Origin of the sequence: Arthrobacter sp. EPSL27 (assembly GCF_001512305.1) — a bacterium.
Lineage (GTDB): Bacteria > Actinomycetota > Actinomycetes > Actinomycetales > Micrococcaceae > Arthrobacter.
In genome coordinates this window covers 1-49023 of sequence record NZ_LNUT01000004.1, presented here as the reverse complement: position 1 = coordinate 49023, position 49023 = coordinate 1, and the positions used below count along the sequence as shown (strand labels likewise).

At 68.3% G+C, this 49023-nt stretch carries 52 protein-coding genes and 1 riboswitch; of the genes, 24 read left to right on the top strand and 28 right to left on the bottom strand.

All coding sequences use genetic code 11. The features are described 5' to 3' along the window. Window positions 1-161: 161 nt before the first annotated feature. The 3 genes from AR539_RS05085 to AR539_RS05075 all read left to right on the top strand — a co-directional run bounded on the left by AR539_RS05085 (window position 162) and on the right by AR539_RS05075 (window position 3291). Window positions 162-956, top strand: coding sequence for a hypothetical protein (locus AR539_RS05085; RefSeq protein WP_066433254.1), 795 nt, complete (start codon window positions 162-164; stop codon window positions 954-956). A gap of 51 nt (window positions 957-1007) precedes the next feature. Beyond that, entirely contained in the window at window positions 1008-1607 is a 600-nt protein-coding gene (recR, locus tag AR539_RS05080; RefSeq protein WP_066433252.1) for a recombination mediator RecR, read from the top strand. 325 nt (window positions 1608-1932) lie between these two features. Further along, a complete protein-coding gene (locus AR539_RS05075; protein WP_066433250.1) occupies window positions 1933-3291 on the top strand; it encodes an aspartate kinase in 1359 nt (452 codons plus the stop codon). A gap of 111 nt (window positions 3292-3402) precedes the next feature. Here the strand turns inward: AR539_RS05075 and AR539_RS05070 are convergent, their stop codons facing one another. After that, the gene (locus AR539_RS05070) at window positions 3403-3609 is read right to left on the bottom strand and encodes a hypothetical protein (RefSeq protein ID WP_066436070.1); all 207 of its coding nucleotides are present in this window, start codon (window positions 3607-3609) and stop codon (window positions 3403-3405) included. 167 nt (window positions 3610-3776) lie between these two features. Next, complete coding sequence (locus AR539_RS05065; RefSeq protein ID WP_066433244.1) at window positions 3777-4010, bottom strand: hypothetical protein; 234 nt, start codon at window positions 4008-4010, stop codon at window positions 3777-3779. A gap of 82 nt (window positions 4011-4092) precedes the next feature. On the opposite strand from AR539_RS05065, the gene AR539_RS05060 reads away from it, so the two are divergent. Genes AR539_RS05060 through AR539_RS05045 form a run of 4 tightly spaced genes read left to right on the top strand, consistent with a single transcriptional unit; the run spans window position 4093 to window position 6492 of the window. Then, entirely contained in the window at window positions 4093-4566 is a 474-nt protein-coding gene (locus tag AR539_RS05060; protein ID WP_066433242.1) for a MarR family winged helix-turn-helix transcriptional regulator, read from the top strand. A gap of 27 nt (window positions 4567-4593) precedes the next feature. Then, window positions 4594-5145, top strand: coding sequence for an SSI family serine proteinase inhibitor (locus AR539_RS05055; protein WP_066433240.1), 552 nt, complete (start codon window positions 4594-4596; stop codon window positions 5143-5145). Further along, on the top strand, window positions 5120-6097 hold the full coding sequence (locus tag AR539_RS05050) for a 3-methyladenine DNA glycosylase (protein ID WP_066433238.1): 978 nt from the start codon (window positions 5120-5122) through the stop codon (window positions 6095-6097). Before AR539_RS05055 ends, AR539_RS05050 begins: the two co-directional genes overlap by 26 nt. Next, window positions 6094-6492, top strand: coding sequence for a serine protease inhibitor (locus AR539_RS05045; protein ID WP_066433233.1), 399 nt, complete (start codon window positions 6094-6096; stop codon window positions 6490-6492). Before AR539_RS05050 ends, AR539_RS05045 begins: the two co-directional genes overlap by 4 nt. 127 nt (window positions 6493-6619) lie before the next feature. Here AR539_RS05045 and AR539_RS05040 read toward each other — a convergent pair whose 3' ends face one another. Both AR539_RS05040 and AR539_RS05035 read right to left on the bottom strand, forming a co-directional pair. Continuing rightward, on the bottom strand, window positions 6620-9694 hold the full coding sequence (locus tag AR539_RS05040; protein WP_231728496.1) for a S8 family serine peptidase: 3075 nt from the start codon (window positions 9692-9694) through the stop codon (window positions 6620-6622). Window positions 9695-10022: 328 nt separating this feature from the next. Then, on the bottom strand, window positions 10023-10208 hold the full coding sequence (locus AR539_RS05035) for a hypothetical protein (RefSeq protein ID WP_066433231.1): 186 nt from the start codon (window positions 10206-10208) through the stop codon (window positions 10023-10025). 283 nt (window positions 10209-10491) lie between these two features. Here AR539_RS05035 and purS point away from each other — a divergent pair, with 283 nt between their 5' ends. From purS to purL, 3 genes are read left to right on the top strand one after another with little or no spacing between them, the layout of a single operon-like run. Continuing rightward, on the top strand, window positions 10492-10743 hold the full coding sequence (purS, locus tag AR539_RS05030) for a phosphoribosylformylglycinamidine synthase subunit PurS (RefSeq protein ID WP_056427643.1): 252 nt from the start codon (window positions 10492-10494) through the stop codon (window positions 10741-10743). 1 nt (window position 10744) lies between these two features. Continuing rightward, complete coding sequence (gene purQ / locus AR539_RS05025; protein WP_066433228.1) at window positions 10745-11515, top strand: phosphoribosylformylglycinamidine synthase subunit PurQ; 771 nt, start codon at window positions 10745-10747, stop codon at window positions 11513-11515. Then, complete coding sequence (gene purL / locus AR539_RS05020) at window positions 11512-13851, top strand: phosphoribosylformylglycinamidine synthase subunit PurL (protein WP_066433226.1); 2340 nt, start codon at window positions 11512-11514, stop codon at window positions 13849-13851. The genes purQ and purL overlap by 4 nt, the downstream gene beginning before the upstream one ends. A gap of 111 nt (window positions 13852-13962) precedes the next feature. On the opposite strand, the gene AR539_RS05015 is transcribed toward purL, so the two are convergent. The 11 genes from AR539_RS05015 to AR539_RS04965 all read right to left on the bottom strand — a co-directional run bounded on the left by AR539_RS05015 (window position 13963) and on the right by AR539_RS04965 (window position 22168). Beyond that, entirely contained in the window at window positions 13963-14256 is a 294-nt protein-coding gene (locus tag AR539_RS05015; protein WP_066433223.1) for a DUF503 domain-containing protein, read from the bottom strand. 11 nt (window positions 14257-14267) lie between these two features. Further along, window positions 14268-14585 carry a putative quinol monooxygenase gene (locus tag AR539_RS05010; protein ID WP_066433221.1) on the bottom strand — a complete coding sequence of 106 codons (318 nt, stop codon included), beginning with the start codon at window positions 14583-14585 and terminating at the stop codon, window positions 14268-14270. A gap of 64 nt (window positions 14586-14649) precedes the next feature. Continuing rightward, entirely contained in the window at window positions 14650-15252 is a 603-nt protein-coding gene (locus AR539_RS05005; RefSeq protein WP_066433216.1) for a hypothetical protein, read from the bottom strand. Window positions 15253-15270: 18 nt separating this feature from the next. After that, complete coding sequence (locus AR539_RS05000) at window positions 15271-15849, bottom strand: DUF1990 family protein (RefSeq protein ID WP_066433213.1); 579 nt, start codon at window positions 15847-15849, stop codon at window positions 15271-15273. After that, complete coding sequence (locus AR539_RS04995) at window positions 15849-16259, bottom strand: MmcQ/YjbR family DNA-binding protein (protein WP_066433211.1); 411 nt, start codon at window positions 16257-16259, stop codon at window positions 15849-15851. Before AR539_RS04995 ends, AR539_RS05000 begins: the two co-directional genes overlap by 1 nt. Before the next feature lie 12 nt (window positions 16260-16271). Further along, entirely contained in the window at window positions 16272-17510 is a 1239-nt protein-coding gene (locus AR539_RS04990) for an acyl-CoA dehydrogenase family protein (RefSeq protein ID WP_066433210.1), read from the bottom strand. Window positions 17511-17537: 27 nt separating this feature from the next. Continuing rightward, entirely contained in the window at window positions 17538-18410 is an 873-nt protein-coding gene (locus AR539_RS04985; protein ID WP_066433209.1) for a MetQ/NlpA family ABC transporter substrate-binding protein, read from the bottom strand. A gap of 26 nt (window positions 18411-18436) precedes the next feature. Further along, window positions 18437-19873 (bottom strand): NtaA/DmoA family FMN-dependent monooxygenase, encoded by a 1437-nt coding sequence (locus AR539_RS04980; RefSeq protein WP_066433207.1) that lies wholly within the window; start codon window positions 19871-19873, stop codon window positions 18437-18439. Window positions 19874-19923: 50 nt separating this feature from the next. Further along, on the bottom strand, window positions 19924-20589 hold the full coding sequence (locus AR539_RS04975; protein WP_066433205.1) for a methionine ABC transporter permease: 666 nt from the start codon (window positions 20587-20589) through the stop codon (window positions 19924-19926). Further along, window positions 20582-21391: a methionine ABC transporter ATP-binding protein gene (locus tag AR539_RS04970; protein ID WP_066433203.1), complete on the bottom strand. Its 810-nt coding sequence runs from the start codon at window positions 21389-21391 to the stop codon at window positions 20582-20584. The genes AR539_RS04975 and AR539_RS04970 overlap by 8 nt, the downstream gene beginning before the upstream one ends. Window positions 21392-21531: 140 nt before the next feature. After that, a riboswitch (SAM riboswitch) is annotated at window positions 21532-21622 on the bottom strand. Window positions 21623-21742: 120 nt separating this feature from the next. Then, on the bottom strand, window positions 21743-22168 hold the full coding sequence (locus tag AR539_RS04965) for a CoA-binding protein (RefSeq protein WP_066433201.1): 426 nt from the start codon (window positions 22166-22168) through the stop codon (window positions 21743-21745). Window positions 22169-22524: 356 nt separating this feature from the next. Here AR539_RS04965 and AR539_RS04960 point away from each other — a divergent pair, with 356 nt between their 5' ends. The 7 genes from AR539_RS04960 to AR539_RS04930 all read left to right on the top strand — a co-directional run bounded on the left by AR539_RS04960 (window position 22525) and on the right by AR539_RS04930 (window position 30511). After that, window positions 22525-23376 (top strand): ABC transporter ATP-binding protein, encoded by an 852-nt coding sequence (locus AR539_RS04960; RefSeq protein WP_066433198.1) that lies wholly within the window; start codon window positions 22525-22527, stop codon window positions 23374-23376. A gap of 93 nt (window positions 23377-23469) precedes the next feature. Beyond that, entirely contained in the window at window positions 23470-24513 is a 1044-nt protein-coding gene (locus AR539_RS04955) for an aliphatic sulfonate ABC transporter substrate-binding protein (protein WP_066433196.1), read from the top strand. Further along, complete coding sequence (locus AR539_RS04950) at window positions 24513-25424, top strand: ABC transporter permease (RefSeq protein WP_082699198.1); 912 nt, start codon at window positions 24513-24515, stop codon at window positions 25422-25424. The genes AR539_RS04955 and AR539_RS04950 overlap by 1 nt, the downstream gene beginning before the upstream one ends. Further along, the gene (acs, locus tag AR539_RS04945; protein WP_066433195.1) at window positions 25415-27418 is read left to right on the top strand and encodes an acetate--CoA ligase; all 2004 of its coding nucleotides are present in this window, start codon (window positions 25415-25417) and stop codon (window positions 27416-27418) included. Before AR539_RS04950 ends, acs begins: the two co-directional genes overlap by 10 nt. Then, window positions 27415-28659, top strand: coding sequence for a dimethylsulfone monooxygenase SfnG (gene sfnG, locus AR539_RS04940; RefSeq protein ID WP_231728495.1), 1245 nt, complete (start codon window positions 27415-27417; stop codon window positions 28657-28659). Before acs ends, sfnG begins: the two co-directional genes overlap by 4 nt. Continuing rightward, on the top strand, window positions 28659-30017 hold the full coding sequence (locus AR539_RS04935; protein WP_066433194.1) for an O-acetylhomoserine aminocarboxypropyltransferase/cysteine synthase family protein: 1359 nt from the start codon (window positions 28659-28661) through the stop codon (window positions 30015-30017). The genes sfnG and AR539_RS04935 overlap by 1 nt, the downstream gene beginning before the upstream one ends. Continuing rightward, entirely contained in the window at window positions 30017-30511 is a 495-nt protein-coding gene (locus tag AR539_RS04930) for a CoA-binding protein (RefSeq protein ID WP_066433193.1), read from the top strand. Before AR539_RS04935 ends, AR539_RS04930 begins: the two co-directional genes overlap by 1 nt. 103 nt (window positions 30512-30614) lie before the next feature. Here AR539_RS04930 and AR539_RS04925 read toward each other — a convergent pair whose 3' ends face one another. The 4 genes from AR539_RS04925 to AR539_RS04910 all read right to left on the bottom strand — a co-directional run bounded on the left by AR539_RS04925 (window position 30615) and on the right by AR539_RS04910 (window position 33871). Further along, window positions 30615-31397: a hypothetical protein gene (locus AR539_RS04925; RefSeq protein WP_066433192.1), complete on the bottom strand. Its 783-nt coding sequence runs from the start codon at window positions 31395-31397 to the stop codon at window positions 30615-30617. Continuing rightward, window positions 31394-31942, bottom strand: a complete 549-nt coding sequence (locus AR539_RS04920) for an RNA polymerase sigma factor (RefSeq protein WP_066433191.1) — start codon at window positions 31940-31942, stop codon at window positions 31394-31396. The genes AR539_RS04925 and AR539_RS04920 overlap by 4 nt, the downstream gene beginning before the upstream one ends. An 88-nt stretch (window positions 31943-32030) precedes the next feature. After that, a complete protein-coding gene (locus AR539_RS04915) occupies window positions 32031-32546 on the bottom strand; it encodes a hypothetical protein (RefSeq protein ID WP_066433190.1) in 516 nt (171 codons plus the stop codon). A gap of 314 nt (window positions 32547-32860) precedes the next feature. Continuing rightward, window positions 32861-33871: a 1-aminocyclopropane-1-carboxylate deaminase gene (locus AR539_RS04910; RefSeq protein ID WP_066433188.1), complete on the bottom strand. Its 1011-nt coding sequence runs from the start codon at window positions 33869-33871 to the stop codon at window positions 32861-32863. 112 nt (window positions 33872-33983) lie between these two features. On the opposite strand from AR539_RS04910, the gene AR539_RS04905 reads away from it, so the two are divergent. Next, window positions 33984-34637, top strand: a complete 654-nt coding sequence (locus AR539_RS04905; RefSeq protein ID WP_066433186.1) for a GntR family transcriptional regulator — start codon at window positions 33984-33986, stop codon at window positions 34635-34637. 94 nt (window positions 34638-34731) lie between these two features. On the opposite strand, the gene AR539_RS04900 is transcribed toward AR539_RS04905, so the two are convergent. Further along, window positions 34732-36021, bottom strand: a complete 1290-nt coding sequence (locus tag AR539_RS04900; protein ID WP_066433184.1) for an adenylosuccinate synthase — start codon at window positions 36019-36021, stop codon at window positions 34732-34734. A 384-nt stretch (window positions 36022-36405) separates the two neighbouring features. On the opposite strand from AR539_RS04900, the gene AR539_RS04895 reads away from it, so the two are divergent. Beyond that, window positions 36406-37038 carry a uracil-DNA glycosylase gene (locus AR539_RS04895; protein ID WP_066433178.1) on the top strand — a complete coding sequence of 211 codons (633 nt, stop codon included), beginning with the start codon at window positions 36406-36408 and terminating at the stop codon, window positions 37036-37038. A 147-nt stretch (window positions 37039-37185) separates the two neighbouring features. Here the strand turns inward: AR539_RS04895 and AR539_RS04890 are convergent, their stop codons facing one another. From AR539_RS04890 to AR539_RS04875, 4 genes are all read right to left on the bottom strand, one after another. Next, complete coding sequence (locus AR539_RS04890) at window positions 37186-37614, bottom strand: DUF3151 domain-containing protein (protein ID WP_066433176.1); 429 nt, start codon at window positions 37612-37614, stop codon at window positions 37186-37188. 2 nt (window positions 37615-37616) lie between these two features. Continuing rightward, window positions 37617-38636, bottom strand: a complete 1020-nt coding sequence (fbaA, locus tag AR539_RS04885; protein ID WP_066433174.1) for a class II fructose-bisphosphate aldolase — start codon at window positions 38634-38636, stop codon at window positions 37617-37619. Window positions 38637-38744: 108 nt separating this feature from the next. Further along, window positions 38745-39641, bottom strand: a complete 897-nt coding sequence (locus AR539_RS19480; RefSeq protein WP_197410562.1) for a hypothetical protein — start codon at window positions 39639-39641, stop codon at window positions 38745-38747. Between the two features lie 135 nt (window positions 39642-39776). Beyond that, window positions 39777-40433 (bottom strand): TrmH family RNA methyltransferase, encoded by a 657-nt coding sequence (locus tag AR539_RS04875; RefSeq protein ID WP_066436061.1) that lies wholly within the window; start codon window positions 40431-40433, stop codon window positions 39777-39779. A 94-nt stretch (window positions 40434-40527) separates the two neighbouring features. Here AR539_RS04875 and AR539_RS04870 point away from each other — a divergent pair, with 94 nt between their 5' ends. After that, on the top strand, window positions 40528-41382 hold the full coding sequence (locus AR539_RS04870; protein WP_066433172.1) for an HAD-IIA family hydrolase: 855 nt from the start codon (window positions 40528-40530) through the stop codon (window positions 41380-41382). Between the two features lie 9 nt (window positions 41383-41391). Here the strand turns inward: AR539_RS04870 and AR539_RS04865 are convergent, their stop codons facing one another. The 4 genes from AR539_RS04865 to pyrE form a co-directional block, all read right to left on the bottom strand. Then, window positions 41392-42432, bottom strand: coding sequence for a thioesterase domain-containing protein (locus AR539_RS04865; protein WP_066433170.1), 1041 nt, complete (start codon window positions 42430-42432; stop codon window positions 41392-41394). 66 nt (window positions 42433-42498) lie between these two features. Next, window positions 42499-43104 (bottom strand): hypothetical protein, encoded by a 606-nt coding sequence (locus AR539_RS04860; RefSeq protein WP_197410561.1) that lies wholly within the window; start codon window positions 43102-43104, stop codon window positions 42499-42501. Window positions 43105-43200: 96 nt separating this feature from the next. Continuing rightward, window positions 43201-43968 carry a GAF and ANTAR domain-containing protein gene (locus tag AR539_RS04855; RefSeq protein ID WP_066433168.1) on the bottom strand — a complete coding sequence of 256 codons (768 nt, stop codon included), beginning with the start codon at window positions 43966-43968 and terminating at the stop codon, window positions 43201-43203. A 106-nt stretch (window positions 43969-44074) separates the two neighbouring features. Next, complete coding sequence (gene pyrE, locus AR539_RS04850; protein WP_066433166.1) at window positions 44075-44659, bottom strand: orotate phosphoribosyltransferase; 585 nt, start codon at window positions 44657-44659, stop codon at window positions 44075-44077. A 170-nt stretch (window positions 44660-44829) separates the two neighbouring features. Between pyrE and acsA the strand changes: the two genes are divergently transcribed. The 4 genes from acsA to AR539_RS04830 all read left to right on the top strand — a co-directional run. Beyond that, on the top strand, window positions 44830-46686 hold the full coding sequence (gene acsA, locus AR539_RS04845) for an acetate--CoA ligase (protein ID WP_066433164.1): 1857 nt from the start codon (window positions 44830-44832) through the stop codon (window positions 46684-46686). Then, window positions 46683-47717, top strand: a complete 1035-nt coding sequence (gene pdhA, locus AR539_RS04840; protein WP_066433160.1) for a pyruvate dehydrogenase (acetyl-transferring) E1 component subunit alpha — start codon at window positions 46683-46685, stop codon at window positions 47715-47717. Before acsA ends, pdhA begins: the two co-directional genes overlap by 4 nt. Then, on the top strand, window positions 47714-48694 hold the full coding sequence (locus AR539_RS04835; RefSeq protein WP_066433157.1) for an alpha-ketoacid dehydrogenase subunit beta: 981 nt from the start codon (window positions 47714-47716) through the stop codon (window positions 48692-48694). Before pdhA ends, AR539_RS04835 begins: the two co-directional genes overlap by 4 nt. After that, the coding region (locus tag AR539_RS04830) for a biotin/lipoyl-containing protein (protein ID WP_157360928.1) at window positions 48687-49023 on the top strand (337 nt) is incomplete at its 3' end. The genes AR539_RS04835 and AR539_RS04830, both read left to right, overlap by 8 nt.

Here is a 49023-nt window from a genome sequence, read left to right as displayed (position 1 = left end):
ACACCTGGCGGAACGACTGATCCAGGCACCGCCACGCCGAGTGAGACGCCGCTTCCCTCCGCTCCAGGCTCCACGACACCGCCGCCTCCTACTCCTACCCGGACGACGACTGGGGTGCCCCGCGGGACGAGGATGCCCCGCCGCTGGACGAGGAACCGCCCATGGACTGGGAGCCCTCCCCCGCCGCCTCCCGCCAGGGTCCTCCGGCCGCTGCCCCGGCACCTGCCCGGCAGCAGACGGCAGGCCCGTCGCGCCCCGGCCCTGCCGCCGAGGAGTCCCCGGCCGGCAGCCCGGCTCCCCAGGCACCGGAGACCGCTGATGACCCGTGGGCCCGTGCTGTCGAGGAGGCACCCGGGATCTGGGCCATCGGTACGGAGTCCAACGTCGGGCGCTACCCGGCCGAGGACACTCCGGCACCCAGCCCGGTTCCCGAACCGGAACCGCCGCACTACGAACCCGCAGCCGCGCAGGTCCCGCACTACGCCGCATCCGTGCCGGCTTCCACCGCTTACGAACCGGTGGGGACTGCCTCAAATGGCTGGGGCGACTCCGTGGACCTGGTGCCGGCCGGCTCCGCATCCGGATCGGCCGGAGGCGGCCCTGCCACGCTGCTGGCACCCGCACCGGCGGCAGCGCCGGCCGCTGCCCCGGCTCCCGCTCCTGCTGCCCCGGCAGCGGCGAGCCCGGCTCCTGCTGCCCCGGCAACGTCAAACCCGGCCGGCCGGCAGAGCTTGTACCAGCGGCTGTCCAACAGTCCGGAAGCCGAAGCCGGGCGGGCCAAAGCGCCGGCGCGGGCCGTGGCAGCCACGACCTACGTCCAGGACATTCCCAGCGCGGACGACGAAACCATCGAGGAATCCGGCGTCTTCGGCAGGGCCGCCGTCGAACGGATCCTGGGCGGCAAACTGGTGGAAGAGCGGTCGCTGGACGGCAGCCCGCTGCCGCCGCGCTTCTAACCACCCCGCCGGGATCCCGGCCCGCCATCACCCCCAACGAACGAGGACATTGTGTACGAAGGTGCAGTTCAAGAGCTGATCGACGAGCTTGGGCGCCTTCCCGGAGTCGGGCCGAAGTCCGCCCAGCGGCTGGCCTTCCACATCCTTGAAGCCGACCCGCAGGACATGAAGCGGCTGGTGGAGGCCATCACCACGGTCAAGGAGCGGGTCAAGTTCTGCACCGTGTGCGGCAACGTCACGGAGCAGGAACTCTGCAACATCTGCCGCGACCCGCGCCGGGACCCCTCCGTCATCTGCGTCGTCGAAGAATCGAAGGATGTCCTCGCCGTCGAACGCACGCGCTCCTTCCGGGGCCGCTATCACGTGCTGGGCGGGGCAATTAATCCCATCGCCGGCGTCGGCCCGGAGCAGCTCCGCATCCGCGAACTCCTCACCCGGCTCAACGACGGCGCCATCCAGGAAGTGATTATCGCCACCGACCCCAACCTCGAGGGCGAGGCCACCGCAACCTACCTGGCCCGCATGCTCAAGACGATCGGCATCGCCGTCACCCGGCTCGCGTCGGGTCTGCCCGTCGGAGGCGACCTCGAGTACGCCGACGAGGTCACCCTGGGCCGCGCCTTCGAGGGCCGCCGCAACGCCCTGGGCTGAGCCGCCCCGCACAGGCCGCGGCAGCCCGCCGTCGTGATCCACATCCCCCACTGGACATGCCCAGCCTGCGCGCCGGGCGATGGACATAATGCCACTATGCTCACCCGTCAGCACGGCGGGAGGGCATGTCCCGCACGGCCGGGGAGCATGCCCAGCGGCTGGCTCCGGCGGAGGGCATGTCCCGCACGGCCGGGGCGGATTGTCTGGCATTTGGTCACATTTGAGCAACCGGGCCGCCCCGGCGATAAACTGGGCTGAGAAGTTACGCCGTCGCGCCGTTTGGTTGCTTGGCCCAGAACCCCGATGATCCAGTGAGGGTGCGCGCATGAGTTTGCCCACTACCGAAGTCCAGCCCGGACCGCAGCCGGCACAGCTGCCTGTCTCCGCCACCGCCACGAAGCATCTTGTGGTGAAGAAGTTCGGCGGTTCCTCAGTGGCGGACGCGGAGGGCATTAAGCGCGTGGCCCGGCGGATCGTCGATGCCCAGAACGCCGGCGACGAAGTGGTGGTGGTGGTCTCCGCCATGGGCGACACCACCGACGAGCTCCTGGACCTTGCCGCGCAGGTCACCGACTCCGCCCCGGCCCGGGAAATGGACATGCTCCTTTCCGCCGGCGAACGCATTTCCATGGCGCTGCTCGCCATGGCCATCAACAAGTACGGCGCATCGGCCCAGTCGTTCACCGGCTCCCAGGCCGGCATGATCACCGACGGCATCCACGGCAAGGCGCGCATCATCGACGTCGACCCGCACCGCATCCGCACCGCCCTGGACAAGGGACACATTGCGATCGTCGCGGGCTTCCAGGGCATGAGCCGCACCACCAACGAAGTCACCACCCTGGGCCGCGGCGGCTCGGACACGACGGCGGTAGCACTCGCCGCCGCCCTCGACGCCGATGTGTGCGAGATCTTCACGGACGTCGACGGGATCTACACCGCCGACCCCCGCGTTGTCCCGTCCGCCCGCAAGATCGACCGGATCTCCAGCGAGGAAATGCTCGAACTGGCGGCATCAGGCGCCAAGATCCTGCACCTGCGCTGCGTTGAGTACGCGCGCCGCTTCGGGGTGCCCCTGCACGTCCGTTCCTCATTCAGCCAGAACGAAGGCACCTGGGTCCTGCCCGGCGCCGACGACAAGATCACAACCCAAGAGGGAGTTGCCTTGGAGCAGCCAATCATCTCCGGCGTTGCACATGACCGTTCCGAGGCCAAGGTCACCGTTGTCGGGGTTCCGGATATCCCCGGCAAGGCTGCCGCGATCTTCCAGGTCATCGCTGACGCGCACTCGAACATCGACATGATCGTCCAGAACGTGTCCACCCACGGCACCGGCCGGACGGACATCTCCTTCACGCTGCCCATCGTCGAGGGCGCCGACGCCCTGGCGGCGCTGCACGCCGCCCAAGACCGGATCGGCTTCGAGAGCATCGAATACAACGAAAAGATCGGCAAACTCTCCCTGATCGGCGCCGGCATGCGCTCCCACCCGGGCGTCTCGGCGCGGTTCTTCGCCGCTCTCTCGGAGGCCGGCATCAACATCAACATGATCTCCACCTCGGAGATCCGCATCTCTGTTGTCACCCACGCGGACCTGCTGGACGACGCCGTGCGCGCCATCCACAAGGCCTTTGACCTCGACAGCGAGGACGAGGCGACGGTGTACGGCGGCACGGGCCGCTGAGCCACCACCGGCCGTCAGGCAGGAAGGCAAGCAGGGATTAACTGGCGAAGGGAGCGGCACCGGCCGCTCCCTTTGTCGTATCCCGCGGGTGCCACGCCCCCGCGGCGCGTTTCACACCGCTTCTTTCGGAAGGTCTTCCTTCCGGACCGCATAGTGGTGCCCCTCGGCGTCGGTCTCCACCACAAAACCGGCAAGCTCCGCCTCGGAGGCGTACTCGAAGTCGTCGTGCTTGTGAACGACGGGCGCGGAGGTATCACCCCGCGACGCAGGGCCGAAAAGGAAGCGTGCCCACGACGTCGGGTGCAGGTGCTGCCTCAGTACGGCTTTCCTGAGAGCAAGTGCCACAATTCCCACCCCCTCTCGAGCCCTCGGGCCACGCGGATCGGCTGTGGCTAAGTGCTACGGCTGGTGCCAGTGCCCCCATTTTACGCCCGACGGCGGGAAAAGGCATGGGTGCCGGGCGCCCGGAATGCGCCCTTGAGGCACTAGCGCAGCGACTTGTCCCCGGGGTTGCGGGGCACAACGTAGGTGCTGCCGTCGGGGCGGTGCAGAGTTTCCCACTGCTGCGTCTCGGCCTCCCGCTGGGCCAGGAGCTGCCGGTTCTGCTCGGTCATCTCGTGGCCGAGGGAGCTGCGGTTGGCCGGTCCGAAAATCATGCGCAGCTTGCCCATGGCGTGCATAAACCGCTGCGAGGCGTTTTCGGTGTTTCCCTGTGCCATCACTACCCACTCCTATACGTACGGGACGATACCACCAGTGTACGCTAATGATTAGTGCACTAACTATTTCCGGGAGGGCCCAGTGACTTATGTGACCGAAGAAGCCGAGGAGGACCTCCTGCTCGAGCACCAGCTCTGCTTCGCCCTCACGGTGGCATCCCGCAGTGTGGTCGGAGCGTACAAGCCGGTGCTGGACAAGCTCGGGCTCACCCACCCCCAGTACCTTGTGATGCTGTGCCTCTGGGAGTCCAGCCCCCGCTCCGTCCGGGACATCAGCGACGCCCTCGCCCAGGAACCGGCCACCATCTCTCCCCTGCTGCGCCGCCTGGAGACCGCCGGGTTCATCACCCGCCGGCGAGTCCCCGGCGACGAACGGACCCTCGCCGTGGAACTCACTCCGCTGGGAGCCGCGCTCCGGCAGCAGGCCCTGGCCGTGCCGGGGACCATGATGGACCGGCTGGGCCTGACCCGCGAACAGGTCAGCCAGCTGCACGCCGCCATGATGGACCTGATCGCGGCGACAAAGACCGCCCCCGACGGGGCCTCCCGGCGGTAGACTGGGCAAAACACAGGAGGACAGCTGATGCGCAAGCAACTGAGCCACGCGGCACTTGTTCTGATGGTGGCGGCCGGGCTGGCCGCCTGCACGCCGGGTGGCGGTCCTGCCCCCACAACCTCTGCCCCTCCGGGCACCGAGAGCCCCTCCGCGACCGGCACCCCGTCAGCGGACGCCGAAACGAAGACTCCTGCCCCCTCCCCGTCCGCCGCGCCCGTGACCTCCGGTCCCGGACAGGGCAACGCCGAGCTCGCCATCTCGGTCAAGCCCTCGGAGACGGGCACTCCCGAAAACTTCACGCTGGTGTGCGTGGACGGCGCGCCTGCAGATGAGAGCCAGCACCCCGACGCCGCCGCGGCCTGCCTTGCCCTGAAGAACAACGCCGCCATCCTCAGCCCCGCGCCCCGGCCGACCGACCAGGCCTGCACCATGCAGTACGGCGGCCCGCAGCAGGCCACCGTGACGGGGGTCGTGGACGGGCAGCCGGTCGAAACGAACTTCAGCCTCACCGACGGCTGCGAGATCGCCCTCTGGAACGCCGCCAAGGACGTCCTTGGCTCCACCGGCGGAGCTGTCTAAGCTGCAGCACCTCCAACCGCACGACTGGCTTGCCCGCCAGGCCGCCCACCACCTGCGCGTCAAAGGCTACGCCGACCCGTATCTCGCCCGGAGGTCAGCGGGCAAGAAGCACCCTGTTGAGGACTTTCTCTTCACCTACTACACCCAGAAACCGGGCCAGCTGCAGCGCTGGCACGCGGGTGCCGGCGTCGTGCTCTCCGGCCCTGCCGCGGCGGAGCGCGCAGGCTGGAAGTATTACCGCAGGGCCGACGGCGGCGAACTCGCCGCGGCGGGCCTGCCGGCGGAGACCGACGCCGTCACGGTCGACGTCGAGGGGTTCCTGCGTGACCGCCGTGACGCCCTGCAGTTCGCCGGGATCATCCTGGCCGGGACAGCGGCCCGTCCGGCCCAGTTCGGCTGCTTCGGGCTGCACGAATGGGCAATGGTCTACCGGCAGGACAGGTTCGATCTCCGGCACGAGTACCTGAAGCTGCGGCTTGGCTCCCGGCGGACGGACGAAGTGGTCGAGGAGAACCGGATCCGCTGCTCGCACTTCGATGCCTTCCGTTTCTACACCCCGGACGCGGTGCCCCTCAACGCCCTGGAGCCGAGCCGCGAGAACCAGCGCACCATGGAACAGCCCGGCTGCCTGCACGCGAACATGGACCTCTACAAGTGGGCGTACAAGCTGGCGCCCCTGCTGCCGAGCGAGCTGGTGATGGACTGCTTCGAGCTGTCCTGGCGGATCAGGGCCATGGACATGCAGGCCTCGCCCTACGACCTGAGCGGCTGGGGTTATCCGGCCATTCCGATCGAAACCGCCGAAGGCAAAGCCGCGTACGTCGAGTACCAGCGGGCGTTTGCCGCCGAATCGCAGGTCCTGCGGCAGCGGCTGCTGCGGGAGCTCACACCGCTGCTCCAGGCCGCAGCCGATCAGCGGCCGGCCCTCGACAGCACGGAAGGACAGCCATGACAGCCTCCCCCGACAGTCCCGGCACCACTGACGGTCCCGCCGGGCCGGACATCGATCTGACAATCCGCCTGACCGAGGCGCCCGGCGCCCCGGAACACGTGTTCCGGCTGGCTGCCAGCGGCGGCGCCCTCGCCGCGGAGTGCACACTTCCCGATTCAGCGGCCGCCCTCGCCGCGGTGACCCAGCACGGGGAGGCCATTTTCTTCCCGAAGCCCGGGCCTCCAAAGATGTGCACCCAGCAGTACGGCGGGCCGCAGGTGGCAGTTGTGACCGGCCGGTTTATGGGCAAAGACGTCAACAGCCTTTTCAGCCGCACCGACGGCTGCGAGATTGCCCGGTGGCGGGCCATGGCGCCGCTGCTGGGCGGGGTGGCAGGTTCCACGGGCGCGGTCTGAGCCGCCGCCTTGTCACCGGGCAGCGTTTCCCGGCAGCGGCCGGACTGCCTGACCCGCAACTTAAACGGCAATGGCCGGCGGTGGAAGCCGCCGGCCATTGCCGTTGTGTTGAGAGGTGGAACTCTGCCTAGATGGCGTTGTTGGGGCGGTCCAGTTCCGGGTTCTGGAACGTGGGCTGCCCGCCCGAGGCCGGAGCCACCGCAGTCTCACCGGCGGCGTTGACCAGCACGCTCACGAACGTCGCCTGGCTTGCCCCGGCAAAGGTCACCCGGCCGATGTAGGAGCCCGGCTCCAGACCGTCCCAGTTCACCGTGACCTTGCCGGAGTCCCCGTTGGGCAGAACCAGCGGGTTCGGCGTGACGGTCGCGTTGTCCTCGTTGGAACCCAGGACTGCAGCGTCAACGGTGGCCTTACGGGCCTTGCCGTCCGTGCTTGAATACAGGTTCGCGTAGATCGTGTACGAACCGGCCGCCGGGTTGGAGACGGAGACCGACTCGCTGGCAGAGGCCGTTGCCGCCGTCAGGACACCCCGGGGGGTGACCACCCACATGTCGAAGTCCGCTGCGGGGTCAGAAGAAATGACCGAGAACTTGGCAAGCGGGGAACCGGCCGGGACCTGGACCGTCTTGACGAAGGTCGAAGCATCGGCACGGGCCTCAAACGGCCCCGGAACCAGTTCGATGCCTTCGGAATCGGCCTTGGACAGACCATCCAGCGTGATGTCCACCGGCTTGTCCGTGCCGGAGACCACGTTGATGTCGCCGGAGCCCGTACCGGAGTCGGTAGTGAAGTCAACGCTCTTGGGCGCCACGACGGACTGCGGACGGACGGAGATGGGCGAGGTGACGGTCTTGCCCGCACCTTCCCAGGTCAGGGAACCCATGGCGAACTGGCCCAGGGCGGCACCCTTGTTCTCGAAGCTCACCTTGAAGGTTTTCGTTTCGCCGGCGGCCTTGAAGTTCAGTGCGGCCGGGGCCACGCTGACCTTGATGCCGGGCACGTTGGCCTTGACCTTGTAGACACCCGGAGTCAGCGCGGTCAGCGTGCGGGTGACGGTGATTTTGCCGGCAAGGTTGCCCAGGGAGAAGGACGGGACGTTCATGTCACGCGGCAGCGTGCTGGACTCCTGGCCGATGTTGACACCCGTGCCCTGGATGAACTTCAGGTAGTCCTGGAGGTTCGCGTCGTACACCAGGCCCGGATCGGTCATGCGTGCCGGGTCCACCTGTCCGGCGCCGGTGGCGTGGACGTCGGTGTTCTTGGAGCCGTCAGCGTTGACCACGTTGCCTGCCGTGGTCATCATGGCGGACTTGATGGTGGCCGGCGACCAGGTGGGGTTCTTGCCCAGGAGCAGCGCGCCGTAGCCGGCAACGTGCGGGGCGGCCATGGAGGTGCCGGACATAAAGCCGAACTCGTCGCCTCCGGTGCCGATCGGCGAGACGCCGGCCAGGACGGCGACGCCGGGAGCGGCGACGTCAGGCTTCAGCAGGTCGGAGTCGGTGGCCAGCAGCGGGCCGCGGGAGGAGAACCCGGCAATCTGCGGCTGGGCTTCGAGCGGCAGACCGGTGGTGTCCTTGTTGGCCAGCGAGACGGTGGTGCCCGGCTCGGCCGCGACCTTGGCCTTGATGGCTTCGGTTGCCGGCGGGTTCACGTGGACGGTGGGGACGGCGTGCTTGTCCGTGTCCAGCGAGGAGCTGCTCAGGTTCACCAGGATCATGCCGACGCCGCCGCCGCGGGCCACTTCAGCACTCTTGGCGACGCGGTCGAAGACACCGCGGTCGCAGACAACAACCTTGCCGGCCACCTTGGCGGGGTCCAGCGTGTCCGGGCCGCACAATGCGGCGTTCGGGTTGCCCGCCGCCGCGGCCGCGTTGGCAGCGAGGACGACGCCGGCGTCCTTGACCTCTTTGTTCATGATGCTGGCGCCGCGGAACTTGGTGCCGTCAGCGAATTCAACAGTGCCCTGCAACTCCTGGGAGAAGCTGCTGGCCGCAACCGTGGTGACCCAGGGGCCGCCGTGGTTGACGGTGCTTGCGGTGGGGCCCGAGTTGCCGGCCGAGGCGGCGACGAAGACGCCTGCTGCGGCAGCGTTCAGGAAAGCAATCGACACGGGGTCGATCACTGACGTCGCGGAGCCGGAGATGGAGTAGTTCAGCACATCCACCCCGTCTTCCAGTGCCTGCTCGACGGCGGCGACGGACGCGGAGCTGTAGCAGCCGCCGGTGTTGGGGTCGGTATCTTCCCAGCAGACCTTGTACACGGAGAGCTTGGCGGCGGGCGCGATGCCGCTGGTCAGGCCGAAGCTGCGGCCGTCCACGAACGTCTCGACGTTGGGGTTGCCCACGGCAGTGCTGCCGGTGTGGGTGCCGTGGCTGTCGACGTCGACCGGGGACAGCAGTTCCTGCGGGGCGCGGTTTTCCGGGGGGACGAAGTCCAGGAAATCGTCGGCGAAGTAGTGCGCGCTGAGGACCTTGGAGTTACAGGCGGAGCCGTCGAAGTCCTGGCCTTTCTGGCATTCCCCGATAAAGGTGTCGCCGTCGGACTTCAGCATCGCGATCTTGCCGTCCGCCGTCCGGTACGGCTCGCCGACCACGGGGGCGCCCACCAGGGGCTTGACTTCCTCGCCGGCGAAGAAGGGGCTCGAGGGGGTGTAGCCGGTGTCGATGACGCCGACGACGACGCCCTTGCCGGCGCCGTCCTGGCCACCGAACTTGGTGTTCCAGGTGCCGTTTTCACCGCTGAGCTTGAGGAAATCGGTGCTCGAGTAGTCCGGGGCGTTCTCGGTGTCCGGGGAAACCGCCAGGACGCTGGGATCCTTGGCCAGCTTGACGGCCTGGTCCGAGGTGAGCTTGGCGCTGAAGCCGTTGACCGCAGCGGAGTACTGGCGCTGGATCTGGACATTCTGCTGGCCCGCGACGTCGGCCTGCTTCTTCTCCAGGTGGGCCCGGTACTTCTTGACCTCGGCCTTCCCGGCGTCCAGCTTCTTGCCTGCCGCCGGCTTGGTGGCCGGAAAACCTGCCGTGCTGCCTTCGTAGCTCGCTGCCGGCTTCTCGGCCAGCAGCACGATGTACCGCCCGTCCGGGTAGTTGCCGGGGTCCAGATTCTTCTGTGCAACTTGCGCAACGGTGGACCCCGGTGCCGCGGTGGCGGGCGAGATCGCAACTGTTGACAAGAGAACCGGCAGGCCCAGGGTCAGTGCCACGGCCCTCCGGAGTCCCCCGCTTCGAAGGAAGCTCTTTCCTGGTGATTTCACGTGTGGTTGAACCTTTCATAAGGAACGGTCCCGGCGTTCCGGCCGGGTCAAAGGACTGGCAGGACGGAAAGAGCTGAGTCTCTTGCGGCCCCGACGGATACCAGCCGATTCATACAGTACAGACTGAGAGCCAGATATGACATAGCACACATAGAAGAAATCAAAACTTGTCACACCCGTCGACAGGGCGGGGCGCCCCGGGATCCGGGCGCACGGAAGCAGAGGCCCGCAAAGGGCCCCTGACCTGCGGGGGAAATGCCTGGGGGCGGCGGGACCGCTACTGGCGGGGGGTCCTCACCACATCGCTGATCCACGCGCGGGTCTTGTCATCCAGCGGCCCGGCCACGTTCGTCTCCCGGGCCAAGCAGTCCGCTTTGATCTTCTGCAGGACCATCCGCCCGAGGCCGGCGAAAACCGCGGCGGCTACAACGGGCAAAAGCACGGATTTCGATTTCTCAGCCATAAGCACATGCTACTGACCGGCCACCGGGCTGGCCATAGCATCGCAGCAGGTCATCAGGGACATCCGCGCCGTCCGCGGGGCGGCGCCCCGGTCGCCGGCCCTCCAGCCGGGACGGCCCGGTTCACACTCCCGGCCCGAATGCGGCGGCACGCACCGCGGCCGGTAGAATGGGCATGCAAGCTCGCGGAGCGCCCTTTCCCGCTGTGTTCACCACATCGGATCGGCGTGAGACGGCACCACTCCGCTGCGCCCTTACCCAATGCTCACGCACAGGAGTTGCCGGATGCCCCGGATCGTTGTCGACGTCATGCCCAAGCCCGAGATTCTCGACCCGCAGGGGAAGGCCATCGTGGGTGCACTGCCCCGGCTGGGCTTCACCGCTTTCAGCGCTGTCCGCCAGGGCAAGCGCTTTGAACTCACGGTGGACGGCGAGGTGACCGAGGAGATCCTGGCCCAGGCCCGGAACGCCGCAGAGACCCTGCTGTCCAACCCGGTCATCGAGGACGTCGTCAACGTCGAGGTCGTCGAGGCCTGACATGACTGAACTCCCCCTGATCGGCGAGGCAGTCGCCGTCGCGGCCCACGGTTCTGATCTCCGCCAGCTCAACGGTGCGAAAATCGGCGTCGTCACCTTCCCCGGCACCCTGGATGACCGCGACGCCGTCCGTGCGGTCCGCCTGGCCGGCGCCACCCCGGTGGCGCTCTGGCACGCGGACACCACCCTGGGCGACGTCGACGCCGTCGTGATCCCCGGCGGCTTTTCCTACGGCGACTACCTCCGCGCCGGCGCCATCTCGCGGTTCGCGCCGCTGATGTCGAAGATCATCGACGCCGCCAATTCCGAGGCCAGGCTGCCTGTCCTCGGCATCTGCAACGGCTTCCAGATCCTCACCGAGTCGCACCTGCTGCCGGGCTCGATGATCAAGAACGACCACCTGAAATTCATGTGCCGCGACCAAGTGCTGCGCGTGGAGAACAACACCACGGACTGGACCCGCGACTACGCTGCGGGCCAGGAAATCACGGTGCCGCTGAAGAACCAGGACGGCCAGTACATCGCGGACGAGAAGACCCTCGACGCCCTGGAGGCGGAGGGCCGCGTGGTGTTCCGCTACGTCGGCTTCAACCCGAACGGCTCCCGCCGCGACATCGCCGGCATCTCCAACGCCGCCGGCAACGTGGTGGGGCTCATGCCGCACCCCGAGCATGCCGTGGAGGCGGGCTTCGGCCCCGAGGAAGGCTCCGGCACCGAAGGCCTTGGCTTCTTCACCTCTGTCCTGAACAAGATCGTGGGAGACAACAAATGACGGAGACGACCACCGGCCTGACGGCGGGAACCGCCGCCGAGACCAAGAAGTTCAACATCGACACCGTCGAGAACGCGGCCAAGACCCCGGACGTGGAGCTGCCCTGGGCCGAGCTGGGCCTGAAGCAGAACGAGTTCGACGAGGTGGTCAAGGTCCTGGGCCGCCGCCCCACCGGCGCGGAGCTGGCCATGTACTCCGTGATGTGGAGCGAGCACTGCTCCTACAAGTCCTCCAAGAACCACCTGCGCCAGTTCGGCGAAAAGGTCACCGCCGAGATGAAGAAGGACATGCTCGTGGGCATCGGCGAAAACGCCGGTGTCACCAACCTGGGCGACGGCTGGGCCGTGACCTTCAAGATCGAGTCGCACAACTCGCCGTCGTTCGTGGAGCCGTACCAGGGTGCCGCGACCGGCATCGGCGGCATTGTCCGCGACATCATCTCCATGGGCGCCCGCCCGGTGGCGGTCATGGACCCGCTGCGCTTCGGCGCGATTGACCACCCGGATACGGCCCGTGTGATGCACGGCGCGGTGGCCGGCATCGGCGGCTATGGCAACTCACTCGGCCTGCCGAACATCGGCGGCGAAATGGTCTTCGACTCCGTCTACCAGGGCAACCCGCTGGTCAACGCCCTCGCGGTCGGCGTCATGCGCCACGAGGACATCCGCCTCGCCAACGCCTCCGGCAAGGGCAACAAGGTGGTCCTGTTCGGCGCCCGCACCGGCGGCGACGGCATCGGCGGCGCATCCGTGCTGGCCTCGGAGTCCTTCGACGACACCAAGCCGTCCAAACGCCCCGCCGTCCAGGTGGGCGACCCCTTCGCCGAGAAGGTCTTGATCGAGTGCTGCCTTGAGCTGTTCAAGGGCTCCCTGGTGGAAGGCATCCAGGACCTCGGCGCCGCGGGGATTTCCTGCGCCACGTCCGAGCTCGCCTCCAACGGCGACGGCGGCATGCAGGTCGAGCTGACCTCGGTGCTGCTCCGCGACCCCACCCTGACCCCGGGCGAAATCCTGATGTCCGAGTCGCAGGAACGCATGATGGCCGTGGTCACCCCGGAGAACATCGCCGCGTTTGAAGCGGTCATGGACAAGTGGGCCGTGGAATACTCCTGGCTGGGCGAGGTGACCGACACCGGCCGCCTGATCATCACGTGGGAAGGCGAAGTCATTGTCGACGTCGACCCGCGCACCGTGGCTCACGACGGCCCGGTCTACGACCGCCCGTACGCCCGTCCCGAGTGGCAGGACGCCGTCCAGGCGGACTCGTTCACGGGCTCCGTGCAGGACGCCGGCCGTCCCTCCGCCCCCGCGGAACTGGCCGCCGCCGTCACCGAGCTCGTCGCTTCCCCGAACATGTGCAGCAAGGCCTGGATCACGCAGCAGTACGACCGGTACGTCGGCGGCAACACCGCCATGGCGTTCCCGGACGACGCCGGCGTGGTCCGCGTGGATGAGGAAACCGGCCTGGGCGTGGCCCTGGCCACCGACGCGAACGGCCGCTACACCTACCTCGATCCGTACCACGGCGCGCAGCTGGCCCTCGCCGAGGCGTACCGCAACGTGGCCACCTCGGGCGCCGTGCCCATGGCCGTCAGCGACTGCCTGAACTTCGGCTCCCCCGAGGATCCGGATGTCATGTGGCAGCTCGCCGAGGCCATCCGCGGCCTGTCGGACGCCTGCATGGTGCTCGGCATCCCGGTCACCGGCGGCAACGTCTCGCTGTACAACCAGACCGGCACCACGCCCATCCACCCCTCCCCCGTTGTGGCCGTGCTGGGCAAGTTCGACGACGTCGCACGCCGCACGCCGTCGGGCTGGAAGGAAGACGGCCAGGCCATCTACCTGCTCGGCACCACGGCGGCGGAACTGGACGGCTCGGAATGGTCCAACATGCGCGGACACCTCGGCGGCCTGCCGCCGAAGGTTGACCTCGCCGCCGAACGCGCGCTGGGTGAAATCCTGATCAACGCCTCCCGCGACGGTATGGTGGACGCCGCGCACGACCTCTCCGAAGGCGGCCTCGCGGCGGCGCTCGTGGAGTCCTCGCTGCGCTACGGCGTGGGGGCCCGGATCGCGCTCCAGGACGTCCTGGACCGCGACGGGGTGGACCTGTTCACGGCACTGTTCTCCGAGACGCAGGGCCGCGCGATCGTGTCCGTGCCCCGCTCCGAGGAGATCCGGTTCACGGACATGTGCACCGCACGCGGCTTCGCACACGCCCGGATCGGCGTGGTGGACGCCGAAAGCGGCACGCTGGAAATCACGGGCGTCGAGACCATGGACCTCGCGGCGCTCCGCGAAGCCCACGAGGGCACCCTGCCGAAGTACTTTGGCTAACGCCCACCGCCAGCCGGTACCAGGCAACGCGGGGTCACTTACCGCCCATGAATCCCCTCGGGATGGGCGGTAGGTGACCCCGCGTTGGGGTTTAACGCAAGCACCGGCGGTTCAGTCGTCGCTGCGGAGTTCCCTCTGGCGGGCGCTGAGCAGTTCCAGTTCCGGACGTGCGGCGACAAAGCGTTCGACGGCGGCCAGGACCTCCACGAGGTGTGCCCGGTCCGCCGCGACGAGCCCGACGCCGAGGACGGCGCGCCGGTACTGGTCGTGCAGCCCGGCTTCGGTCACTGAGACGTCAAACCGCCGCTTGAGTTCGGCCAGCACGGGACGCACCACCGAGCGTTTCTCCTTCAGGCTGTGCACGTCGCCCAGGAGAACGTCGAATTCGATCCAGCCGATCCACATGGGCTGGGGCCCTAGATGGTCAGTTCGCCCATGCGGTCCCAGCCCTCGCCGTCGAGCTGGCGGCTGATGATGCGCGGAGTCTCGGCCAGGGCCTGTGGCATGTCCGCCATGGCCTGCTTGAAGTGGGCGCTGTTGACGTGGTCGCCAGCGGCGTCGTCCTTGAAGGCTTCGACGAGGACGAATTCATTGGGATCGTCCACGCTGCGGGACCAGTCGAACCAGAGGTTGCCGGGTTCCTGGCGGGTGGCCTGGGTGAAGCCGTCCACGAGGCCCAGCCAGCGGTCGGTCCAGTCGGGCTTGACCTTGAATTTAACGACGATGAAGATCACGGGGAATGCCTTTCAGTGCGGCGGTCGGGGTTCCATTGTTGCAACAAGTCAGCGGGGGCGGGCGTCAGCAGGTGCGGATCGCCTCGCGGGCCAGTTCCTGCTGGCGCGGGGTGCCGATGCGTTCCGCCCATTGTTCAGCGAGCTGGAACTCCACCATCGCCTCGGTGCAGCGCCCGGCATCGTGCAGCGTCCAGCCCAGGTTGTTATGGAGGGCCACCAGCCACCGCCGGGTCCGGCTGTCGCGGACCGTCGACGCGTACTCCAGGGCGCTGCGCGTCCAGGTCTCGGAGTGCGCCGCGTCCGCGATGGCGAGCATGTGCAGCGCGTCCACGGCCAGGAATTCCTCGCCCAGGTGGTCGCTGAGTTCGGCGGCCTGTTCAAACAGGGGCACGGCCATTTCCGCGTGGCCGCTGGAGTTCAGCAGCCGGCCGCGTTCCAGGAGGACCCGGACACCAACAGTGGGTTCGTCGGGGTCGATCGCGGCCAGCAGCGCGTCGGCTTCCTCATACCGGCCCTGCAGCCCCATGGCGCGGCCCACCTGGGTCTGCAGTTCGGCGCGTGCATCGGCGTCGTAGGCCGGATCCGCTGCGGCAGCCCGCAACCGGGCCTCCGAACCGGCGGGATCCTCAAAGTTCCACAAACGGTCAAGGGTCTCTTGGTTCAGCATCCACTTGCTCCTGCTCAGTCAACCTGCGGCCAGTTCCCGTGCACTCCTAAGGTATCGGGAAGTGACGCGCCGGCGCGCCCAGGCCGTCACAGCGCCGCCGGCCCTGTAGAACCAGTTGGCAGGCGCCGCGACGGCCGTGACCGTGATCATCACCCGGTCCCGCTCGTCGAGTGAAATGACAAACGACTCCTCACCCCGGACCGGGTGCCCGGGCAGCGTGCCGTAACCGAAACCCGCCCACTGCGGCCCGCCGCCCGGCACTGGGCCGCGCACCCACACCACCTCGCAGGGGGCAGGGATCCGGAAGGGCCCGACGCCGAAGCCGTTCACCACGCGCGCCCCGACGGCAACGACGCCGGTTTCCGCCCGGACGCGCAGGCCGGACCGTCGGTGCAGCTCCCAGGTCAGCAGCCCCTGCACGGCACGCCGGTACGCCGCTTCGCCCTCGCCGATCCGGTCTTGGGCGGCCAGGTATTCGAACCCCTCGGGGACCGCACCGCTCCCGACGTCGTCCGGGATACGGCTACCGGCAGCCGGCTCGGTGCAGCCGATGCCGGGGTAGTTCAGCCCGCCGGCCGCACTCCGCGGAGCGTCCATCAGGGCCGTTCTCCGCCGGCCACCCGCGCCCAGCCCAGCTGCTCCTGCTGGCGGCGGGTCAAGGTGGCGACCACCAGGTCATAGGAGTCCTCCACCAGGTCGCGGATCATCGCGTCCGGCAGGTCCCCGTCCAGCCGCACGCCGTTCCAGTGCCGCTTGTTCAGGTGCCAGGCTCCGCTGATCTCGGGGTGTACCGCGCGCAGCTGCACCGCGAGGGCGGGCTCGCATTTCAGGCTGACGGAGAAGTCCTTCGGGTCCATGGCCGACAGGGCGAACATTTTCGCCCTGGGCCGGGAGCCGCCGGGCACCGCGGCGCGGACTTTGAAGACGGTGATTTCCGGGCCGAAAGGATAATCCTCAAACGCGCCGGGAAACCCCAGGCAGATCTCCCGGAGTGCTGCTGCGTCCATGGGGTGAGCTTACTACCCGGCGGCGCGCGCATCCCCGATGCTGTGCAGCCCCTCGGGAAGGGTGCCGTTGACTTCGAAGTCCCCGACGATCCGGGCTTTGAACACGGCCGGATTGTGGGTGGCCACCGTCCGGGCATTGCGCCAGTGCCTGTCCAGGGCCTTTGCCTTGGAGGTCGACGAGGCGCCGGTGACGTCGAAGAGCTGCTGCGCGGCGGCCTGCACCAGCTCGGGAACCAGCAGCTGGGCTTTCTCCACGGCCACCGCACCCCGGGTGTAGCGCTGTTCCGCGGTGAGGTCGAGGTCCGGATCGGTTGCGGCATCCAGTTCCCGGGCCGCGGCGCGCACGATCGATTCGGCGGCGAAAGCCTTGGCCGCGAGGTGCCCCACCAGCTGGAGGATCAAGGGGTCGCGGCGGAACAACTCCCCCGAACCGGTGTTGAAGGTCCGCTTCCGGTCGCGGACCAAGACGCGCGCATCAGCCAGCGCCGCCCGGCCGATGCCTGCCAGGACAGCGAGGAGGACCAGCTGGAAGAAAGCCGGTTCGTGCGTCGTGGACACCGACCGCTGGATGATGTTCGCGTCGGGCACGACGGCGTCCCGGAACACCGTGGTGCCGGTCCCCGTCAGCTGCTGGCCGAAACCGTCCCAGTCATCGAGTATCTCCACCCCCGGGGCGGTGGTGCTGACGACGGCGTACTGGCGGCCGTCGATGCCCTCGGTGCTGGCCGTGACGGCGATCCATTCGGCAAAGATGGTGCCGGTGGTATAGAACTTCCTGCCGTTCAGCAGCCAGTCCTCTCCGGCCCGGGTCAGGGTGGTGCCGGTGGACCCCAGGGCGTTTCCGGAAGGCTCGGTGGCGGCGTTCCCGAAGATCTCGCCGGCCACCACCTTGGGGTACCAGCGGCCCTGGAAGTCCCGGTCCTCAAGGCCGACGGTCTCGACGAACGCGAAGTGCGACCGGTAGAGGTGCGCCACTGACGGGTCCGCCTCCGCAAGTTCGATGAGCAGGCGGAAGAACGGTTCGAAACCGATGCCGTCACCTCCGTGTTCCAGCGGCACCCGCAACCGCCCGAACCCGGCATCGTTCAGCAGCCGGACCTGCTCGAAGGGCAGGACCCGGTCCTGTTCCCGGGCCAGCGCCCCTTCGGCGATCCGGGCAAAGAGCGGCCGGAAGCGCCCGGCAAGCGCCTCGTACCCGGCCTCGGTGGTGGCTGCCGGGACATTCCTGGTGTTCTCTGGTGCGTATGTCATCACATTCTCCTGGCGGTTGTCCCGGGGCTAGAGCTGGGCGGCGTCGGCTGCAGGGTCCTGGTCCCACGGGGTGGGCAGGATCCCGTCCTGGTAACCGGCAAACCAGGCTTTGACCTCCGGCGACTGGTACGCCTCCTTCAGGGCGGCCGCCTTCTCCGACCCGGCGAAGTCCTGCCGGCCGGCCACCACGATCCGGAACGGTGCCTGGTCCGCGTCCGGTTCGAAGGCGAGGGCGTCGGCCTTGGTGTGCTTGGCGTCGGCAGCCATCCGGGCGATCAGGAACCCGGCGTCGACGTCCGGCAGAGTCTTGGCGAGGGACTGCTGGTCCACCTCGACGAACTGCAGTTTTTTCGGGTTGGCCGTGATGTTCTTCTGCGAGGTGTGGACCACCGTGGCCTCGGAGAGTTCCAGCAGGCCTGCGTCGCGGAGCATGAACAGGGCGCGGCCGTTGTTGGCCGGGTCCACCGGGATGCCGATCTTCGCCCCGTCCGGCAGTTCGGCCAGGGACTTGTACTTGTCGGACCAGATGCCGCCCGGGGCGCTGTAGACGTAAAAGAGGCCTACATTCGCCAGGCCCTTGTCCTGGTTGAACTGCTTCAGGTAGGCGTTGTGCTGGAAGAAGTTGGCGTCGAACTCGCCGTTGGCAACGGCCAGGTTGGGCTGGATGATGTCCGTGACGTAGGTCGGTTCCAGGGTCCAGCCCTTCGCCGCCAGCAGTTTCTGCGCGATCTTCGTGGGCTCCTGGTACGGAGCGGATTCGGTGACGATGATTTTGATGGTCTTGCCCCCTCCGGCCGCGCCGGCGCCGCCGGGGTTGACGAGCCCGCACCCGGTGAGCGCCGAAACGGAGGCGGCGCCGGCACCGGCGAGGGCGTACTTGAGGAAATTTCTACGCTGCATTGTTCTTGGTCCTTTATGGGGGTGATTTAGACGCTGACGGGGGCGGGTTTGTTCTCCGCCGCAGCGGTGAACTCGGTGAAGGCGCCCCGGAAGGCGGCGGCGGGGTGCCTGTCGTTCAGGCGGGGGCCGGCGCCGAAAAGCTTTTCGCGCAAGGTTCCGGGGCCGTAGTCGGCCTGGGCAAGCCCGCGGCTGCGCAGTTCGGGCAGCACACCGCTGATGAAGTCCGTGTAGGAGCCCGGGAGGGTCTGGTTGATGATGTTGATGCCGTCGATGCCGGCGTCCTGCCACTCTTCGAGCCGGTCGGCGATCTGTTCCGGGGTTCCCACCACGCGGTTGGCGCGGCTGCGGTACAGCGCAATGTCCCGGAGCGTGGGGTTGCCGTCGCGGACCGAAGCACGGACCGCCTGAAGGTGCCCTTGGCTGCCTTCGGTGGCGAGGTCACCGAGCGGCGTGTCCAGCGGAAGGCCCCCAAGGTCGGTGCCGAGTCCGCCGCCGACGTGGGCCAGGAGGGCCTCGATGTCCAGGCTCTCCTCCAGCTCGGCCGCCTTGCGGTTGGCTTCCGCTTCGGTGCCGCCCACCACGAAGTGCATGCCCTGCAGGAACTTCACATCCTCCGGGCGGCGCCCCGCGGCTGCCGCCTGTTCCCGGACGGCGGCCGTGTATTTCGCCGCAATCTCGACGCTGGGGGCCAGGGTGAAGGTGGCCTCGGCGTTGGCGGCGCAGAACTGCTGGCCGCGGCCTGAGCTGCCGGCCTGGAAGAGCACGGGTGTGCGCTGCGGCGACGGGGCAGAGAGGTGCGGGCCGTCAATGGAGTACCGGGGGCCGCGGTGGTAGATCTTGCTGACTTTCTCCGGGTCTGCGTGGACCCCGCTTTCCTTGTCCAGGAGCAGCGCACCGTCCTCCCAGGAGCCCTCCCACAGTTTGTAGGCGGCGGTGACATATTCGTCGGCCCAGTCGTATCTTTCGTCGTGCTTGGTCAGTTCGGTGGCGTTGAAGTTCCGGTGGGCGTTTTCCAGCACACTGGTGACGATGTTCCAGCCCACCCGGCCGTTGCTGATGTGGTCGAGGGTGGACATCTGCCGGGCGAACTGGAAGGGATGGCTCTGGATGACCGAGGACGTCGCCGCCAGCCCGATTTCACGGGTCGCGCCGGCCAGGGCGGACAGCAGGATGAGCGGGTCATTGGAGGGCACCTGCAGGCCCTTTTTGAGCAGGGACGCCCAGCCGCCGTCGTAGTCACCATAGAGGCCCACGACGTCGGCGAAGAAGATGGCGTCGAATTTTGCGTCTTCCAGCTGGCGCGCCAGGTCGACCCACAGCGGGAGCTCGTTGAACCGGTGCTGCTGGGCTTCGGGGCGCTTCCACTGGCCGCCCATAATGTGGCTGGATGTGTTCATCACGAAGGCGCTGAGCAGCAGGCGGGGGCGGGGGCCGTCGAAGCGGCGGCTGGCAGTTGAAGTCATCGGGGTACTTTCCGGAGAGGGAGGTGTGAAAGAGAGCGCGGCGGAGGCGTTCAGAGCCGTTTGTCCAGGCGCCGGGCGAGGTAGGAACCGCTGAGCTGGACGGCGGTGACCAGCAGGATCATGAGGATGATGGCCGTGATCATGAGCGGCGTTTCGTAGCGGTAGTAGCCGTACCGGATCGCGAAGTCGCCGATTCCGCCGCCGCCAACCAGGCCGGCCATCGCCGAGTAGGAAATGAAGCTGACGGTCATGATGGTGATGGAGCTGACGAGCCCCGGTTTGGCTTCCACGATCAACACGTCCCGGACGATCTGGGACCGGCTCGCACCCATCGACCGCGCGGCCTCCACGACTCCGCCGCCGAGCTGGCTGAGGTTCTGTTCCACGAACCGGGCGAAGTACGGAATGGCGTTGAGGGTCAGTGGAACGATCACCGCCGCCGTACCGATGGTGGTCCCGACGATGAACCGTGTCACCGGGATGATCGCGATGAGCAGGATCAGGAACGGGAACGAACGGATCAGGTTGACCAGCCCGTCCAGCACACGGTGCAGCCGGGGCTTGTGCTTGAGGCCGTTCGGGCCGATGGTGTACAGCAGGACGCCCAGGGGGGTGCCCAGGAGGACGGCCAGCGGGATGGCGACCAGCAGCATGGTGAGCGTCTGCCCCATGGCGGCACCGATCTCGGGCAGGACTTCAAGGAAGCGCTCAAGCATTGATCAGTCTTTCCACGGAGGCAGCGGGACGGTCAGCCGGTGCGGAGCGCTGCAGCTGGATCTCGTCGGACACCAGGTAGCGCCCGATCGACGTCGCCGGGTGGAATCCGGGCCGTTGCAGCTCGATGAGGTCGAACTGCTCCACCACCCGGCCGTCTTCCATGACCGCCACGTTGTCGGCGATGGCCTTGATGACGTTCATTTCGTGGGTGACCACCACAATGGTGATGCCGAATTCGGCGTTGACGTCGGCCAAGTACTGCAGGACGGACGAGGTGGTGCGGGGGTCAACGGCCGACGTCGGCTCGTCGCACAGCAGCACCTTCGGCTCCGAGGCGAGCGCGCGGGCGATGGCCACCCGCTGTTTCTGACCGCCGGAGAGCTTCGCAGGATAGCTTCCGGCCTTGTCGGCCAGATCCACGATCTCCAGCGTCTCAGCCGCCCGGCGGCGCCGTTCCGCCTTGCCGACACCCGCGAATTTCAGCGACAGTTCCACGTTTTCCTGCGCGGTCAGGTTGTTGAGCAGGTTGAAGTGCTGGAAGATCATCCCGATGCCGTGCCGCTTGGTGCGCAGCTCGGGCTCTGACAGCGCGGTCAGGTCCACCCCGTCAACCAGGACGCGGCCCGACGTCGGCCGCTCAAGGAGGTTGATGTTGCGCAGCAGCGTGGACTTCCCCGCTCCGGAGAACCCGATGATGCCCTGGATGCTGCCCCGCTGGATGTGCAGGCTGACGTCGTCGACGGCGGTGAACCGCCCTTCAGCCGAGGCGAAGGAGGTAGTGACGTTCTGGATGTCGATCACAGGCGGTCACCGTCCCCCGGTGATGGCAAAGACGTGGTCTGGATGTTCATGGTTCCTCCGGGCTCGCCCGAGGAAAAGCCGTGCGCCCCGGCTTCAGGGCAGCGCCAAGCGCAGCCTGAAGGTCCGTAGAACACAGTGGTTCTCCATCGGTCCTGGCAGTAGCACCGTCCTCAAAGGAGGGGGTTGCTGCGGCGTCACAGAGCCAGGTCTCTCAGCCGCTCGGGATGGTTACACCACGAATCTTGCACACGCCCGGGCCGGGGACGAAGCCGGACGTCACACGCCGTAAAGCAGGAAATCAGTTGCCCGGACGGGCCGGAGCGGGGTGCCGGCCGGGCGGTCCGGCTCCTGTCAGAGACCGAACCGGGGGGCGTCCTGCGCCGGACAGGCGTTCATGATCACGTCCAGCCCGGCGGCCTTCGCCCGGGCCGCAGCGGCTTCATCGATGACACCCAGCTGCATCCAGACCGCCTTGGCGCCGACGGCGATGGCCTGGTCCACCACGGCCCCCACCTTGCGGGAGTTCACAAAGCAGTCGACGACGTCGATCGGCTGCTTCTCGGCGGGAATGTCGGAGAGTGCGGCGTAGCCGGTTTCGCCGTGCACGGGGTCGGCGGGCAGGTTGACCGGAATGATCTCCATGCCCAGCCGGTCACGGATGAACAGCGACGTGTCGTAGGCGGCACGCCACTGGTTCGTGGACAGGCCGACAATCGCCCACCGTCCCTTGGTGCGCAGGAGCTTTTCGAGGACTGCCGGATCGTTGACATGGGCCATACGCACAGCCTAACGGCCCGGTGCCAGCCCAGGGCAGGGAAGGGCAGGGCGCGGCCCCGCCCTTGCACGTGTGGCGAATATCTGAATGCTGCTGCGGCCACCGCGGCTGCCGCGCCGAATATTACGCAGAAAAAACTCCAAATTTGGGAAAAAGCCCTGTTTCCGTTTTAGTAGGAAGCGACCATCCCGAGCGGCCGAGAGACCTGGATCGATGAAGCCGCAGCAACCCTGGTCGCCGTCATCCGTCCCTGGATGCCGTCGATAGCAAGGTATGAGCCAAGGGAACCGCCGGACTGACCACCCGGATCAAGGCTCATTCCGTAGGGTGCTACTGCCAGGACCGATGGAGTATCCCTATGACTGCTGTCCTGTCCTCCTCCGCGCCCGCGGCGTCCACCCACGCCGCCGCCGGAGCCACCCGCACCCCGGCGCTGCCGGTTGCCTTCCGCTCGCTGGGCCGCACGTTCGGCACCGGCGCCGAAGCCCACACTGTCCTGCGCGATGTGGACGCCCACATCCGCGCCGGCGAGGTCCTGGCCATCCTGGGCACCTCCGGCTGCGGCAAGTCCACGCTGCTCCGGGCCGCGGCCGGGCTCGATTCCCCCACCGCCGGCAGCGTCGAAATCGACGGCACCCCGGTCCAGGGCATTGACTCCCGCTGTGCCTTCGCCTTCCAGGAACCGCGCCTCCTGCCGTGGCACACCCTGCAGGCGAACATCGCGATCGGCCTGCCCGCCGGCATCAGCGCCAGGGACGGCAAAGCGAAGGTGGGCCGGCTGCTGGACCTCGTGGGCCTCACGGATTTTGCCAAACACCGCCCGCGCGAAATTTCCGGCGGCATGGCGCAGCGCGCCTCCCTGGCCCGGGCCCTCGCCCGGAACCCCGGCGTCCTGCTCCTCGACGAACCGTTCGGCGCCCTGGACGCACTGACCCGGATCAAGATGCAGGACCTGCTGCTGGACATCCACCGTGCAGAGCCCACCACGGTGCTGCTGGTCACCCACGACGTTGACGAGGCCCTCCAGCTCGCGGACCGCATCATCGTCCTGGGCAGAGAACACGGCAAGGACAGCGACGGCGCGCGGCCCGGTGCGACGATCGTGCACACCGTCGCCGTCCCCGGCGAGCGCCCGCGCGACCGCGGTTCCGTGGAACTGGCCCGCCTGCGTGCCACACTCCTGGCGACGCTCGGCGTCGACGGCCACTAACCGCTCCCAGCAGCCGCCTCCGGGCACGTCCCGGACGTCCCCTGTCCCCGATTTCCCCCAATCTCTCCATTCGCTCAGCCCCAAAGGAGCACCATGCCGTTCGCCCGCAAGGCCACCCGCCGTTCAGTCCTCGGCGCCGCCGCCGTCTCCGCCGCCCTCGCCCTCACAGGCTGCGTCGCAGGGGAAGGCTCCGGCGGAACCCCCGCGGCAAACGCCGCCGTCGAGGGCGGCACGCTCAACATCGACTTCGCCACCTACAACCCGCTCAGCCTGGTGATCAAGGAAAAGGGCTGGCTGGAGGCCTCCCTTAAGGACCAGGGCGTCACCGTCAACTGGGTCCAGTCCGCGGGGTCCAACAAGGCCAACGAGGCGCTGCGCTCCGGGGCGATCGACGTCGGCTCCACTGCCGGGTCCGCCGCGCTGCTGGCCCGCGCCAACGGGTCGCCGATCAAGACCATCGACATCTACTCCCAGCCGGAATGGGCGGCCCTGGTGGCGAAGGAGTCCTCAGGCATCGCCGCCGTGGCCGACCTCAAGGGCAAGTCCGTCGCCGCGACCAAGGGCACCGACCCCTACTTCTTCCTGCTGCAGTCCCTTGCCGAGGCCGGGGTCTCCGCGCAGGACGTCACGGTGCAGAACCTGCAGCACGCGGACGGGCGCGCCGCGCTGGAAAACGGCTCGGTGGATGCCTGGTCGGGACTGGACCCCATCATGGCCGGCGCGGAACAGAAGGGCGCCAAGCTGTTCTACCGGAACCTCTCGTTCAACACCTACGGCTTCCTGAACGCCACGGAATCGTTCCTGGCGAACAAGCCGCAGCAGGCGCAGGCCGTGGTCAACGCCTATGAGAAGGCCCGCGCCTGGGCCGCCGCGAACCCGGACGAGACGGCGCAGATCCTCGCCGACGTCGCCGGCCTGGACCTCGCCGTCGCGAAGACCGTGGTGCTGGAGCGCAGCAACCTCGACGTCGATCCGGCACCAGGCGATGCGCAGCGCAAGGTTCTGGCGAAGATCGGCCCCACGTTCGTGGAGACCGGCGATGTGGCCAGCCAGCAGCAGATCGACGACGCCGTGGCCTCCCTTCTTGATGACTCGCTGGTGAAGAAGGCGGATCCGTCCGCCATCAAGGATTCCTGATGTCGCACTCAGGAACCCCTCATCTCACCGGCACTACTGTTGCGGACGGGCGCGCTGCAGCCGCCCCCGCAACTCCGGCAGACGCTGCCCGGCCGGGCTCGCCCGATTCGGGTCCGAGCGGCTCCCCGGCGAACGGATGGTCCCCCGCCGGGATCCTGGCCAACGGCTGGGCGCGTCTGCTCCTTGGATTGATCATTCCCGCCGCGGTGCTGGCTGCCTGGCAGCTGTCCACGGCGGCCGGGGCGTTCAGCGTGGTGCAGCTCCCGCCGCCGGCCATGGTGTTCGAGGCCGGGATCGACCTCCTCCAGCGCGGGCAGCTTGGCCAGCACATCGCCATCTCCACCCAGCGGGTGCTGATCGGCTTCGCCGCCGGCGCGGCCCTGGGCCTGGTGCTCGGCTCGCTGGTGGGCCTGTCCAAGGTTGCGGATGCCCTGCTGGCACCGACCATCGGCGCGCTCCGCGCCGTCCCGTCGCTCGCGTGGGTGCCGCTCCTGATCCTCTGGATGAAGATCGGCGAGGACTCCAAAATCACCCTGATCCTCATCGGCGCGTTCTTCCCGGTGTTCACCACGGTCTCCCTCGCACTGCGGCACGTGGACCGGAACCTGGTGGAAGCGGCCCGCGCCTTCGGGCTCAAGGGCGTGAAGCTGCTGACCACCGTCCAGCTTCCCGCCGTGGTTCCGGCTGTGTTCTCCGGCCTGCGGCTGGCCCTCGCCCAGGCGTGGCTGTTCCTGGTGGCCGCGGAACTCATCGCTTCCTCCATGGGCCTGGGCTTCCTGCTGACCGACTCGCAAAACAACGGCCGCACCGACCGGCTCCTGCTGGCCATCGTGCTGCTGGCCGTGATCGGGAAAACCACCGACGCCCTGCTGGGCCTCGCAGAGAAATGGGCGGTGAAACGATGGGCATAAGCACAGCAACGGCCCCTGCCGTGATCCCGGCCGGAGCCCCGGCCACGGAAGCGGAACGCCTCGCTTTCTGGGAAGCGGCGGCCCTCCGGCTCGACTGGGAGGAGGTGCCCGGGCAGGACCGGCCCTGGCACACCACCCACCGCCGCGTCCCGGCCGACGCCGCGGCCGGCCTCGGCCCGGAGATCACCTGGTTCGAGGGCGGGCGGCTCAACGTCGCCGCCAACTGCGTCGACCGCCATGTAGCGGCGGGACGCGGAGACAAGGTCGCCTTGCACTTCGAAGGCGAGCCGGGCGACCGCCGCACCATCACCTACGCGGACCTCCAGCGCGAGGTCTCCAAGGCCGCCAACGCACTCCTGGACCTCGGCATCACCAAGGGCGACCGGGTGGTGATCTACCTCCCGGTCATCCCGGAAACCGTGATCATCACCCTGGCCGTGGCCCGGATCGGCGCCATCCACTCGCTGGTCTTTGGCGGTTTCTCAGCCGAGGCGCTCCGCTTCCGGGTGGAGGACACCGGCGCCAAACTCCTGGTCACCACGGACGGCCAGTTCCGCCGCGGCACCGCCGTGCCGGTGAAGGACAACGCGGACGCCGCCGTGTCCGGGGACAACGCGATCGAGCACGTCCTCGTGGTCAACCGGACCACGGCGCCGGAGCTCCTGCACACCGTTCCCATGGCGGCGGGCCGCGACGTGTGGTGGCACGACGCCGTCGGGCAGGCCTCCGACGTCCACCACGCGGAAGCGTTCGACGCCGAGACGCCGCTGTTCATCATGTACACCTCCGGCACCACCGGCAAGCCCAAGGGCCTGGTGCACACCTCCGGCGGGTACCTCACGCAGGCGTCCTGGAGTTTCGAACACCTCTTCAGCAACCCGGACCCCGCGCTGCGCGACCGGGACGTCCACTGGTGCACGGCGGACCTCGCCTGGGTCACGGCCCACACGTACGAGCTGTACGGGCCCCTGTCCAACGGCGCCACCCAGGTGATCTTCGAGGGCACCCCGAACACCCCGCACCCCGGCCGGCACTTCGAGATCATCGAACGCTACGGCGTCACGCAGTACTACACCGCGCCCACCCTGGTCCGGTCCCTCATGGGCTGGTTCCCGGACGGCGTCCCGGCCGGCTACGACCTCTCCTCCATCCGGCTGCTGGGCACGGTGGGCGAGGCCGTCAACCCCGAGGCCTGGCGCTGGCTGCGGGACAACGTGGGCGCGGGCACCGCACCCGTGGTGGACACCTGGTGGCAGTCCGAAACAGGAGCCACCATCCTCTCCCCCGCCCCCACCGACACGGCTTTCAAGCCCGGCTGCGCCGCCCGCCCGCTGCCCGGCGTCAGCACCCGGATCGTGGACGACGCCGGCAACACCGTGCCGCCGGGCGTCCAAGGCTTCATTGTGGTGGACGCCCCCGGGCCCGCCATCGCCCGCACCGTGTGGGGCAACCCGCGGCGGTACTTCGACTCGTACTGGCGGCAGTACGCCGACCAGGGCTGGTTCCTCGCCGGCGACGGTGCCAAGTACGACGACGACGGCGATATCTGGATCCTGGGGCGGGTGGACGACACCCTCAACGTCTCCGGCCACCTGCTCTCCACGATCGAGATCGAATCGGCACTCGTCGCCCACCCGGACGTGGTGGAGGCCGGCGTCTGCCCGGTCCCGGACCCGAAAACCGGCCACGCCATCGTCGCGTTCGTCACCCTGAAAGACTCTTCGGCAGTCGCCGGGATCCAGGGTGCCCTGCAGGCGCACGTCGCGAAGGCGATCGGCCCGATCGCCAAGCCGCGCGACGTCGTCGTCGTTCCCGACGTGCCGAAGACCCGCAGCGGCAAGATCATGCGCCGGCTGCTGACCCAGCTGTTCGAAGGCACCCCGCTCGGCGACACCACCTCCCTGCAGAACGAACCGTGTATCGCCGGCATCCAGTCCGTCCTTCGTGAACGCAACGACACCACCGCACCACCAGCAAGTAAGGAACTCCCATGACTGACATCAGCAACGTCGCCCGTCTTTCCGAACCGCTCAAGTTCGCCTACTGGGTCCCGAATGTCTCCGGCGGCCTGGTGGTCTCCACCATTGAACAGCGCACCGGCTGGGACTTCGAATACAACAAGAAGCTGGCCCGGATCGCGGAGAACTCCGGCTTCGAATACGCCCTCACCCAGACCCGCTACGCCGCCTCCTACGGCGCCGACAAGCAGCACGAGGCCACCTCGTTCAGCCTGGGCCTGCTGGCCGCGACCGAGCGGCTGAAGGTCATCGCCGCCGTCCACCCCGGCATGTGGCACCCCGGTGTCCTGGCGAAATACCTCATCACCGCGGACCACATCTCCAACGGCCGCGCCGCCGTGAACATCGTCTCGGGCTGGCTCAAGGCGGAGTTCGAAAACTTCGGCCTCGAATGGCTGGAGCACGACGAGCGCTACGTCCGCACGGAGGAATTCATCAAGGTCCTCCGCGGCCTGCTGACCGAAAAGAACTTCAGCCAGTCCGGCAAGTACTACAACATCACCGACTTCACCCTGCAGCCCGCCCCGGTGGACGTGCCGGGCCGGGCCCACCCGGACATCTTCTTCGGCGGCAACTCCACCGCCGCCCAGGCCACCGCCGGCCGGGTGGCTGACTGGTACTTCTCCAACGGCAAGGACCTGGAAGGCTTCAAGGAGAACATCGCCGGCGTCGTGGCCTCCGCCCGAGAGTCCGGCCGGGGCACCGAGGGTGCCCTCGCGGCCCCGAAATTCGGCCTCAACGGCTTCGTCATCGCCCGGGATTCCGAGAAGGAGGCCCGCGAGACCCTCCGGGAGATCGTGGCAAAGGCGCACAAGCCCGCCGTCGAAGGTTTCCGCGACGCGGTCCAGGAGGCCGGCGCGTCCACCAAGGACGGCAAAGGCATGTGGGCCGACTCCAGCTTCGAGGACCTGATCCAGTACAACGACGGGTTCAAGACCCAGCTGATCGGCACCCCGGAGCAGATCGCGGAACGGATCGTCGAGTACAAGAAGATCGGGGTGAACCTGCTCCTGACCTGCTACCTGCACTTCCAGGAGGAGGTGGCCGCGTTCGGTCAGGACATCCTGCCGATCGTCCGCGAGCTCGAGGCCGACCTGGCCCGCAAACACGGCACCGAACTGGTCCCCACCCGCCCCCTAGCCTCGCAAGCTCGGCCAGGGAACCCTGCGGGCGTGGGCCCATCCACTCCTGCTACCAAGATTGAGGTGAACGCGTAATGGCTGACCGTACCTTCGGGTTCCGCACCCGCGCACTGCACGCCGGTGGCACGCCCGACGCCGAGCACGGCGCCCGCGCCGTGCCGATTTACCAGACCACGTCCTTCGTGTTCAAGGACACCCAGGACGCCGCCAACCTCTTCGCGCTGCAGAAGTACGGCAACATCTACTCCCGGATCGGCAACCCCACCGTGGCCGCGTTCGAGGAGCGCATCGCGTCCCTGGAGGGCGGCATCGGCGCCGTGGCCACGTCCTCGGGCATGGCCGCGGAGTTCATCACCTTCGCCGCGCTGACCCAGTCCGGCGACCACATCGTCGCGGCCTCCCAGCTCTACGGCGGCACCGTAACCCAGCTCGACGTCACGCTGCGCCGGTTCGGGGTGGACACCACGTTCGTCCCCGGGACCGACCCCGCGGACTACGCCGCCGCGGTCCGGGAGAACACCAAGGCGATCTTCGTCGAGGTGGTGGCCAACCCGTCGTCGGAGGTCCAGGACCTGGAGGGGCTGGCCAAAGTGGCGCGCGACGCCGGCATCCCCCTCGTGGTCGACGCCACCTTGAGCACCCCGTACCTCGTGCGGCCGATCGAGCACGGGGCGGACATTGTGATCCACTCCGCCACCAAGTTCCTCGGCGGGCACGGCACCACCCTGGGCGGCGTGATCGTCGAAAGCGGCCGGTTCAACTGGGGCAACGGCAAGTTCCCCGCCATGACCGAGCCCGTCGCCTCCTACGGCAACGTCTCCTGGTGGGGGAACTTCGGCGAGTACGGCTTCCTCACCAAGCTGCGCTGCGAGCAGCTGCGCGACATCGGCCCGGCGCTGTCCCCGCAGTCGGCCTTCCAGCTCCTGCAGGGCGTCGAGACCCTCCCGCAGCGCCTCGACGAGCACCTGCGGAACGCGCAGGCTGTGGCGGAGTGGCTGGAGGCGGACGAGCGCGTGGCGTACGTGAATTTCTCCGGCCTGCCCTCGCACCCGCACTTCGAACGGGCGGCGAAATACCTGCCGCTGGGCCCCGGCTCGGTGTTCTCCTTCGGGGTGAAGGGCGGCCGGGCCGCGGGCCAGAAGTTCATCGAGTCCCTGCAGCTGGCCTCGCACCTGGCCAACGTCGGCGATTCGCGGACCCTGGTGATCCATCCCGGTTCCACCACCCACCAGCAGCTCAGCCCGGAACAGCTCGAGTCCGCGGGTGTCCCCGAGGACCTGGTCCGCATCTCGGTCGGGCTTGAGGACATCGAGGACATCCTGTGGGACCTCGACCAGGCCCTCACCGCCGCGGCCGGCGCCGCCGCCGAGGGTGAGTCAACCCCCGGCACTGAACCCGCTGACGCTGAGTCCTGCACGATCGGAGCGAACTGATGACTGTTGAAGAGCGGACCTGGACCGGGCCCTCGGCGCCGGAACGGCTGAACCTGCTGCGGCAGGCCAAGTCCATTGCCATTGTGGGCGCCTCGGACAAGCCGTCCCGCGCCAGCTACTTTGTGGCGACCTACCTGCAGTCCTCCACACGCTACACGGTGTACTTCGTCAACCCCGTGGTCAAGGAGATCCTGGGCGAACCCACGTACGCCTCGCTCGCGGACCTGCCGGAAAGCCCGGACATTGTTGACGTGTTCCGCAAGCACGATGACCTGCCGGGCGTCCTGGACGAGGCCATCGCAGCCGGCGCCAAGACGCTCTGGCTGCAGCTGGGCTCATGGCACGAGGACGTCGCCAAGGAAGCGGAAGCCGCCGGGCTCGACGTCGTGATGGACCGGTGCGTGAAGATTGAGCATGCCCGTTTCCACGGCGGCCTGCACCTGGCCGGGTTCGATACCGGCGTCATCTCCTCCAAGCGGCAGGTCCTGGCCTAGCCTCTTCTGCCGCAAGCATGCGGGCCCGGGTCGCCGAACAAGCATGCGGGCCCGCTGTTCCAACGACAGCGGGCCCGCATTTCTGTTGTTCCGGACCGGCCGGTTAGTTGCTGGGGAGTGTGGGGAGCACCGCGGGAACCGTCGGTTCCGGCTTCGGCTCCGACGGCACACCCCGGTCTCCGCCCGGCGCGGGAAGCCCGGGCACGCCCGGGCTGACGGGACGGCGGGGCGGGTCCGGAAGGACGCCGTCGCGGCCGACAGCCGGCGGAGCGGGGGCTGCGGGCGTCGCAGGAGTCGTGCCGGTGGAGCCGGGGGGTACGACGCCGGCCGCCGGCGGTGTGGCACCGCCCGGCACCTTTGCGGGCGCGGGCGCTGCCGGGACGTCTGCCGGCGAGGTAATGGCGGGTTCGGGGGCGACGTCGGGCGCCTCGTCAACCGGCTGCCAGATGATGCCGACGGTCTTGCTGACGCTGTCCCGGAAATCCTCGCTGGAGGCCGCCACGGCGCCGGCCCCGAGGGTCATGGCGCCGATCACGGCGCCTCCGATGATCGCCAGCCTGCGCTTCCGGCCGCGGCGCTCGGTGAGGCTCACGACGCCGGCCGGCAGGTCTTCACCGGGCTGGTCCGCGGCTCCGACGGCGGGCATCGCCGTCGTGGCGTCCGTGACGGCGGGCATCATCGTGGTGGCGGCTTCTGTTGCGGCGCCGGCTCCGTGCCCGCCGGACAGGATCGCGGCAAGGTCGGCGCGGGGCGCCGGGGCGCGGTCCGGCACCAGGGCGCGCAGTTCCTCGAGGGAGCTGCGGAGATCCGTGGAGGACTCGAGCCCGGAATCACGGAGCATCGCGTGGATGCTGCCATCCTGCTGGGGGTCGCGGGTTCCGGTCATGATGCTGCGTGGTCCTTTTCGGTGACGAGTTCGCGCAGGGCGTTGAGCCCGCGACGCTGAAGCTGTTTGATGGCCCCCGGGGTTTTGTCCATGATGCGGGCCACCTGTTCGATGGAGAGGTCCGCGACAATCCGCAGGACCAAGACTTCCCGCTGCTCCTCATTGAGCCGGGAAAGTGAATCGGCAATCCCGCCCAGGGATCCCAGCACCTCATCCTCGGCCGACGCGGCATACCGCGTGTCGTCCAGGGGGTCGTACTCGGACAGCTGGGGCGTTCGTTCTGCCCGCCGGCGGTGGTCCACCAGCCGGGCGTGGGCCACGGAGAAGATGAAGGTCCGCAGCCCGCTGTGCCCGCCGGTGACGTTGGCCAGTTTCGGCAGGACGTCCACGAAGACGTCCTGCGTCAGGGCCTCGGCGTCATCCACCCCGCGGGCCCGGAAGTAACCGAGCACCGCGGGCGAAATGACGGTGTAGACAGCGCTGAATCCTGAAGGGTCGCCAGCCAAAGCTGCTGACAATTCGTCGTCGCTTAGCTGTGCTGCCAAGTGGCTGTCCTTCCGGTTACTGCTGGGGTGCGGCCCCCGGCAAGTTTAGCGGCCGCACCCCGGGTGCCTCCAAGGAGGCGTTTGTTGCCTACTTGCTGCGCTCGGGAAGTTCGTCCGACGGCAGGGTCGGAACGCCCGGAACCGCGGGGGTGGCCGGAACGGCCGGGGTGCCCTTGGCGCCCGGAACCGCGGGGACAGCGACCGTCACGTGGGCCCCGGCCCGAACAGCGGCTTCGGCTTCGGCAGCGCCCGTGGCGTTGGCGGCACCCTCAGCGGAGACGGCGTCCTTGTCAGCGGCAACGTCGCCGTCGGCTGAGCCTTCGACGCCGTCGGTGCCTTCAATGTCCGACCCGCCCTCGGCGGAGCCATCAACGGACGGGGAAGCCGGAACCGCGGGGACGGCCGGAACGGCCGGCGTGGCGGGAAGTTCGGAAGCCGCCGGAACCTCGGGGGTTGCCGGGACGGCGGGCGTAGCGGGGGTCACTTCAGCCTGCTGGGTGTTCGAGACCTGGGCCGCGTTGGCCAGGCCGATACCGGAGAATCCTCCGACCGCGAGAATCGCGGCGCCGACAGCAATCTTGGTGGTCTTGCTAACACTCTTCATAAGAAACGTACATCCTTTGTTTTGTTTGAAGGCTGGCTGAGGCCTGATGGGGGCAGTCGACAGCCCGCGCGTTCAGTGGAAGGCTGGCCGGCGCCCGATGGGGGCGGGCGCCGGCCTGCACTTGCAGTGGAAGGACCGGCCGGAGTCCTGGTGGGGGGTCCATCCTCCGGCGGCGCTTACAAAGGAGTAATCGTCGGGGTGCGCCAAAAGGTTACGCACCCGCCCGAAGTTTTTTTCGGCGGCGTGTTCCGGGAGGTAACGCCCGACGGCGGCGGGCCGCCCTTTCGGGCAACCCGCCGCCGTCGCCGGCCGGATCAGGACCGGAAGAGCCCGCTGTAGGAGTTGAGGGCGACCTGGCCGCCCAGGTGGGCGAAGAGGACGTTGCTGCCGGCCGGAATCTCCCGGCTTTTGACGAGGTCGATCAGCCCGGCGAGGGATTTCCCCTCATAGACGGGGTCGGTGATCATGGCTTCGAGCGAGGCGCCAAGCCGGATGGCTTCCAGGGTGGACTCGACGGGAATCCCGTAGCGGTCCCCGGCCCAGCCCTCCATCACGGTGATTTCGTCGTCGCGCAGTTCCCGGCCCAGGCCGATCAGCTCGGCGGTGTTCCGGGCAATGCGTTCCACCTGCTCGCGGGTCTTCGGCAGCGTGGCCGAGGCGTCGATGCCGATCACCCGGCGCGGTTTGTCCTGGCCGGCGAATCCCGCGATCATGCCGGCGTGCGTGGAGCCCGTGACGGTGCAGACAATGATGGTGTCGAAGAAGATGCCGAGCTCACGCTCCTGCTGCTCCACCTCGTAGGCCCAGTTGGCGAAGCCCAGCCCGCCCAGCCGGTGGTCGGAGCCGCCCGCCGGGATGGCGTAGGGCGTGCCGCCCGCGGCCTTGACCTCTTCGATGGCGTTTTCCCAGCTGCTGCGGATGCCGATGTCGAACCCCGCACTGTCCAGCCGGACGTCGGCCCCCATGATGCGGGAGAGCAGGATGTTGCCCACGCGGTCGGACAGCGGATCCGGCCAGTCGACCCAGTTCTCCTGCACGAGGCGTGCCTTGAGCCCCAGTTTCGCGGCCACCGCGGCGACCTGGCGGGTGTGGTTGGACTGGTAGCCGCCAATGGAGACCAGCGTGTCCGCGCCCTGGGCCAAGGCGTCGGGCACAAAATACTCCAGCTTGCGGGTCTTGTTCCCGCCGAACGCGAGGCCGCTGTTGACGTCCTCCCGCTTTGCCCAGATCTGCGCCCCGCCCAGGTGCGCGGTGAGCCTGGGCAGCGGGTGGATGGGGCTGGGTCCAAACATCAGGGGGTAGCGCTCAAAATCGGTGATGGCCATCGACGGTCCTTTGCTGGCGTGCGGGGAGGGACAACTTGGATTTCCAACATGCAATATATTGCATTCTCCCGCGGACCGTTGCGGACGGCAAGGGCGATATACGATATGTTGCATGCCTGTTCCCTCGCTCGCCGGCGTCCACAAGCGGCCGCTGCTGCGGGACAATGTCTTTGAATCCATCCGGAATGCGATTGTGGACGGCACCTTCGAGCCGGGCGAACGGCTGAAGGACTCGGAGCTGGAAGCCTGGCTGGGCGTCAGCAGGACCCCCATCCGCGAGGCGCTGCTGCGGCTGGAGCGCGCGGGGCTGGTGATCGCGCTGCCGGGCAAATCGACCATCGTGGCCCCCTTCGACCTGGCCTCAACGCTCAGCACCCAGCAGGTTGTGGCCGGGCTGCACGAGCTGGCCGCCCGCCTGGCCGTCCCGGTTTTGGCCGAACCCCACGTCGCCGCCATGGAGGAGGCGAACGCGCGCTTCGGACGGGCCCTGCAGGAATCGGACGTTGACGCGGCGCTGGCGGCCGACGACGAGTTTCACGCCGTCCTGGTCGCGGCCAGCGGCAACCCGGTGCTCCAGGAGCTGCTGGAGCAGACCACGCCTGTGCTTCGCCGGGTGGAGCGGATGCGCTTCGCCTCCTTCGCGGCCCGGGAATCAGTCGCCCAGCACGCCGAAATCATCCGGTTGGCACGCCTCGGCGACGCCGAAGGTGCCGCCAGGGCGTGCCGGGACAACTGGCTGTCGCTGCGCTTCGCATCGGCGGAGTAGGCCTGGCCCCATCACGGCCTTAACCACGACGGCGGCGGGCCACCTTTTCAGGTGACCCGCCGCCGTCGTACGTCAGGCTGAGTGTCTGAGCGTGTCAGTCGTTGATGAGGTCGTTGACCACAATCGTCTGGTCGCGGTCCGGGCCGACTCCGATCGCCGAGAAGCGGGTGCCGGAGAGCTTTTCCAGGGCCAGGACGTAGTTCCTGGCGTTCTCGGGGAGATCGTCCAGGGTGCGGGCGCCGGTGATGTCCTCGGTCCAGCCCTCGAAGTACTCGAAGATGGGCTTCGCGTGGTGGAACTCGGTCTGGGTCATGGGCATTTCATCGTGCCGGACGCCGTCGACGTCGTAGGCCACGCAGACCGGGATCTGCTCGATGCCGGTGAGGACGTCCAGCTTCGTGACGAAGTAGTCCGTGAAGCCGTTGACGCGGGAGGCGTGGCGCGCCAGCACGGCGTCGTACCAGCCGCAGCGGCGCGGACGGCCGGTGTTGACGCCGAACTCGCCGCCGGTCTTCTGCAGGTACACGCCCATGTCATCGAAGAGTTCCGTGGGGAACGGGCCTGCGCCGACGCGGGTGGTGTACGCCTTGATAATGCCGATGGAGCGCGAGATGCGGGTGGGGCCGATGCCCGAGCCCACGGAGGCGCCGCCGGCGGTGGGGTTCGAGGAGGTCACGAACGGGTAGGTGCCGTGGTCAACGTCCAGGAACGTGGCCTGGCCGCCTTCCATGAGGACCACTTTGCCCTCGTCCAGTGCCGTGTTCAGCACGTAGGTGCTGTCGATGACCAGGGGCCGGAGGCGCTCGGCGAACGACAGGAAGTACTCCACGATCTCGTCCACCTCGATGTCGCGGCGGTTGTAGACCTTGACCAGGAGCTCGTTCTTCTGGCGCAGCGAGCCTTCCACCTTCTGGCGCAGGATGGAGGCGTCGAAGACGTCCTGGACGCGGATGCCCAGGCGGGCCACCTTGTCCATGTAGGCCGGGCCGATGCCGCGGCCCGTGGTGCCGATGGCGCGGCTGCCGAGGAAACGCTCGGTGACCTTGTCCAGGACCTGGTGGTAGGGCGCCACGAGGTGGGCGTTGGCTGACACGCGCAGCTTCGAGGTGTCGGCGCCGCGGGCTTCCAGCCCGTCGATCTCCTGGAACAGCGCCTCAAGGTTCACCACGCAGCCGTTGCCGATGATCGGAACCGCGTTGGGGCTCAGGATGCCGGCAGGAAGGAGCTTGAGCTCGTACTTCTCACCGCCTACGACGACGGTGTGCCCGGCGTTGTTCCCGCCGTTGGGCTTGACGACGTAGTCGACGCGGCCCCCGAGCAGGTCAGTGGCCTTACCTTTGCCTTCGTCGCCCCACTGGGCTCCGACGATCACGATTGCTGGCATGGGATCCTCCCCCATTCGTTCGGGCCGAAGTCCGGATGACGCACCGAAGTGGTCGCCGCAGTCCAGCGCCGTTCATGAGAATGCCCCGAATCTACCGCCGTGAGCAGTACCACTACGATCTGTACCACTACGATCTGACCGCTAAGATCTGCACCGCCAACGCCAGAGTCCGGGGCTCTTACCACCCAAGTTTAGCCGATGGCGGAGGCCGCGGCTCATTTGACCATCCAATGGACTTCCGCAGGGCTTGATAGACTAATAAGGACCGCTCACGAATCGGTCCACACCACATTTTCAAACCACACCGTACTTGGCGTGCCCGTCTTCCGCGTGCCCGCGTGCGGTCTGGCAGCGTTACCAATCCCGCAGGAGACTCAGCAACATATGACAGCCTTGGCCACTGAAAATTCCCGCGAGCAGCTTTTGAGCCGCCGCTACGAACCTAGCGTCGCAGCCGTCAACGAACTGTGCGACACGCTGCAGGCGGCCAAAGCCGGCACCACAGTCCCCTACGTCGACCCGATGCACGACATCGACGAGTGCCGCATCATCAGCCTCTTCTCCAACATCGGCACCGAGGACAAGTCCGGCTTTATCACCGCCGGCGACGACGAGGCCGCCACCCGGCTGCTCGGCGTCCAGTGGAAGCTGGGCCTGCGCCCCGAGTACGTCATGCCCTGGAACGTCCACCCCTGGCACGTCCCGGGCGAGCCGAACGGCAAGTTCACGCCGGACCAGATCTCCGCGGGCCTGAAGCCGCTGCTGAAGTTCCTTGCCCTGGTGCCCCGCGCCTCCGTGATTGTGGCCCACGGCACCGAGGCGAACCGCCTCGCCAACCTGCTCCTGAAGACCGAGGTGCCCATGATCTGGCGCCGCGGCCTCAAGACCTACAAGGTCCGCTCGCTCAGCGGCCGCGCCTTCGCCGGAACCCCGGCCCGCCAGGAGCAGTACCTCGAAGAAATGGGCACCGTCTACGCGGACGCCATGGCACGCACGGGCCTGGCCAAGGCCAGCTGACGTTCCTGACAACGACGGCGGGCGCCCACCTTTCGGTGGACGCCCGCCGTCGTGCTTTAACAAACAACCTTTAACGAACAACGCGGGGTCACCTCCCGCCCATCCCAAGGGGATTTATGGGCGGGAGGTGACCCCGCGTTGCTGTTGTTAGCGCTTCTCGGCTTCGATCGCTGCCTTGGCGGCGGGATCGGAGTCGTTGAGGAACTTTTCGATCCGCTCCGGCTCGTCCGCCTCGCCGATCGCCGCGGACGCGCGGCCCAGCGAGTACAGGGCGCGCAGGAATCCGCGGTTGGGTTCGTGCTCCCACGGGATGGGCCCGACGCCGCGCCAGCCGTTGCGGCGCAGCGAGTCCAGGCCGCGGTGGTAGCCGACGCGGGAGTAGGCGTAGGAGTCGATGGTCCGGCCCTCGGCCCACGCTTCCTCGGCCAGCACGGCCCAGAGCAGCGAGGACGTCGGGTGCTTCGCCACGAGGTCCAGGGCCTCCTGGCCGAGGGCCAGGTGCTGGTAGACCTCGGTCTCGGCAGGCAGGAGCGTGGGCTCGGGGCCCATCAGGTTCCTGCGGAACTCGTCCGACATGCCTAGAAGGTCTTGCCGGTGGAACCGAGCTGCTGCGCGGCTTCGACGACGCGGGCCGCGAGGCCGGCTTCGGCGGAGGCGCCCCACACGCGGGGGTCGTACAGCTTCTTGTTGCCCACCTCGCCGTCGACCTTCAGGACGCCGTCGTAGTTGCGGAACATGTGGTCAGCCACCGGCCGGGTGTAGGCGTACTGGGTGTCCGTGTCGATGTTCATCTTGATCACGCCGTAGGAGACGGCGTCGGCGATTTCCTGCTCGGAGGAGCCGGAGCCGCCGTGGAAGACCAGGTCGAACGGGCTGGACTTGCCGATCTTGGCGCCCACCTGCTCCTGGATGTCCTTGAGGATTTCCGGGCGGAGCTTGACGCCGCCGGGCTTGTAGACGCCGTGCACGTTGCCGAAGGTCAGCGCGGTGATGTAGCGGCCGTTTTCGCCGGAACCGAGGGCGTCGATGGTGGCCAGGGCGTCCTCGACGGTGGTGTACAGCTTGTCGTTGATGGCGTTCTCGACGCCGTCTTCCTCGCCGCCGACCGTGCCGATCTCGACCTCGAGGATCATCTTGGCGGCCGCGGTGCGCTCCAGTAGTTCACGGGCGATGCGCAGGTTTTCCTGCAGGGTTTCCGCGGAGCCGTCCCACATGTGGGAGTTGAAGAGCGGGTTGCGGCCGGCCTTGACCTCGGCTTCGGAGGCAGCCAGCAGCGGCAGGACGAAGCCGTCCAGCTTGTCCTTGGGGCAGTGGTCGGTGTGCAGGGCGATGTTGACGCCGTAGTTCTTGGCGACCTCGCGGGCGAACGCGGCGAAGCCTAGGGAACCGGCCACCATGTCCTTCGTGGACGCGCCGGACCAGTACGCTGCGCCGCCGGTGGACACCTGGACGATGCCGTCGGACTCGGCCTCGGCGAACCCACGGAGGGCTGCGTTGAGGGTCTGGGAGGAGGTGACGTTCACGGCGGGGAACGCGAAGCCGCCCGTCTTAGCGCGGTCGATCATCTCGGAGTAAATCTCTGGGGTTGCAATGGGCATGCTGACTCCTAAAGTGAATTTCGTCTGCGGGCTGGGTTGACCCTGGGGGTGAACCTCGTCGGCTAGGAACCATCCTAGCCATTCCTGCGCCGGTGGCCGTGTTTCCGGTCACTCGGGCTGTAATACTCGCCGGCCCCGCCGAGTTCGCACTTCGCGGCAGTGTTGGTCACCGACACTGCCGTGAAGTGTCAACTCGCGCGCCAGCCGCGGCTCTCGAGTGCGCTGCGCACCTTGCGGACTGCCGCCGGGTGCCCGCCTGCCAGGTCCAGCCGGGAGAGGCGGACCTCCAGCCAGCCGGTGCGCGCCGACGCATCGGCCCTTGCGGCCGCGCCTTCCGCACGCCACGGCTTCCCGGGTGCCCGCCTGCCAGGTCCAGCCGGGAGAGGCGGACCTCCAGCCAGCCGGTGCGCGCCGACGCATCGGCCCTTGCGGCCGCGCCTTCCGCACGCCACGGCTTCCCGGGTGCCGCGCCACCATGGACCGCAGGTCCTCGATGCAGCACAGCGCGTCGCGGGGGAAAGGGAATTCCGGCCCGTGTTCGCAGACCAGGGAATCACCGGCGACCACCAGGTCGTCCACCCCGAGGACCGAGGCCAGGTCCAGCCAGGTCCGGGCCGGCGAGGTGAGCCGGACGCCGTCGAGCTCCACCACCTCATCCGGAAGCAGCGCCAGCTGGTGCCCCACGACATTGACCCGGCGTGGTGTGCTCTGTCCCCGGCGGCGGGCCAGGTGGATGCGCCAGTCCTCCTCCAGCCAGCCGGGCAGCGGTGCGCACCTGAGCCGCGCCGCCGAACCGAGGCTGAGGATGGAACCGTCGTCGAGGTCGGTGTAGGCCCGCAGCGCGGCGGGCCCAGCCGCGGCGGAGCCCGCCGGGACCCGGATGCCGCGGGAAACAGTCACCAAGTCCTGCGCTGAGGTGCGCGTCCGGGTGACGCCGGCCTTGTCCGAGGCGCGCAGGGAAAATGAGCCGGTGGCCAGGTGAGGCGGAAGCGGTGCCCTGCGCATGGGCCCCATTGTGGCTGCTCCCGCCGCGGCCCGGAGGAGTTATCCACAGCCCGGGGCCGCAAGGCGCACCGAGTTGGCATTTCGCGGCAGTGTTCCGCGCCCACACTGCCGCGAAATGCCAACTCGGCGGGGCGGTCAGCCCGGGAGCTGGTGGAACACGTGGCGGCGGATCCAGGCGTGCATGGCGATGGCCGCGGCCGAGGCGGCGTTGATCGAGCGGGTGGAGCCGAACTGTTCGATCGACAGGGTGTCCACTGCGGCCTCGTGGACCTCGGGGGACAGCCCCGGCCCCTCCTGGCCGAACACCAGCGCGCAGTCCCGGGGCAGCTCGTAGGTCTCCAGGGGCACCGAATCGGGGAAGATGTCGATCCCGATGATTGCCAGGCCCTCCCCCTGCGCCCATTCCACGAACTCCTGGACGGTGGGGTGGTGCCGGACGTGCTGGTAGCGGTCGGTCACCATGGCCCCCCGGCGGTTCCAACGGCGTCGTCCAATGATGTGGACTTCCTTGGCCAGGAACGCGTTGGCGCTGCGCACCACCGTGCCGATGTTCATGTCGTGCTGCCAGTTTTCAATGGCGATGTGGAAGTTGTGGCGCTTGGAGTCCAGGTCCGCGACGATCGCCTCGTGCTTCCAGTAGCGGTATTTGTCCACCACGTTGCGGCGGTCACCGTCCGCCAGCAGGTCCGGGTCCCAGTGCGCGCCCTCCGGCAGTTCGCCCTCCCAAGGCCCGACGCCGACCTCCGCCTTGGGCTCCCCCTCCGGCTCCGGCGCCGGCTCTGGCTGTGCCACGGTGCCGGGACGGGTTTCGCTGGGGATCTCGGGTTCAGTCACCACTCAACATTAGACTGGGACTGGCATCGGCACATTATCGGCGGAGGACAGCATGGCGGAGCAGCAGGAACAGCACAGGGACAACCCGGACGACGTGCGTTCGGCACCATCGGTGTACCGCAGCGGCCAGGAGATCGAGTGCTGGCTGACCGACATGGACGGTGTCCTGGTCCACGAAAACCAGCCCATTCCCGGCGCCGCGGAACTGATCCAGCGCTGGGTGGACACGTCCCGCCGGTTCCTCGTCCTGACCAACAACTCCATCTTCACGCCGCGGGACCTCGCCGCCCGGCTGAAGAGCTCCGGCCTGGAGATCCCGGAGGAGAACATCTGGACCTCTGCCCTGGCCACCGCCCAGTTCCTCAAGGACCAGGTGCGCGGCTCGGAGTCCGGCAACCGCGCCTACACGATCGGCGAGGCGGGCCTTACCACCGCCCTGCACGAGGCCGGCTTTATCCTCACCGACCAGGACCCGGACTTCGTGGTGCTGGGCGAGACCCGCACCTACTCCTTCGAGGCCATCACCATGGCCATCCGGCTGATCCTGGGCGGGGCGCGGTTCATTGCCACCAACCCGGACGCCACCGGTCCCTCGAAGGACGGCCCCATGCCGGCCACCGGCGCCATCGCGGCGCTGATCACCAAGGCAACCGGCCGCGAGCCGTACATTGTGGGCAAGCCGAACCCCATGATGTTCCGCTCGGCCATGAACCAGATCGACGCGCATTCGGAAACCACGGCCATGATCGGCGACCGGATGGACACGGACATTATCGCCGGGATGGAGGCAGGGCTGCACACGGTGCTGGTGCTCAGCGGCATCACGCACAAGGACGACATTGCCGCCTACCCGTTCCGGCCGAACCAGATCCTGAACTCCGTGGCGGACCTGAAAAACCAGATCTAGGGCCCCGCCTCAGAACGCGGTCTTCTTGCCTCCGCCGGAAGGCAGCGGGAACATCCCGTCCTGCAGTTCCTCGATCAGGGGACGGTAGATAAACGGGTTCCAGCCCGGGCTGGCGTGTGCCGGACGGGCGCCGTCGGTCCGCAGGGAGCTGTTGGCCATGTTGTCCTTGAAGGTCAGCGACCAGGAGTCCCGGGCGGTCTCGTAGTCCACGGTCCGGTCCCGCGGGTTGCCGATAAAGGCCATCCGGGTTCCGCCGAGTTTCCCCACGAACCGGGTGGCATCGAAGTGGTAGATGTAGGCGGACTCGGACTGGATCAGCACGCTGGAGGGGGCGATCGGCGACAGCTGCTCCAGGGTCTGGTCCAGGATCTGCCCCCAGCTGCGCTCGTCCTTGTGCAGCATCCGCTCCCCCAGTTCGTACCCGCCGCGCAGCACCGTGGGGAACCGGAAGCCGCTTTCGTAGAGGAACACGACGCCCTCGAACCAGCTCTGGTCCAGCACGTCGTACTTGCTGTAGGGGCTGGAGTCCAGCAGGATGAACGCCACCTCGATGCCGTGCAGCTCCCGGAGCCGGGCGGCGACCTGGGTGGCCACCATGCCGCCGAAGCTGTGGCCGTAGAAGTAGAGCTTGGTCAGCTGATGGGCCCGGGCGTGCTCCACCACGGCGATCACGATCTGGTCAATGTCCAGGCCCACATTGGAATATCCGACGGCGGCCAGCTGGCCGCGTTTGTTCAGTGTCCCGCGCAGCGCGTTCAGGATCCACAGGGCCTCTTCCCAGCTCGTCTTGTAGCCGGGGAAAAGGAACCAGCTGGCGTGGGGAAAATAAGTCTCCGCGGTCTCGTCGGGGACCGGGAGGATCCTGTGGACCCGCCGTTCGGCCTGCACACGCCGGGTGAACAGCATGTCGGCCGCCAGCACGGAGGCGGCCAGCGTGCCGCCCAGGAACCCGCGCCGCGAGAACCGCTTGAGTTCGGCGGCGTGCCGCAGCACGCGGGCGTCGGCGTCGCCGGGCCCGCCCAGGTTCTGATCTTCCGGCTCATGCGGCACATCTCTACCGTAGTCACCGGGGCGGCTGGGAAAAAACGCGGCAACCCGGGCCGGAACTGTGGGCAGTTAGACCGGTTCCGCTTCGGCGCTGATGGCTTTCGCGTCGAGTTCGCGAATCGCAGCTATCGGGTGCGCGTCGCGGCTGCCTTCCCGGCGGGTGATCTCGAGGCCGATGTCGTCGAAAGCGGCCAGGAGTTCCGAGCGGGCCATGTCGGAAGGATCGTCCAAGAGCCCGAACACCGAATCGCTGGCGGCCAGCAGTTCGTCGTCCGAGTAGCCCGTCAGCGGGCGCAGGACAGACGCATTCGCGGGGATCTGAAGCTCTCCGGCAAGGTCGAGGGGCTGCAGCGCCGCCGCCGGTCCGAGGACACCGGTGGACAGCATCAGCGAGACACCGCTCCCCTTGGCGGCGGCACCGGCACCAGCGCTGGCAACGCCGCCGCCGTCGATCGCGTTAAGGTCGGCGCGGAGACCGGCCAAGGCGGCCGATTCAACGAACGCTGCGCTGCCCAGTTCCACCCGGATGTGCGAGGTGATCCCCATCTGGCGGACGCGCCGGATGGTCTGCATGAGGGAGGGGCGGGAAATCTGGGTGAGGCTGCCAAGTACGTCGATCCGAACTGTATCGGAGACGGTATCAATCCTGACCTGAGCATTAAGAGACTGGTCCATAGGTACTCCAAAAAATAGGAATCTATGGCCGACGGCTCAACCTCGTTCAGACTATAGGTCCCCACCAGTGCGCACAAGTCATATCCCGCTCCCGGTTCAGCCGGTGGCCTGTTGCCCGGGTTCTTCAAAATGGGTACGGGAGGCCGTCCCGCCGACGGAGCGGACCAGGGATGTGGCGATGTCACGCAGCTTGACGTTGCCGTTGCTCGAAGCGTCCGTGAGGATCCGGACGGCCGTCTCCTGGTTGCAGCGGTTCTGGGCCATGACGATCCCGATGGCCATGTCGATCACGGTACGGGATTCCAGGGTGGCCCGGAGGTTCGTGGCGCTGTCCGCGTGCAGCGAAAAGCGTACGGCCATGCGCAGGGCCTGCGAAATCTGCCGGGTAAAGTCACGCGCACGGGCCGCGACGTCGCCGTCGAACTTGTGCGGCGCGTCCGAATACAGGTTCAGGGCTGCCTGGGCTTCCCCCTGGAGGTGGAACGGCACCGACAGCACCGAGCGGAGTCCGTGGGAGGCCACGGCGGTGGCGTAGTCCGGGCCCCAGCGGTCTTCCTCGAACAGGTCCGGGACGTAGACTTCGCGTTCCTCCTGCGCCGCTGTCAGGCACGGCCCCTGCGACAGCCGGTACTGGATCTCGTCCACTTCACGGGCCGAGTCGCTGCTCCATCCAATGGTGGCAGCCTTCCGGTCCCGCAGCAGGGTGATACCGCAGAGCGCGTCGTCGCCCCCGCCGGCCACCTGGTGCGCGGAAAAGCGCGCGAGTTCGTTGAGGAACTCTTCAAAGTCGGTGCTGTCGAGGATGAGGTTCTGGACCTGGTCAACGGTACTGACGGATCCGGGGTATTCCTGGGGCGGGAGCATAGCGCGATTCTCCAACTACGGGTACGAAGGTACCGACTGGGGGTATGTCAAAATGGTAAGTCACCCCTATGGCACCGTCCACACGTGTCCGCCGCCGGTGAAATGCCTAGCTCAGGCCGAGTTCGTCCTTGCCGAAGGCGAAAAGGTAGGGCACGCCGGCCTCTGCCTCGATCTTTTCCTTGGCGCCGGTGTCGCGGTCCACAATCACGGCGACGGCGACGACGTTGCCGCCGGCCTTACGGACGCCCTCGACGGCGGCCAGCGCTGAGCCACCGGTGGTGGAGGTGTCCTCAAGGACCAGCACCTTGCGCCCCTCGACGGAGGGTCCCTCCACCTGGCGGCCCATACCGTAGGACTTCTGCGCCTTGCGGACCACGAACGCGTCCACCGGGCGTCCACCGTCCACCGCGGCGTGCATCACGGCGGTGCCGACGGGGTCGGCCCCCATGGTCAGTCCGCCCGCGCACTCAAAGTCGATGCTGGCGTCGTCCATCAGGGACAGCATGACCTGGCCCACCAGCTTGGACGCCTCATGGTGCAGCGTGATGCGGCGCAGGTCGATGTAATAGTCGGCCTCGGCACCGCTGGAGAGGATGACCTTGCCGCGGACCACGGCCAGTTCCTTGATCAGTTCCAGCAGGCGGGCACGGGCGGCAGCGGCGTCGGCTGCGGGGACACTGGTGGCAGTCATGCGACCCAGTTTAGTGGCTGGTCGGCCCGGGACTGCCCGCGGCCCGGTTAGATGTCGGCCGGCGTCCGGCGGCTCCCGCGCGGCCCGCGCCGGGCCTTTATCCGCCGGGCCTTTTTCCGCCGGGCCTTTTTACTCTAGGCACCCCCGCCGGGTTGGAGTGCCATGGAACCATGACGGCAGGAACGGAACCTTCCACCCGCTGGCCCGCCATCTCCAAGGACCCCGCGGGCTTCCGGGTCCGCCCGAACCTGGTGGACTACGACGCCGCGTGTGCGGCGTTTTCGTGGGACGAGGCCCGCCACGAACTGTCCGGCCTGCCCGGCGGCCGCGGCGTCAATATTGCCTACGAGGCGGTGGACAGGCACGCCGCAGGCAGCCTCGCGGGGCATGAGGCGCTGCGGTTTGTCCGGGCGGACGGCAGCGTGCGGTCCCTCAGCTTTGCCGGGCTCGCCGAGCAGACCAGCCGCTTCGCCGGGGTGCTCCGCGGCCTCGGCATCGGGCGCGGCGAGCGGGTCTTCTCGCTCACCGGCCGCAGCCCGTCGTTGTACATTGCCGTGCTGGGCACACTCAAGAACGCCAGCGTCTTTTGCCCGCTGTTTTCCGCCTTCGGCCCGGAACCGGTCCGGCAGCGGCTGCACCTTGGCTCCGGCCGGGCCCTGGTGACCACCCGTTCGCTGTACCGCAAAAAGATCGCCGGGATCCGCGATTCGCTGCCGGAGCTCCGGCATGTCCTGCTGACCGACGCCGACGGTGACCCGGAGCCGGGCACGCTGGACCTCGCCGCGCTGATGCGCGCAGCACCCGCCGACAGCGAGGTGGCCGCGACGCAGGCCGAGGACATGGCCCTGCTGCACTTCACCTCCGGGACCACGGGGACGCCGAAAGGCGCCATCCACGTGCACGACGCCGTCACGGCGCACCACGCGACCGGCACCACCGCCCTGGACCTGCACCCGGAGGACATCTACTGGTGCACGGCCGATCCGGGCTGGGTCACCGGGACCTCCTACGGTGTGATCGCTCCGCTCACCCACGGGGTGACCACCATCGTGGACGAGGAGGAGATGGACCCGGACCGCTGGTACCGGATCCTCGCCGAACAGCACGTCACCGTCTGGTACACGGCACCGACGGCGCTGCGGATGCTAATGAAGGCCGGGGCGGACCGGGCCCGGGGCCACGACCTGTCCGCGCTGCGCTTTGTCGCCAGCGTCGGTGAACCGCTGAACCCCGAGGTGGTGGCCTGGGGCCAGGAGGCGCTGGGCCGGCCCGTGCATGACAACTGGTGGCAGACCGAAACCGGCGGCATCATGATCTCCAACTACGCCGCCACCGAAATCCGGCCCGGCTCCATGGGCCGGCCGCTGCCCGGCGTCGAGGCGGGCATCGTGGCGCGGGACGCCGCCGACAAGCCGATCGTCCGGGACGGCAAGGCGGTCCTCGTGACGGAGCCGGACGCCGTGGGCGAGCTGGCCCTGCGTCCGGGCTGGCCGTCGATGTTCCGCGGCTACCTGCACGAGGAGGAACGCTACCGCCGCTGCTTCGCGGGCGGCTGGTACCTCACCGGCGACCTCGCCCGGCGCGACGCCGACGGGTACTACTGGTTCGTGGGGCGCGGCGATGACGTGATCAAGTCCTCCGGGCACCTGATCGGCCCGTTCGAGGTGGAAAGCTGCCTGATGGAGCACGACGCCGTCGCGGAGGCGGGGGTGATCGGGGTTCCCGATCCGGTGGCCGGCGAGGTGGTTAAGGCGTTTGTGGAGCTCCGGTCCGGCTGGCAGCCGTCCGAGGACCTGCAGCTGGAGATCATCGGCTTCGCCCGGAAGCGCCTCGGACCCGCGGTGGCGCCGCGGCTGCTGGAGTTCACGGCGGCCCTGCCCCGGACCCGCAGCGGCAAGATCCTCCGGCGGCTCCTCAAGGCCCGGGAACTGGGCCTGCCTGAAGGCGACACGTCCACGGTTGAGTCCCCTGTTGAGTCCCCTGCGGGGGCGTCGGAGCCGGCACCGGGACCCGGGGCACCGCAATGACCGGCCCCCTCGACCCTCCGGCCCGTGCCCTGGACCCGGCCCACGGCCGCCACCTGCTGCTGCAAATGCTGCGCGTCCGGCGGCTTGAGGAAAAGTGCGTCGAGCTCTACAGCGCCGCCAAGATCCGCGGGTTCCTGCACGTCTACATCGGGGAGGAGGCCGTGGCGGCCGGCGTCCTGGAAACCCTGGCCCCGGACGACGCCGTCCTCGCGACCTACCGGGAACACGGCCACGCCCTGCTCCGCGGGGTCCCCGCGGGGGCGATCCTCGCCGAGATGTACGGCTACGTCGAGGGCTGCTGCCGGGGCCGCGGCGGCTCCATGCATCTTTTCGACGCCGCCACGCGCTTCTACGGGGGCAACGCGATCGTGGCCGGCGGCCTGCCGCTCGCCGTCGGGATGGCGCTCGCGGACAAGATGTCCGGCCGCTCCCGTGCCACGGTGTGTTTCTTTGGCGAGGGCGCGGTGGCGGAGGGTGAATTCCACGAGAGCCTCAACCTTGCCGCGCTGTGGCAGCTGCCCGTGCTCTTCTGCTGCGAAAACAACCTGTACGCGATGGGCACCGCGCTGGGCCGCTCGGAATCCCAGACCGACATGGCGCTGAAGGCCGCCGGCTACGAGGTGGCAGCGTGGGCCGTGGACGGCATGGACGTGCTGGCGGTGGAGGATGCGGCCCGCCGCGCCGTCGAGGCTGTGCGCTCCGGCGGCGGCCCACATTTCCTGGAGCTGCGCACCTACCGATTCCGGGCCCACTCGATGTTCGACCCGGAACGGTACCGCGACAAGGCCGAAGTCGCCCGCTGGCTGGAACGCGACCCCATCACGCTGCTGCGCACCTCGATGGAGGCCGCCGGCCAGCTCTCCGCGCAGGAGTGGGACCAGCTGGAGGCGGAGGCCGATGCGGAGGTCGCCGCCGCCGTCGAGTTCGCCGAAGCCGGGACACTTGAACGCGTGGAAGACCTGACCCGGTTTGTGTACAGCGAGCGCGGCGCGGACGGCGGGGCAGCAGCTACCGGGCGGAGCGGGCCATGAAGTCCAGCTACCGCGAAGCGCTCCGGGCCGGGATCCGCGACGCGATGCTCCGTGACGAACGGGTGTTCCTGATGGGCGAGGACGTGGGCTCCTACGGCGGTTCCTTTGCCGTGAGCCTGGGCCTGCTGGAGGAGTTCGGCCCGCAGCGCATCCGGGACACCCCGCTCTCCGAGTCGGGCTTTGTGGGGGCCGGGATCGGTGCGGCGCTGGCCGGCATGCGTCCGATCGTGGAGATCATGACCGTCAATTTCAGCCTGCTGGCCCTGGACCAGATCGTCAACAACGCCGCCAGCCTGCTGCATATGTCCGGCGGGCAGTTCAACGTCCCGCTCGTGATCCGGATGACCACGGGCGCCGGCCGCCAGCTGGGCGCCCAGCACTCGCACAGCCTGGAGGGCTGGTTTGCGCACATTCCCGGCCTGCGCATCCTCGCCCCCGCCACCCTGGCGGACGCGCGCGGCATGCTGTGGACGGCGCTGCAGGACCCGGATCCGGTGCTGATCTTCGAACACGGCTCGCTGTACAACGTCGCCGGCGAACTCGACGACGACGCCGGGGCCGTGGACATCGATACCGCAGCGGTCCGGCGGCCCGGCGCCGACGTCAGCCTCATCACGTACGGCGGGACGCTCCCGCCCGTCCTCGACGCCGCCGGGCAACTCGCCGCCGACGGCATCGACGCCGAGGTGCTGGACCTGCGCACGCTCCGTCCCCTCGACGAGGCCGCCATCCTCGCCTCCGTCCGCAGGACCCACCGCGCCGTGGTGGTGGATGAGGGCTGGCGCAGCGGCAGCATCTCCGCCGAAATCAGCGCCCGGATCACCGAGAACGCCTTCTACGACCTGGACGCCCCGGTGGGCCGGGTCTGCAGCGCCGAGGTGCCCATCCCCTACTCGAAGCACCTTGAGCTGGCGGCACTGCCCTCCGTGGACCGGATCACCGCGGCGGCCCGGCAGGCGGTCAGCGCCGGTGGCTGACTTCCTGATGCCCTCGCTGGGGGCCGACATGGAACACGGCAAGGTGGTCGAGTGGCTGGTCCGGCCCGGCGACTACGTCCGCCGCGGGGATCTGGTGGCAGTGGTGGACACGGACAAAACCGTGATGGACGTGGAGTCCTTCCAGGAGGGTGTGGTGGCCGAACTCCTGGTGGACCTGGGCACCACGGTGCCCGTGGGCACGCCCCTGGCCCGGATCACTCCGACCCCGGCCGAGACCGGCCCCGCGGCCGGGGCCGGGGCCGGGACCGGAACCGGAGCCATGCCGCCCCCGTCCCCCGCTCCAGCGCCCCCGCCGTCGGCCGCTGCGC

Excerpts from the sequence above, each read along its gene's own strand:
- AR539_RS04975 (WP_066433205.1), bottom strand. The coding sequence starts at position 20,589 with ATGCTTGAGCGCTTCCTTGAAGTCCTGCCCGAGATCGGTGCCGCCATG.
- AR539_RS04980 (WP_066433207.1), bottom strand. The coding sequence starts at position 19,873 with ATGACTTCAACTGCCAGCCGCCGCTTCGACGGCCCCCGCCCCCGCCTG.
- acs (WP_066433195.1), top strand. The coding sequence starts at position 25,415 with ATGGGCATAAGCACAGCAACGGCCCCTGCCGTGATCCCGGCCGGAGCC.
- AR539_RS04910 (WP_066433188.1), bottom strand. The coding sequence starts at position 33,871 with ATGGCCATCACCGATTTTGAGCGCTACCCCCTGATGTTTGGACCCAGC.
- AR539_RS04870 (WP_066433172.1), top strand. The coding sequence starts at position 40,528 with ATGGCGGAGCAGCAGGAACAGCACAGGGACAACCCGGACGACGTGCGT.
- AR539_RS04835 (WP_066433157.1), top strand. The coding sequence starts at position 47,714 with ATGAAGTCCAGCTACCGCGAAGCGCTCCGGGCCGGGATCCGCGACGCG.
- AR539_RS04935 (WP_066433194.1), top strand. The coding sequence starts at position 28,659 with ATGGCTGACCGTACCTTCGGGTTCCGCACCCGCGCACTGCACGCCGGT.
- AR539_RS04895 (WP_066433178.1), top strand. The coding sequence starts at position 36,406 with ATGACAGCCTTGGCCACTGAAAATTCCCGCGAGCAGCTTTTGAGCCGC.
- purL (WP_066433226.1), top strand. The coding sequence starts at position 11,512 with ATGACGGAGACGACCACCGGCCTGACGGCGGGAACCGCCGCCGAGACC.
- sfnG (WP_231728495.1), top strand. The coding sequence starts at position 27,415 with ATGACTGACATCAGCAACGTCGCCCGTCTTTCCGAACCGCTCAAGTTC.
- AR539_RS04930 (WP_066433193.1), top strand. The coding sequence starts at position 30,017 with ATGACTGTTGAAGAGCGGACCTGGACCGGGCCCTCGGCGCCGGAACGG.
- AR539_RS05055 (WP_066433240.1), top strand. The coding sequence starts at position 4,594 with ATGCGCAAGCAACTGAGCCACGCGGCACTTGTTCTGATGGTGGCGGCC.
- AR539_RS05005 (WP_066433216.1), bottom strand. The coding sequence starts at position 15,252 with ATGCTGAACCAAGAGACCCTTGACCGTTTGTGGAACTTTGAGGATCCC.
- AR539_RS04950 (WP_082699198.1), top strand. The coding sequence starts at position 24,513 with ATGTCGCACTCAGGAACCCCTCATCTCACCGGCACTACTGTTGCGGAC.
- purQ (WP_066433228.1), top strand. The coding sequence starts at position 10,745 with ATGACTGAACTCCCCCTGATCGGCGAGGCAGTCGCCGTCGCGGCCCAC.
- AR539_RS05045 (WP_066433233.1), top strand. The coding sequence starts at position 6,094 with ATGACAGCCTCCCCCGACAGTCCCGGCACCACTGACGGTCCCGCCGGG.
- AR539_RS04855 (WP_066433168.1), bottom strand. The coding sequence starts at position 43,968 with ATGCTCCCGCCCCAGGAATACCCCGGATCCGTCAGTACCGTTGACCAG.
- AR539_RS05065 (WP_066433244.1), bottom strand. The coding sequence starts at position 4,010 with ATGGCACAGGGAAACACCGAAAACGCCTCGCAGCGGTTTATGCACGCC.
- AR539_RS05075 (WP_066433250.1), top strand. The coding sequence starts at position 1,933 with ATGAGTTTGCCCACTACCGAAGTCCAGCCCGGACCGCAGCCGGCACAG.
- AR539_RS05015 (WP_066433223.1), bottom strand. The coding sequence starts at position 14,256 with ATGTGGATCGGCTGGATCGAATTCGACGTTCTCCTGGGCGACGTGCAC.
- pyrE (WP_066433166.1), bottom strand. The coding sequence starts at position 44,659 with ATGACTGCCACCAGTGTCCCCGCAGCCGACGCCGCTGCCGCCCGTGCC.
- pdhA (WP_066433160.1), top strand. The coding sequence starts at position 46,683 with ATGACCGGCCCCCTCGACCCTCCGGCCCGTGCCCTGGACCCGGCCCAC.
- AR539_RS04890 (WP_066433176.1), bottom strand. The coding sequence starts at position 37,614 with ATGTCGGACGAGTTCCGCAGGAACCTGATGGGCCCCGAGCCCACGCTC.
- AR539_RS04985 (WP_066433209.1), bottom strand. The coding sequence starts at position 18,410 with ATGCAGCGTAGAAATTTCCTCAAGTACGCCCTCGCCGGTGCCGGCGCC.
- AR539_RS19480 (WP_197410562.1), bottom strand. The coding sequence starts at position 39,641 with ATGCGCAGGGCACCGCTTCCGCCTCACCTGGCCACCGGCTCATTTTCC.
- AR539_RS04995 (WP_066433211.1), bottom strand. The coding sequence starts at position 16,259 with ATGGACGCAGCAGCACTCCGGGAGATCTGCCTGGGGTTTCCCGGCGCG.
- AR539_RS05085 (WP_066433254.1), top strand. The coding sequence starts at position 162 with ATGGACTGGGAGCCCTCCCCCGCCGCCTCCCGCCAGGGTCCTCCGGCC.
- AR539_RS04955 (WP_066433196.1), top strand. The coding sequence starts at position 23,470 with ATGCCGTTCGCCCGCAAGGCCACCCGCCGTTCAGTCCTCGGCGCCGCC.
- fbaA (WP_066433174.1), bottom strand. The coding sequence starts at position 38,636 with ATGCCCATTGCAACCCCAGAGATTTACTCCGAGATGATCGACCGCGCT.
- acsA (WP_066433164.1), top strand. The coding sequence starts at position 44,830 with ATGACGGCAGGAACGGAACCTTCCACCCGCTGGCCCGCCATCTCCAAG.
- AR539_RS04990 (WP_066433210.1), bottom strand. The coding sequence starts at position 17,510 with ATGACATACGCACCAGAGAACACCAGGAATGTCCCGGCAGCCACCACC.
- AR539_RS04925 (WP_066433192.1), bottom strand. The coding sequence starts at position 31,397 with ATGACCGGAACCCGCGACCCCCAGCAGGATGGCAGCATCCACGCGATG.
- AR539_RS04960 (WP_066433198.1), top strand. The coding sequence starts at position 22,525 with ATGACTGCTGTCCTGTCCTCCTCCGCGCCCGCGGCGTCCACCCACGCC.
- AR539_RS05035 (WP_066433231.1), bottom strand. The coding sequence starts at position 10,208 with ATGGCTGAGAAATCGAAATCCGTGCTTTTGCCCGTTGTAGCCGCCGCG.
- purS (WP_056427643.1), top strand. The coding sequence starts at position 10,492 with ATGCCCCGGATCGTTGTCGACGTCATGCCCAAGCCCGAGATTCTCGAC.
- AR539_RS05000 (WP_066433213.1), bottom strand. The coding sequence starts at position 15,849 with ATGGACGCTCCGCGGAGTGCGGCCGGCGGGCTGAACTACCCCGGCATC.
- AR539_RS04965 (WP_066433201.1), bottom strand. The coding sequence starts at position 22,168 with ATGGCCCATGTCAACGATCCGGCAGTCCTCGAAAAGCTCCTGCGCACC.
- AR539_RS04905 (WP_066433186.1), top strand. The coding sequence starts at position 33,984 with ATGCCTGTTCCCTCGCTCGCCGGCGTCCACAAGCGGCCGCTGCTGCGG.
- AR539_RS04900 (WP_066433184.1), bottom strand. The coding sequence starts at position 36,021 with ATGCCAGCAATCGTGATCGTCGGAGCCCAGTGGGGCGACGAAGGCAAA.
- AR539_RS04860 (WP_197410561.1), bottom strand. The coding sequence starts at position 43,104 with ATGGACCAGTCTCTTAATGCTCAGGTCAGGATTGATACCGTCTCCGAT.
- AR539_RS04915 (WP_066433190.1), bottom strand. The coding sequence starts at position 32,546 with ATGAAGAGTGTTAGCAAGACCACCAAGATTGCTGTCGGCGCCGCGATT.